Origin of the sequence: Paenibacillus sp. DRB1-1, from assembly GCF_052119485.1 — a bacterium.
Taxonomy (GTDB): domain Bacteria; phylum Bacillota; class Bacilli; order Paenibacillales; family Paenibacillaceae; genus Paenibacillus; species Paenibacillus polymyxa_B.
Map to the genome: position 1 here is coordinate 3,432,843 of NZ_JBODQH010000001.1, position 57,671 is coordinate 3,490,513.

The following is a 57,671-nucleotide window of genomic DNA, read 5'->3' on the forward strand; positions in this document are numbered from 1 at the left end:
ATCGTAAATACATTGCCGCGAATAGTCACCATTCCTTCATGCCACGCCTCGGAAAAGGGAAGGGGTGTCCCTTTTTTGGCATTCATGACTTCTTCTACTTCCACAAAGTTTAACGCGAACTTTTTGTCCGCCAGACTGCACACAATAAATTCAGACATAGCAATTCTCCTTACATATTCAGATAAGCCATCACAGGTTGTGAATGAGCGGTAAAATGGGTTAACTATTGCGTTTTGACAGATGGAACGATAAAGTTGAGGATGCGGTAAAGTAGTTGTAGTTAATCACAGAATATCACAAACGAGCAGTTAAATCTTCCAAATTAACAATCATACGGCCAAGGCGTGGCTTCAAGTTTCCCTTCATATATAATGTTTGGGACTAAATCTGTGTCCGCTGGCACTACATTTTAAGATAAGCGGGTTGAGGTAGAATGGATCATGAAAAGCAGCGATTAAGTATCGAGGCAGCCAGATTATACTATCTAAACGACTACAGTCAACAAGATATCGCGGTCAGACTCGGGGTTTCGCGTCCTACGGTATCACGGTTACTTCAGGCTGCCAAGGAACAGGGATACGTGCGGATCAGTATTGTAGACCCGATGGAGGATATGGACGCGCTCGGAGAGCAGGTGAAGAAGAAGTACGGACTGGATACCGTGTTAGTCTGTTATTCGCCGTTAAATGAATATCAGGAGATCAAGAAGCATATTAGCAAAAAAGCAGCCGATTATTTGCATGAAACGGTACAGGATGCTGATATTATTGGTGTGACATGGGGAACAACAATGCATGCCGTGGCGCTTCATCTCCAACAAAAGCAGGTCAAGGGTGTTGAGGTGGTTCAGCTCAAAGGAGGCGTGAGCCATTCACATGTCAACACATATGCCGTGGAAACCGTGAATTTGTTCGCAGAAGCCTTTCATACTATAGCAAGGTATTTGCCGCTACCTGTGATTTTTGACAGTCACGCCGTTAAGAAAATGGTCGAGGAGGATCGGCATATTCAGCGTATTATTGAACTTGGCAAGCAGGCGAACATCGCGGTGTTTACGGTGGGTACGGTCAAGGAGGATGCGTTGCTGTTCCGATTGGGTTATTTTAACGGGGAAGAGCAGAAGCTACTGCAAAGAATTGGCAAGGGCGATATTTGCTCGCGCTTTTTTGACGCTGAGGGCAACATATGCAGTCAGGAAATCAATAGCCGTACCGTCGGGATTGATTTGCCTGATTTGCGAAAGAAGGAGAAGTCCATTCTCGTCGCTGGAGGCCAGCGTAAAGTGGAGGCCATTCGGGCATCGCTGCGTGGCAAGTATGCGAATATCTTGGTGACGGATCAGTTTACGGCACAAGCACTTTTACAATAGAAAGTCGTTTCAATCCAGCAAAATACACGGTTATGGCGTGTCCCTACAGGGTAATATGAATTGTAGGTGACACCTTGCGCATAAGCCTGAACATAATTTCAAAATGTGTTTTACATATGTTCAAAGGCGTGCTATGATGGTCTCATCACAGAGAAATAAAGGACTTTTGTCTTTACACTATTTATCTAATGAAGGAGCTTTTAGATATGAACATTGCAGCATTAATCGACCATACATTGTTGCGTGCAGATGCGACGAAGGATGAATTTACGAAATTGACTGCCGAGGCAAAAAAATATCAGTTTGCTTCTGTATGTGTGAACCCGGCGTGGGTAGCTTATGCAGCAGAACAGCTCGCAGACACAGGCGTAGCCATCTGTACAGTTATCGGCTTCCCGCTGGGAGCGAGCACGTCCGCAACGAAAGCATTTGAAACGAAAGATGCTATTGCTAACGGAGCGACTGAAATTGATATGGTTATTAACATAGGCGCTTTGAAGGAACGTAATGTACAGCTCGTCGAGCAGGACATCCGTGCGGTCGTGGAGGCAGCTGCCGGTACACTGGTAAAAGTGATTATCGAAACATGCCTGCTAACAGACGAAGAGAAGGTACTGGCATGTGAACTGTCCGTCAAAGCGGGAGCGAATTTTGTGAAAACCTCGACAGGCTTCTCAACAGGTGGAGCTACTGCGGAAGATGTGGCTTTGATGCGCAAAACGGTAGGACCTGAGATTGGTGTCAAGGCTTCAGGCGGTGTACGCAGTCTGGAAGACGTGCAAAAATTAGTAGAAGCTGGCGCAAGTCGGATCGGTGCAAGTTCCGGTGTGAAGATCATCGAGGGCGAGCAGTCAACATCTTCCTACTAAGTTTATTTTAAAGTCATGGAGGGATTCGCGATGAAGGATCAATTGATTCAGAAAGCGCTTGAGGCGCGTAAACAGGCATACGTTCCGTATTCGAATTTTCAGGTGGGTGCTGCGGTTCTCGGAAGCGATGGCACGATTTATCACGGATGTAATGTGGAAAATGCCTCCTACGGCTTATGCAATTGTGCAGAGCGGACAGCGATTTTCAAAATGGTATCCGAAGGCTGCCGTCAAATTGATTCGATTGCGATAGTAGCTGATACGGAAGGACCTGTGTCTCCATGTGGGGCCTGTCGTCAGGTTATTTCCGAATTTGCTCATCAAGATACCAAAATTTATCTGACAAACCTTCATGGCAACACGGAAGAGTGGACGGTGGATCAATTACTGCCGGGTGCTTTTCGACCTGCGGATCTGGGCAAATAAAAAAAAGAATGCCTCTTTGGAGCGCATTCTTTTTACGGGGAATGTAAGCGCTTAATGTAATGAGGGGGAAATTAAATGAAATATGTAATCGCTCTGGTGGGACTGCTCGTTGTATTTGCACTTACTTACGTTGCCAGCAGTGACAAGCGTAAAATCAGGTATCGTCCGCTGATAGTAATGGTTGTTCTGCAAGCAGCGCTTGCTTGTGTGCTATTAAATACACGTATTGGCGAACTTCTGGTCAAAGGCTTTGCAAAAGGTTTTAATAGTCTTTTGGCATATGCAACTGAAGGGATTAACTTTGTTTTTGGCGGAATTGCGAATGAAGGAGCAGCACCGTTCTTTATCGGTGTACTGCTGCCAATCGTGTTCATATCCGCGCTGATTGGTATTTTGCAATATGTAAAAGTGTTACCTTTTATTATTAAATATATCGGGCTTGTCTTGAGCAAAGTAAACGGAATGGGTAAACTGGAATCCTACAACGCTGTAGCTTCGGCTATCTTGGGTCAATCCGAGGTGTTTATTTCCGTTAAGAAGCAAATTGGTCTGCTGCCAAAACATCGGTTGTATACATTGTGTGCGTCTGCGATGTCTACGGTGTCCATGTCGATTGTGGGAGCTTACATGCAAATGTTAAACCCCAAATATGTGGTCACAGCTTTGGTATTGAACCTGTTCGGCGGCTTTATTATCGCTTCCATTATTAATCCGTACAAGATTGAGAAGGAAGACGATTTACTGGAGGTTCAGGAGGAAGAGAAGCAGTCCTTCTTCGAAATGCTCGGGGAATATATTATGGACGGTTTCAAGGTTGCTATTACGGTAGCTGCAATGCTGATCGGTTTTGTGGCGCTGATTGCCATGGTTAACGGGATTTTCTCCTGGTTGTTTGGAATCAGCTTTCAGGCGCTGCTTGGATATGTGTTTGCGCCTTTCGCTTTTGTCATGGGTATTCCGTGGAACGAAGCCGTTCAGGCGGGCAGCATTATGGCTACCAAACTCGTATCCAACGAATTCGTGGCCATGCTTGATCTGACCAAGCAAACAGGCTTGTCGGAGCGCACGGTCGGGATCGTATCGGTATTCCTCGTATCCTTTGCTAACTTCTCATCCATCGGTATCATTTCCGGGGCTGTAAAGGGTTTGCATGAAAAACAGGGGAATGTGGTGGCCCGCTTTGGTCTGAAGCTGTTGTACGGGGCAACGCTGGTTAGCGTGCTGTCGGCAACGATTGCAGGGTTGTTTTTATAAAAAAAAACAGCGAGTCAGGAAAGGATTTTTATAATGTCTAAATTCAAACGAATTCACTTGGTGGTTATGGACTCGGTTGGTATCGGCGAAGCGCCGGATGCTGCCCGGTTCGATGATTACGATGTAGATACACTCGGTCATATTGCCCGCGAACGCGGTGGTCTAAAGATGCCGAATATGGGTAAGCTCGGTCTATCCAATATTCGTTCCATAGAAGGGGTGGCTGCGGCCGACAAGCCGCTAGCGTATTACACTAAGATGCAGGAAGCGTCCAATGGCAAGGATACAATGACAGGTCATTGGGAAATCATGGGCTTGAATATTGCCGTTCCTTTCCGTGTATTTCCTGATGGGTTCCCGGATGAACTGATTCAGCGCATTGAGGAGCACACAGGTCGCAAAGTTATTGGCAATAAGCCTGCCAGCGGAACGGAAATCATGGATGAGCTGGGCGAAGAACACGTGAAAACTGGAGCGCTCATCATCTATACCTCGGCGGACTCTGTGCTGCAAATTGCGGCACATGAGGAAGTTGTACCTTTGAAAGAGCTCTATGAGATTTGCGAGTTCTGCCGTAAAATCACACTGGAAGATCCGTACATGCTAGGTCGCATTATTGCACGTCCATTCGTAGGCGAGGCAGGGAACTTCTCCCGTACCTCCAATCGACATGATTATGCGCTCAAGCCGTTTGGTCGCACCACCATGAACGAGCTGAAGGATGCAGGTCTGGATGTGATCGCCTTGGGTAAAATCTCCGACATTTATGACGGTGAGGGTGTGACGAAGGCGGTGCGTACGGTGTCCAATATGGACGGCATGGATAAGCTGGTGGTTACGCTTGATGAGGATTTCACCGGATTAAGCTTTCTAAATTTAGTGGACTTTGACGCTGTATACGGTCACCGTCGTGATCCGCAGGGATATGGTCAGGCTTTGGACGATTACGATGCGCGTCTGCCAGAGGTTTTTGCCAAAATGACCGATGACGATCTGCTAATCATCACTGCGGACCATGGGAATGACCCGACGTATCGGGGAACGGATCATACCCGCGAATATGTACCTTTGCTGGCATATTCCCCGCGTTTTACAGCTGGGGGCAAGGAGCTTGCGGTTCGTAAAACCTTTGCTGATATTGGAGCGACCGTAGCGGATAACTTTGGTGTGAAACTGCCTGAACACGGAACGAGCTTTTTGGCGGAGCTTCAGTAATCAAGAACCAGCAAGATAACAAGTAAGATTACTAATAACGATATAAATAACGATACAAGCATGGACAAATGGGACGGAGGAATAAAAAAACATGAGTGTACACATTGGAGCCAAACCCGGAGAAATTGCAGAAACGATTTTGCTGCCAGGAGACCCGCTACGGGCAAAATTTATTGCTGAAACGTATCTGGAGGACGTGACCTGCTACAACGAGGTACGCGGAATGCTCGGATTCACGGGTACGTACCAAGGCAAACGCCTGTCTGTACAGGGAACTGGGATGGGGCTGCCTTCTATCAGTATTTATGTCAACGAACTGATTAGCGAATATGGTGTGAAAAACCTGTTCCGCGTGGGTACATGCGGCGGAATGAAGGAGCATGTGCACGTTCGTGACGTCATTTTGGCACAAGCATCCTGTACGGATTCTGGCATGAACCGCCATATCTTTGGCGGCTACGATTACTCGCCGATTGCCAGCTTCGATCTATTGAAGGGCGCTTATGATCGCGGTGTTGCCAAAGGCTTGAACATGCATGTCGGCAATGTATTCAGCTCAGATAGCTTCTACCGTGATGACAAATCAGTGGTACAAAAGCTGATGGAATACGGTGTGCTGGGTGTAGAGATGGAAACTTCGGCTTTATACACGTTGGCAGCCAAGTTTGGCGTAAACGCACTGACGATTCTGACGGTAAGCGATCATTTGCTGACGGGGGAAGAAACGACCGCAGAAGAACGGCAAACAACTTTTAAAGAAATGATGGAAGTTGCACTGGATACAGCAGTATCTCTGTAAACGATCATACGCACAGTGAGGAGAAATGACATATGAGAATGGTAGACTTGATTGAGAAAAAACGTGACGGAAAAGAACTGAGTACAGAGGAAATTAATTTTATTATCCAAGGCTACACTCAGGGTGAAATTCCTGATTATCAAGTCAGTGCATTGGCGATGTCCATTTTCTTCAAAGATATGACTGAACGCGAACGCGCTGATCTGACGATGGCGATGGTTCATTCGGGTGATACCATTGATCTGTCCGCGATTGAAGGTGTAAAGGTCGATAAGCATTCCACTGGCGGTGTGGGTGATACGACAACGCTGGTACTGGCTCCGCTCGTAGCGGCCTTGGACATTCCGGTAGCCAAAATGTCAGGCCGCGGCCTCGGACATACCGGAGGAACGATCGACAAGCTGGAAGCTATTGCAGGCTTCCACGTCGAAATCAGCAAGGATGAATTCGTGGATTTGGTGAATCGCAGCAAAATTGCGGTCATCGGACAAAGCGGCAACCTGACACCTGCGGACAAAAAGCTGTATGCCTTGCGTGACGTTACAGCGACGGTAAACTCGATTCCACTGATTGCCAGCTCGATTATGAGTAAGAAAATCGCTGCCGGCTCCGATGCCATCGTGCTCGATGTAAAAACAGGTGCAGGCGCATTTATGAAAACCGTAGATGATGCCAAAGCACTGGCACATGCCATGGTGAGCATCGGTAACAATGTGGGTCGCAAAACGATGGCAGTCATTTCCGATATGAGTCAACCGCTGGGTCTGGCCATCGGTAACTCGCTGGAAGTGAAAGAAGCGATTGATACGCTGCGTGGCGAAGGACCAAAAGATCTGGAAGAGCTGTGTATGGCTTTGGGCAGTCAGATGGTGTTTTTGGCAGGGAAGGCAGATTCCCTCGAAAACGCCGAAGAGAAGCTCAAAGAAGTCATTCGCAATGGCAAAGCACTTGAGAAATTCAAAGAGTTTATTGCGAATCAGGGCGGAGACGCTTCTGTAGTGGATCATCCTGAACGCTTGCCGCAAGCGCAATATCTTATTGAGGTGCCTGCGAAGCAGGACGGTGTGGTAGCTGAAATCGTGGCTGACGAAATCGGTACCGCAGCGATGTTGCTTGGAGCAGGACGTGCGACCAAAGAATCCGAGATTGATCTGGCTGTCGGCTTGATGCTGAACAAAAAGGTCGGGGATGCTGTTCAAAAAGGCGATTCACTGGTTACTATTCATGCGAACCGTGAAGATGTAGCCCAAGTGCTGGAGAAAATCTACGCGAACATCCGTATTGCGGATCACGCGGAAGCGCCAGTGCTAATCTACGGAACAGTGACAGAGTAAGCGATAAGTCCTATTTATAAAGTCGTATTAGTAGCATGGTTATGAAGCCGGAGCCCTCAGTTTAGGGGGCTTCCGGCTTTTTTGTTGTCCTCGTTCTCAGACAACTGAACGGCAGAATTTAAAAATGTGGTTGTCAATTTCTAGTGAGGGCATTATACTGAGCTCATAAACTGACGACCGTTCGTAAGGTATTGGAGGAAAAACATGACACTACAAAAAATTAAAACAGCTAGCTTGCAGCAATTTGCGAAAAAGGGATACGATGCGGCCTCTCTGCAACTGATTGCTGATGAGGTAGGGATTAAAAAGCAGTCTATTTATGCTCATTTTAAAAGCAAAGATGAATTGTTTTTAGACATATTTGCGGATGCGGTGGATCAGGAGATTTTGGAACTGGATCGTTATTTTCAAGATCAATCCGAACAATCACTTGAAGTTGTTCTGCGCGGACTAATCGTTGAATTTAAGGAACGCTATGAATGTGCAATGAATTTGCGTCTGATTCTATATGTCGGCTTTCTGATTCCATCTGCACTGGAAAGCCAGGTTCAGGCTTTGGTCACACGCTACGTAAAGCATAAAACCAGCTTGGTACACGGGCGACTGGCAACTGAAACATCGGTTAAACTTCGTGTTCCAGCTCAATCTGCCGCGACAGCCTATATGAATTTGATTGAAGGCATGCTGGTAGAACTGGTGTACAACGGCACCGACGGTTTTGATCCGCGTCTGGAAAGCTCTTGGGATATTTACTGGCATGGCTTGATTCAGGCCTGAACAACTGAGCACTTGAAGTAAACATGATCGTATTGGGGGGAAGGGAACTGTGTCTGTGAAAGAAAACTTTTGGTCCAGAAACTTTATTTTTTTGATGATATCCAACGCTTTATTGTTCATGGCATTCGAAATGCTTATGCCTACGCTGCCGCTGTTTGTGGAAAGTCTTGGCGGCAGCCCATCCCAGATTGGATTGGTGACAGGCGTGTTTATGTGTTCTGCTATATTGATTCGTCCATTTTCAGGTACGCTGATCCAGCTCTTGGACAAGAAGTATGTTCTGATTATCGGAGTTGTGATTTGTATGCTGGCAACGGGAAGCTACATGCTTTCCAGTAGTTTGGTACTGCTGTTAGTATTTCGGCTGGTACATGGCTTTGGATTCGGCATTGCGAGCACGTTGTATGCTACCTCAGCCTCAGATGATTTGCCGCCTCATCGTATGGGGGAAGGAATGGGCTACTTTGGCGTAGGTGAAACCGTAGCGATTTCAGTGGGGCCACTGATTGGTATATGGATGCTTCACGCATCAGGTTTTAACGGACTGTTTTCCACGGGAGCTATAATTCTACTGTTGTCGCTCGTGATGAGCGTATTGGTTCGTCGCCGTACTGCGAAACCTATGTCGGCGGATACAGTGCAGGGCGAAAAGAAGGTTCCTTTTAAATTATTTGAAAAAAGAGTGCTGCTGCAATCCTGTCTTGCGCTGTTGGTTGGCGTGGTGGCAGGTGGAGTGATGTCTTTCGTGGCTTTATTTGCTAAGGAGCAGGGCTTTACCAATGCGGCATGGTTCTTCTTTACTGTGGCTATGGCAAGCTTCCTCGTCCGACTGGTGTCAGGTAGAATTTTCGATACCAAAGGCCCAGCTTATATCCTGATTCCTGCAGGGATTGTACTTATCGCCGCCATCGTTATGGTGGCCTCATCGCGGACCGAACTACAATTTTTGATTGCTGCTGTGCTGTATGGTTTGAGCTTTGGAGCTATTTTCCCAGCTTTGCAGGCTTGGGCAATCAGTGTGGTCGGAGAAGATGAGCGAGAGGACGCTGTAGGCTCCTTTTATAATTTCTTCGATTTGGGCATTGGAGGAGGCTCTTTGGTTCTGGGGATGGTTGCTGGATTAACCTCTTATAAAACAATGTATTTGTTCTCGACTTTGCTGATTGCGGCTTATCTAATTATATTTGTGACGTATATTGTATTGGATAAGAAAAAGTCCCATAACACGTTGAACGTATAAGCTATTGTTATGGAATACAAAATGTATGATGGAGCGCTTGCGTTTGGGTGTCTTTGATCAAGTTTGAAAAATATGACATCTGGACTCATAATAGATATGAGTTCGGCTTTTTTATTGTAAGAGCGAAGGGCAGCACAGAGGGGGAGAGACATGTTCAGATTATACAGCGATGTCCGGAGAGCAGCCTATGAAGGACTGATTGAATATGCTATGGAACGGGCAGACACGTTTATGCTAGGCCTACATAAATGGGCGACAGAGGATGAGAATGGAGTGATCGACCAGGATATCCTGTTCAAGGAATTACTACAGCAATTGAAACCTTTTTTACTGTCCACACACTCATATGAGGAAATTAGGGGCATGCATTCCATTGCCTACACACATGAACATTTTGTGCAATCACGGTGACGACTGAAGGATAGATAAGAAGAGGAGGAAATCAAATGGTGGAGAAATGGGTTTGGATGGGGGTTGCAGGGGCAATTGTGGGTTATGTCACTTTTGCTAGTCTTCCGACGAACACGTATACTACATCATCGGCGATTGTAACGCACCAGGCAGCTCCGCTGAGCAAGCAGAATGAGCAAGGAGGCGCAGCGAAGCGTATCGTACATGACCAAAGAATGCAATTTGGAGGACAAGGACAAACGAGCTTTAGATTTGAAGAGGGGCGCAAGTTATACATCAGTATCAAGAATACAGGTAAGCAACCCGTACAATACAAGCTCAATAGTGCGAATGGATTAGACTTGCAAGGTACAACGAGCGGGTTTTCCAGCCGAACGTTGCAGCCGGGAGAACGCCACGATCTGGTGTTTGTAAAGCCAGAGGGACAGATTGAAGCTGCAAATGACTCCTTAAAAGAGATGATTTTGGAAGTAAGTACGGATGACGGATCGCAAGGAAACGTTAAAACTTTTGCATATATTACACTGTAAGCTCCTTCCAGAAAGGGCACGACATGCGGTCATTAGTCTACTTATGTTACAATAGAACGGTTGAAGACTTAATGAACAGAATAGGTCAGAGCAGAAAGCAGAAAGGATGACCCGTTGTGCCCAAAAACCATGAATTCGGTAATCAAAAGATGTCACGGAGGCTGTCACTCACAGCCATTTTACTTACACTTACCTTTGTAGCACTTACTGGCTGTGGTCAGGATAAGAATGCTGAAACCATTGATACTGGAAGCAGTACAAGCGTGATCGAGAACGGAGCCGGTGGTAATCGTAGCAGTTCAGCCCAAAGTGACAAAGCAGCGAAAGAGAGCGAGAGTGCAGAAAACAGCGGTACTGATGCACAAAAATCAACTCCTTCGGCTCCAGCTGCTTCATCGGATACATCTTCTTCTCCGGCAGCCTCCAATCCATCGCAAAATCCATTTGAGGTAGCAGGTATTCAAGATCCTAAAGCGTTTTTGAACACGTTCAAAGCGCTGCAGAAGGCAGTTGCCGACAATGACAAGGAAAAAGTGGCCAATTATATTTTGTACCCTCTGCGTGTTAATGATAGTGAAAAGTCGCTAACGATTCCGAATAAGAAAGATTTTATTGCCAAGTATGATCAGATTTTTACGGACGCAATTCGCGAGGCGCTGGTGAATCAAAAGACAGATGATTTGTTTGTTAATTATCAGGGAGTTATGGTGGGATCGGGTGAACTGTGGTTGAGAAGAGCTACGGACAATCCGAAACTTTTTGGAGTCTTTTCGATTAATCTTGAAACGGTTGCCAACTAAGTCGTACTTCGTGTGTAAATGACCTCTAAACGGTCGGAAACATATATAATGTTTCTGACTGCCCCCCCTTAAAGAAAGAAAAGTCCAGATGATACATACCAAAAAAAGGTTTGACATCACTCCTAAACTCTCGTATTATATCCATATAACTCATTAAACAGGTAGGAATTAAAGAATTAAAGTATGATCTCGCCATTTTGGCGGAGAACCTCTAGGAACAGCAGGCAGACACTGTCCACGTGACAGGTTTGACCTATCAGGGCTGCATCAGGGAATTCTCCGCTCTTTTTTTGATTATGTCTGTCAATAACAGGCGTAAATGAATACAAATTACATAGAATTCGGGGTGTCTTGATGAAGAGGCAATGGAAAAGTGGACTTATTCTCGGACTATCTTTGGTTTTAACGATTATGCTAAGCGCTTGCGGGGCAAGCAAGGGAGGGACGCAGGCGGATGGTAGCTCTGCTGCCAGTTCCAAGGACGTGGAGTTACTCAATGTTTCTTATGATCCGACCCGTGAGCTGTATGAGGCATATAATAAAGCATTTGCCGCCCATTGGGAGAAGGAGAAAGGGCAGAAGGTTACGATCAAGCAATCTCACGGAGGATCTGGCAAGCAAAGTCGTTCTGTGCAGGACGGACTGGATGCGGACGTGGTAACTCTGGCCCTGGGCTATGATATTGATGCGCTACAGGAAAAAGGACTCGTTAAAGAGGGGTGGCAAAGTAAATATGAGCATAACAGCGCCCCGTATACTTCAACCATCGTGTTACTGGTACGCAAAGGGAACCCGAAAGGGATTAAGGACTGGGATGATTTAATCCGTGGCGATGTGCAAGTTATTACACCGAATCCTAAAACTTCGGGTGGAGCACGTTGGAACTATCTTGCAGCCTGGGCCTATGCGCTCAAGAAGAACAATAACGATGAAGCCAAGGCCCAGCAGTTTGTACAGGAGCTGTATAAGCATGTGCCGGTACTGGATAGCGGAGCACGTGGAGCGACAACGACTTTCGTAGAGCGTGGAATTGGCGATGTACTGATTGCATGGGAAAATGAAGCACTGCTCTCTGTAAAGGAGCTGGGTGCGGACAAATTTGATATCGTGTATCCGTCGATCAGTATTTTGGCGGAACCTCCAGTAGCAGTAGTCGATAAGGTGGTAGATAAAAAAGGTACACGCGAGGTGGCGGACGCATACCTGAAATATTTGTACAGTGAAGAAGGGCAGACCATTGCTGCCGAAAATTATTATCGCCCCACACTGGAGAGTGTGACGGCAAAGTTCAAGGATCAATTTCCTAAATTGGAGCTCGTGACCTTGAAGGATGTATTCGGGACATGGAAGGAGACGCAGCAGAAGCATTTCAGCGACAAAGGCATTTTTGACCAGATTTATGTACCCGGCAGTTCATAAAATAGGTGGACTGTGTAGGGATTGGATCGATAGCCGCGAGTGTCATAGTGAATGGATTCAGAGAGGGATGGACAGAACATGAGTCAAGTGCAAGCCACTCGAAAACGTGTACTTCCCGGGTTCGGGTTAACAATGGGTTATAGTGTGCTGTATCTCAGTCTGGTGGTGCTGGTGCCTTTATCGGCACTGCTTCTGAATTCAACTGGACTGACGTGGGAGAAATTTTGGGACGTGGCGACTGATGTCAGGGTGCTGGCTTCCTACAAGGTAAGCTTTTTGTGTGCCGCGGCTGCGGCGCTGATCGACCTGTTTCTCGGTTTATTGATAGCCTGGGTGCTGGTGCGTTATGAGTTTCCGGGGAAACGAATTTTTGATGCGGTGATTGATCTGCCCTTTGCTTTGCCTACTGCGGTAGCAGGGGTTGCTTTGACTGCTCTGTATGCGCAGAATGGCTGGATCGGTTCGTTGTTCGAACCGCTTGGATGGAGGATGGCGTACTCACAGACGGGGATTACGCTAGCATTGATGTTTATTGGCATTCCGTTCGTCGTACGGACAGTGCAGCCGGTGCTGGAGGAGCTAGACAAGGACGAGGAGGAGGTCGCTGCTACGCTGGGAGCTGGCAGATGGCGTATCTTCTGCAGCGTTATTGTGCCGGAGCTGGTGCCACCGCTGCTGACGGGTTTTGCGCTCGCCTTTGCCCGTGGCATTGGCGAGTATGGTTCTGTCGTCTTCATCTCTGGCAATATGCCGATGAAGACGGAAATTGCTCCACTGCTCATAATGTCCAAGCTGGAGCAAAATGACTATGCAGGAGCTACGGCGGTAGCGTTGATGCTGTTGGTGATTTCATTCGTGCTGTTACTCGTGATTAACAGCATTCAGCGCTGGTCACGGCGGCGTACTGCCTAAACTCAACTGTCTAATGTAACTATCTAACATTAACATGCAGGGCTGCGCATGATACCCACGTTCTAAGGAGGGATACACCATGTCACAAGCGATAACTGGGCAGGAGCTTGCTTCTGCACCAGTGCCTTCATCTGCACCGCCCAACAGGGTCACGACCGAGGCCGCTTGGGTGAAGTGGACGCTGATTGGTGCTGCTTTTTTAGCTTTGCTCTGGGTGCTGGTATTGCCGCTAATCGTCGTGCTTACCGAAGCGCTCAAGCAAGGATGGGGCGTATACGTCGAAGCGTTACGGGACCCAGATGCCATGTCTGCATTGCGGTTGACGCTGCTGGTGGCAGCGATAACGGTACCGCTGAATACGGTATTTGGTGTAGCTGCCGCTTGGCTGATCACGAAATTTCAATTTCGCGGCAAAGGCTTGCTAGTCACCTTGATTGATTTACCCTTTGCCATCTCTCCTGTCGTCGGAGGGCTGATGTATGTATTAGTGTTCGGCGCACAGGGCTGGCTTGGACCGTGGTTGGACGAGCATGATATTAAAATTATATTTGCTTTGCCTGGTATTATTTTAGCGACGCTGTTCATCACCTTTCCATTTGTGGCGCGAGAACTCATTCCAATGATGGAAGATCAGGGACAGCAGGAGGAAGAAGCGGCGGTCATGCTGGGCGCGCACGGCTGGCGCATTTTCTGGAAAGTGACGCTGCCGAACATCAAGTGGGGTCTGCTGTATGGCATCATTTTGTGTAATGCGCGAGCCATGGGTGAGTTCGGTGCAGTGTCCGTCGTCTCCGGACATATCCGGGGAGAGACGAATACACTGCCGCTGCATGTAGAAATTTTGTATAACGAATATCAGTTCTCGGCATCTTTTGCGGTGGCCTCGTTGTTATTGTTACTAGCTCTGGCTACTTTGGTGCTTAAAAGCTGGTTTGGACGCAAACGCGTGCATTAATTTATGATTTTGTATATGATCCCTCAGGGCCTCTCTTTGCGTCTATCGTCTGTTAACGGCGAGAAGATGGGAAGAGAGGCCCTTGTTCTAAGGTGGCTTATATGGATAATAAAATGATCATATCAAGGCACGTTGGTGTGCCCAGGAGGAGCGAAGGGAAAAATGAAACATCCGTTTCAGTCCTACCGTCAGCTGTTTCCAGTGCTATCCTCACATATCCATGTAGGGAGCTGTTCCCAGGGGGCCGTATCGAGGCCGGTTTCCGCTGCCATTGAGGAATATCATCGAAGTTTGCTGCAACACGGTCGTAACGGAGATCTGTCTATGGCACGTTTGGAGGAGGCCAGAGGGCATTTTGCCAAGCTCATTGGGGCGGAGCCTGACGAAATTGCGGTCCTGTCCTCAGCCTCTGAGGCGATTGCTGGGGTGGCTACAGCCCTTCCTTATGTACCAGGTAAAGAAGGCATTGTGTATGCGGATACCGACTTTCCGACGGTGGGACACATCTGGCACGCACAGGAGATGTTTCGTGATCACATCTGCTGTATCCCCTCCATCGAGGGAGAAGTGATGATAGAGCAGTATGAGGAGCATGTTACGGAGAAAACTGCGCTCGTTATGGTGTCACAAGTGAACTATACGAACGGATTTCAGCAGGATTTAAAATCCATTGCAGATATAGCTCATCGAAATCAGGCGTTGCTGTTTGTGGATGCTTATCAGTCTGCAGGGATCGTTCCAGTGGATGTTAAGGCAATGGGCGTAGATATTTTGGTCGCGGGAGCACGCAAATATATGCTGGGAATTCCGGGCGTGGCTTTTCTTTATGTAAGCAAGGACCGAATAGACCGCTTCAAGCCCCGTCTTACGGGCTGGCTTGGGCAGGAGCACGCTTCCCGGTTTGATATTGCTCACCCGGTTCCGGCGGCGGGAGCCCGACGCTTTGAGACGGGATTGCCTTCTTTTATTAGCATTTTTGCCGCCAATGCGGCTTTAAAGCTGCTGCTGGAGATTGGAGTCACGAATATTCAGGCCTATATGAGTGAGTTGTTGGATTTTTCCGTTGAATATGGACGGCGCAAAGGGTTACACATACGTGTACCTTACAGGGGAGGCACATTACCAAGCTTGCTCGCTGTTGAAGTAGCCGACGTGTCAGCTGTGGAGAGGAATTTGAGAAGCCAAAATATGATCGTTTCAGCACGAAAGGATGTTATCCGTGTGGCTCCGCATTTTTACAATACGGCTGAGGAAGTCCGACGGGTAATAGATGAATTGGCAGTGAGATGTTGAACGACAAAAGCCTCTTCCGAGTGAATGGGAGCATGACATGTCCCTTTTTACACAGGAGAGGCTTTTTGGTGTTTAGAGTTCTAATTATACGATCCTTTTGCGCAGCCAGCCGGAAATCAGATCCGTCAAAATGATCAGGACCACAATGCCGAGCAAAATAACGCCTACACGGTTCCAGTTGCGCATTTGGAGTGCAAATAGTAGCGGAGTACCGATACCACCTGCACCGACCAGACCGAGCGTGGTAGCGGAACGGATATTAATTTCAAAACGGTAAAGCGAATACGAAAGAAACTGTGGAATCACCTGCGGTAGCACGGCAAAGAAGATCACCTGCCAACGATTGGCGCCGCACGCGATCAAAGCTTCCTGGGGCCCGTGATCGACGCTTTCGATCGTTTCCGAGAAAAGCTTCGCCAGCATGCCGATGGAGTGAATGCCAAGGGCGAGAACACCCGCAAACGAGCCGGGTCCTACGGCTTTGATAAACAAGATGGCGACGATCATTTCGGGAAATACCCGGATGACACTAAGCACAAATTTCCCGCTACCCGATAAGGTACGCAGACGGGTCATATTGCTGGACGCCCAAAAGGCGAACGGAAGGCAGACAAATGCGGATACGAAGGTTCCGAGCACTGAAATGACCAGCGTATCCAGCAACCCGCGCAGCAAATCCTCTCCCTCAGGGATGTAGACGAATGACCAGTCGGGATGAAGGAAGCCGTCCAATATAGCGACAGAGACACTTTTGGCCGTCCCCTGTAATCCTTCAAACTGCATCCCGCGAAAAGCCCAAATATAAATGATGATTAGCAGAATAGCTATCGCCCATATGCGCAGGCGGGAGCCAATAGGTCTGCGAAGCGTAGGATCATTCATAATAATTTCCTCCGTAGCAGGTTACTGCCGTAATCAATCGCAAGGACGATGACGAGGGTCAGTAGAATAATGATGCTTGCCCGATCATATCGGAACAGCCCAAGGGAACGGTCAAGCAACAGACCGATACCGCCAGCGCCGACCAGGCCCAGAACGGAAGCCGCGCGCACATTAACCTCAAAGGTATACAGCAAGTACGACACAAAATAAGGAAGAGCCTGCGGAACCACACCAAAGGCGATGACCTGAATGCGGCTCGCGCCAACAGCGGTCATGGCTTCCAGCGGCCCGGGATCAATGGCTTCAATCGCCTCAAAGGTCAGCTTGGCTATGATGCCAAAGGAGAAGAAGAGCAGGGCGAGCATACCTGCAAACGGCCCGATGCCGAACACCGCCACAAAGATCGAAGCAAACAGCAAATCGGGAATCGTCCGTACTAGATTCAGGATCGTGCGCATCGGCAGCGAAATCAGCTTGCGCGGCATCACATTATAGGCACACAGCAACGCGACAGGGATCGCCAATATGGCTCCCAGTGTCGTGCCGACAATGGCGATCTGGATCGTTTCCAGCATCGGTTTCCAGATGGTAGGCAAGTAGCTCCAGTCGGGTGGAAACATTTCGCCCAACAATTTGCCCATCTCCGGCAAGCCGACGATCAATTGGTAAGGTGTGGCATCCGTATGAATGGAGCAGGCTATCAGCACCACGATAAAAATCATCCAGGTGGCATAACGCTTGTAACGTCCTGGCAAAGGTGGCCCTGCGGGCGGCTTACTTGGCTGCGGCGGTCCAGCATGCGGTGACGGTTGCGTCGAAGAGAGCGGCTGGGCAGTAGAGTCGGGCTTCATGATCCCACTCCCAGCAGCTCATCATGCTTGATGGCCCGGCCGTAGATCTCCGCAAAGGCCTCATCCGTAGCCTCCTCCGGTGTGCCGTCAAAGACCACTTCTCCGGCGCGCAATCCGATGATCCGCGTTGCATATTCGCGCGCGAGATCAATGAAATGCAGATTGACGATGGTCGTAATCTGCATTTCACGGTTGATGCGCTGGAGGTCATCCATTACCTGGCGGGTGGTCAGCGGATCCAGCGATGCGACAGGTTCGTCCGCCAGAATGATTTTAGCCTCCTGCGCCAGAGCACGGGCGATGGATACGCGCTGCTGTTGGCCACCGGACAGCTCATCTGCCCGGCTGTAGGCTTTTTCGCGGATGTTCACGCGCTCCAGCGCCGTTAGTGCCAGTTCGATATCTTCCTTCGGAAAGAGGCCGAGAATGGTTCGTAGCGTTGAATGATAGCCGACGCGGCCGGAAAGTACATTGCGGAGCACCGTCGAACGCTTAACCAGATTGAAGCTTTGAAAGATCATGCCGATATCACGGCGAATACGCCGTAGCTCGCTGCTTCCAGCAGACGTGACAGACCTGCCACCCACGACAATGTCGCCGGACGTAATGTCATGCAGTCGGTTAATGGAACGCAGCAGGGTAGACTTACCTGCGCCGGATAAGCCGACAATGACGACCATTTCTCCCTCCTGAATCGTCAAATTAATATTGTTCAACCCTTTGGTGCCATTCGGGTATGTTTTCGATACGTTACGGAATTCGATCATATGCTCCCAACTTTCTCCCCCGATGGGGTGGAATGAAAACAACACCGCCATGAATACATGGACGGTGCTGCCCTGTCATTCGTAAAGCCTGTTTCGTAGCTGTTACTTCATTAAAGTACCTTGTTTGTTCCGATTACTTAACCGCTTGACCAACGGCTTCGGCGTATTCACGCACGGAGTCGAAGTTTTTATCGTCGCCCTTTTCATAACCTACATGGGTGTAAATCTCTTTAATGATTTCGCCGCCTGCAGGATCTTTGGCGATGTCAATAAAGGCTTGGCTGATCTTGTCTCTCCACGCTTGATCCATATCAGAACGTACGCTGACGGTATCATTTGGAATTTTAGCTGTGTAATGAATGACGCGAGTTTTTTCAAATACATCCGGGATTTCCTTCTTCACCGTGTTACGTGCATCCTGGAAAACAGCTACCGCATCAACTTGACCGTTCAGCAATGCCAGAATAGCAGCATCGTGGCCTTTGATTGTCACACCCTGCACGTCCGTGTCCGGGTCCACGCCAGCTTTTTTTAGCTCTGCTGCAGGGTACACGTAGCCTGCGGAGGAGGTTACATTTTGCCAGCCAACCTTCTTGCCTTTCAGATCAGCTAGACTTTGAATCGTAGAATCCTTTCTCACCACGATCATTGATCTATAAAAGTTTACTTTTTCAGTCGTATCCTTGCCTGTGGCATCTTCGATGCCGTAGCGTTGAGCTTGCAGCAGCAAATCGGCTGCTTTACGATTATCGTGAGCCAATACATAAGCATTTGGCGGAAGGAAACCTACATCTACTTGCTTGGAAGACATGGCTTCTACAATTGTATTGTAGTCAGGAGATACCGTTACTTTCACCGGGATTCCAAGCTTGTCACCCAGCAGCTTTTCGAGCGGTTTGGCTTTGGCTTCGAGCGTATCTGCATTTTGAGAAGGGACGAACTGTACCTTTAACTCCTTAGGAACATAGGCTGTGCTTTCGCTTTTTGTACCATCTGTACCTGGAGTGGACGCGCTGTTGTTATTGCTTGCATTGGAGCCACAAGCGGCTAGACCCGCTGCCAGTGTGAAGGTCATGCACAAGGTCAGTGCTTTTTTGAACAAAATAATTTCCCCCTAAACATAGTGATAACGATAATAAAAAACCTGTAAATGCTGTGACAAACCAAATCTTAACAGCTAGTCCCGCAGCTAGGGTAAAAATTACTCCTGACTTTGGTAAAAATGATGTAAAATTTATCGTATGCTAGAAACTGCATTCTAGATTTATACAAATTGCTTTTTTTAACATTCTCTTAACAGTGCTCTGTTAGACTTGTTCAAGCTCTATGACCGAAGCTGAGGGAGAGAACAAGATTGGATATTTTGGATATTAACGAAAAGGCAGGCCAGGAAAATGTAGGTCCTGTGAGGGTGAAGTTCCGCATTATGGTTACAACCGATTTGCATGTCAGCTTGTGGAATTACGATTATTATACGGATCAGGAGACGCTGCATTATGGTCTGGCGCAAACAGCCAGCTTGATTCAAATAGCCCGGGCGGAGGTACCCAATCATCTGCTGCTGGATAACGGAGATGTCATTCAGGGGAATCCAATGGGAGATTATGCTGTACAGCGAATCCAACAGGACCCAAGCGCGGTGCATCCCGCCTATAAAGCCATGAATCTGCTTGGGTATGAGGCAGGCAATATCGGGAATCATGAATTTAACTACGGACTGGAATACTTGCAGACTTGCCTTCGAGGAGCGCAATTTCCTTATGTGAATGCCAACATTTATATAGCGGGAGAACAAGAACGAAATTACTTTAAACCTTATCTATTGCTGGATAAGACGGTAGAGGATGAAGCAGGTGGTAAGCATCTGTTGAAGGTGGGGGTCATCGGCTTTGTCCCTCCGCAAATTATGCAATGGGACAAGGCGTGGCTGGAGGGGAAAATCATTGTCAAAGATATACTGGAAACGGCAAGACGTTTTATTCCAGAAATGAAGGCGGCGGGAGCCGATCTCATCATTGCTATGCCCCATGCAGGCTTTGAGGATATTCCCGAAACGCTTGATATGGAAAATGCAGTGTTGCATCTGAGCAGGGTGGAAGGGATCGATGCCATTGTGTTTGGTCATGCACATAAAGTATTTCCCGGACCTTCGTTTATGGGGAAAACAGGTGTTGATGTTGAGCGAGGTACCATCTACGATATCCCAGCAGTGGAGCCGGGCTTTTGGGGGGATCATCTGGGTATCATTGATCTGGAGATGACCTTTAGTGGAGGGAAGTGGCAAGTGGCTGCATCTGCTGCCGAGGTACGCCCGGTGTATGATCCGATACACAAGGAGGCGCTGGTACAACCGGATACTGCCATTCAGCTGGCGGTAGCAGAAGAGCACGCCGGAACACTGGAGTATATTCGTGCACCTGTAGGCCAGACGACGGTGGCGGTGAACAGCTTTTTTGCTCAGGTGATGGATGATGCTTCGGTTCAGCTCGTGAATGATGCGCAAATGTGGTATGTGAAGCAGCAGATGCAAGGGAGCGAGTACGAAGGATTGCCCGTTCTGTCGGCAGCAGCTCCTTTTAAAACAGGCGGCAGATATGGCCCATCGTACTATACCCATATTCCGGCGGGGACGTTGGCGATCAAGCATATCGCCGATCTGTACAATTTTCCGAATACGCTGCATGTCGTTCGACTGACCGGAACGGAAATTCGGGAATGGCTGGAGTGGTCTGCTGGACAATTCCAGCAAATCGATCCTTCAGCAGAACAAGAGCAAGAGCTGATTAATTCTGATTTTCCAAGCTTTAATTTCGATATCATCGACGGCATCAGGTATCAGATTGATGTAACACAGCCAGCCAGATATGATGCTGACGGGGGCCTAAAGGACCCAGATGCACACAGAATCATTCAGATGGCTTTTGATGGCGAACCGATGGATATGCAGCGAAATTATCTGGTTGTTACGAATAACTATCGCGCGTTTTCCTCTACGCTAGTCAATCCGGGTGGAGAGCGAATTATACTTGCTTCACCGGATGAGAACCGTCATGTGCTGACTGAATACGTGCGGCATATGAAGACGTTGACGCCAAAAGCTGATGGCCATTGGTCCCTCGCCCCATGGTCAGGGTGTCCGCATGTGACCTTCCTGACCTCACCGCAAGCAACGGATGCCGCTAATGCCTATTCAGAGTTGATTTATGAAGGGTTAACGGTAGAGGGATACGCTAAGTTTGCCATCGATTTCGGACGTTCACGGTAGAACTGCTAACTTGTTTTTGTCCTATAAGTCCACAGCATCAAAATAATAGAAAAAGACTGTCCCACAGAGGACGGTCTTTTTTCATAAAACAGTTTTAAAATCGTACAAAATTCGTGATTTTATATGTCCTGAGTCGTGTTTAAAGTTATTGACCTCTCGTATAAATAGACATATACTTTGATTAAACAAATTTTGGTTTAAAAGGTAATGAAAAAGTCACCATCATTCGTTTGAGGGGGTGTCCCTTTGGAAAAAAACACCACGATCCGCGCAAAAATAGAAAAGTATATTCAAAGTGAAGGCATTTCAATGCAATGTTTCGCAGATGCTTCCAAGGTAAATCCGGGTACACTTAGCGGTATACTTAATCGAAATCCACCACGGCCTATCTCAGTCAATCAGCTTGATCTGATTACCGAGGCCATGGGATTGAAAGAAGGATCTTTGTTCGAGATGTATGTGGATGAATGTTTTATTCATTCCTTACCACACTGGAGGAGGTTGCGTCCTTTTCTCCTACGGTGCTCAGAGTTGAACAAGCTGGAGTGTATACGCAGTGTACTTGGCTATTTGATGGACGATTTATCGAACGTTCCTGCTATTTTTGAGACCGCAGAAGCGATGTTTGAGGATGGCAGACATGAAGCTTCCATGCTTCTGTATGATTGTGTCATCGAGAGTGAGAAGTATACCCACTCTGAACGATTGGCGATCAGCTATTTCCGTATATTCCAGATCCAGATTAAGGATAACACACGGAACTTGAAAGCTGCTGTACAATTCCATTTGTATCGTAGTCGTCTACCGGAAATTTACGCACTGGAAGGCTTACATATGCTATCTCAAGTGTTTGCTTTAAAAATGCAATGGTCCGAGATGGAAATGTATGCGGACGAGCTAAGAGAGCTGGCGCAGGCATTGTATCGCAATCGGAACCGTTTTGGAGATGAGCACCTGGAGCTGCTTAAGCCGCTCGTTTATTACTATGCTCAGGGGCATCTGCTCAAGGCCAGCTGCTATGAGTTTCAGGGCAGATATGAGGAATCCAAGCAATGGATTGAGGGTTATGCAGATTTGAGCTGGTTTGAGGGTTTAGACGAAGAAGGCTGGAAAGTGGTCAACCTACATCGTGTATATGCACGGGGTAACCGACTTTGTATTGAAATTAAAATGGGCAACACTTCTGCAATCTATGAATACATTACTTACCTGCGTGAGCATCCGGATGAGACACTGGAAGGCTTAAACACCTTGCTCGAATCGGCGAACCGGTTCGGTTATTTCGTGGATGCCGAACTGGGATTGTTTGGTCAGCAACTCAAGAGCTTCTGGGAGCTTGCACCGGAACGATGGGACACTCATTATCGTAAGCACTTTAATGCATTTCGCTTTGCATCCTTTTGTAAGGTGTTTGCAGAATATTATTTCCGAAAAGGCGATTACCCCGAGGGAGTGGGACAAACACTGCATTGCTTGCAACTGTCTGTCGATAATAGCTATACCGAACATATCATTGGTTGTATGGCTTTATTTGAGCAGCACCGGAATTTTGCTACACCGGAACAGCAGCAGTTGTATCAGAGTCTGTGCTTGGGCGTACGTGCAAATGAAAAGAATCATGCCTATGATCACAGTACTGGTGGGTATTTATAATTCTAAATTCCATTCGAATTCTTCATATAACACGTTATTGCGAGGATGTTCCCGTTTCAAAAGGGGATGTTCTCGTTTTTAAGCTGCTGCTGTCGCTTGTGACTTTTAGCATAGAGAGTACCGTTTTGCGCGTTGACAAGTTTCGCAAGCGGGATTAGGATAAATGCAGCACAGAAAGTGAAGGAGAGCATGAACAAATGACGATTCCCAAAACATTAACGATAGCCGGCTCCGACACAAGCGGTGGAGCGGGTATTCAGGCAGACCTGAAAACCTTTCAGGAGCTTGGTGTATATGGTATGACCGTATTGACAACCGTAGTAGCGATGGGTCCTAAAACCTGGGACCATCTTGTATATCCTGTTGCGTTGGATGTGGTAGAAGCGCAGCTGCGTACTGTATTGGAAGGTATCGGTTTTGATGCGATGAAAACCGGTATGCTTGGTTCCGTTGAAATTATCGAGCTGGTAGCCAGCCATTTGAAAAAGCATGATCTGAAGCGGATCGTAATTGACCCGGTCATGGTCTGCAAAGGCACGGATGAAGTGCTCCAGCCAGAAAATACAGAGGCGATGCTGGACTTATTGATTCCTGGCGCTGACCTGGTAACACCGAACTTGTTCGAGGCTTCGCAACTGGCGAAGAATGGACCGATCACGACACTGGAGCAGATGCAGGAAGCAGCTGCGATTATTCATGAGCGTGGGGCTAAGCATGTACTGATCAAGGACCGTGGCAAAATTCGCGCAGGTAAAGCGATGGATCTGCTATATGACGGAATCACTTTTGACTGGTTTGAAGCCGATGTTGTAAAAACAAACTTTACCCACGGTGCAGGCTGCACCACTTCGGCAGCGGTAACGGCTGGTTTGGCTCAAGGGCTGACTGTACGTGAAGCAGTGGATCAGGCCAAGAGATTCATTACACAGGCCATTGAAGGTAGCTTCAAGCTGAATGAATTCGTCGGTCCGACTTTGCATGCGGCACATCGTTTGCAAAATCAATAAAGCATAAAGGTCTGCGATCTTAGAAAGACTTATAAATCTCCATCAGGCTGAATATATATTAGATTGTTTTAGACCATGACTTTTTTGATATATAGAGTTAGATGAGGCTCAAGAGCCGTAATACATGGTATTGCGGCTCTTGAGGTTGTATTTTTTTGGAATTATAGCTTCCAGTTTGGTCTAATCGTACTGTATAATAGGCATCAGATTTATTACATTTAAGGAGGAACCGAAGCAATGACCTTATTCAGCCAAATGGCTTACAGCCGACCAGAGCAACCTGTAATTGAACAGCGGTTTAAAACGCTGTTGCAGCAGTTTCGTGAAGCGGACAGCGTAGAACGTCAAAATGAAGTGATTCATGCAATTAACAAGCTGCGCAGTAACGTGGAAACGCAATTGCAATTGGTGGAAGTTCGGCACTCCATTAATACGGAGGACGCCTTTTACAAAGCGGAGCAAGAGTACGCTGATGATTTCATGCCGGTTATTCAGGAGTATGTAACCGATTACTACCGGGCATTGGTGGATTCTCCATTCCGAACCGAGTTGGAGAGTCAATGGGGCAGCCAGCTTTTCAGTATTGCCGAGGTAGCACTCAAGTCGTTCCATCCGGATATTATTGAGGATTTGCAGCAGGAAAATAAGCTGACCTCGGAATATGCTCAATTGATTGCTTCAGCGAAGATCCCGTTCGAGGGAGAAGAACGCACATTGTCGCAGCTCCTGCCTTTTGAAATGGCTACCAACCGGGAGACGCGCAAACAGGCCTCCGAGGCTAAATATCAATTTATGAGTGAGCATGAGGACGAGCTGGACCGGATCTATGATGAACTGGTGAAGGTACGCACGCGCATGGCACACAAGCTGGGCTATGACAACTTCGTAGAATTGGGCTATGCTCGCTTGGGACGTACAGATTACAATGCCAAAATGGTAGCTAATTTCCGCGAGCAGGTGCTAAAGCACATCGTTCCTCTGGCAACCAAGCTGAAGGAACGCCAGCGCGAACGGATCGGAGTAGATCAGCTTCGCTATTATGACGAGGGCTTCAACTTCCTGTCAGGCAATCCTACGCCTAAAGGTGACCCGGAGTGGATCATTCGCAATGGAGCACGTATGTATGAGGAACTTTCAGCGGAAACACATGAATTTTTCAGCTTTATGATTGAACGTGGATTGATGGATTTGATCAGCAAAAAGGGAAAACAAAGTGGAGGCTATTGTACATTTTTGAGCGAATATGGCACGCCGTTTATTTTCTCCAATTTCAATGGTACATCCGGTGATATCGACGTTTTGACGCATGAAGCAGGTCATGCCTTCCAGGTCTATGAAAGCCGACATTTTGAAATTCCCGAGTACCATTGGCCAACGATGGAGGCGGCTGAGATCCACTCTATGAGCATGGAGTTTTTCGCATGGCCTTGGATGAATCTGTTCTTCGAGGAAGATACGGACAAATATAACTTTGAACATCTATCCTCATCGTTGCTGTTCGTGCCTTACGGCGTAGCCGTGGACGAATTCCAGCATGCCGTATATGAACATCCAGACTGGACCCCCGCCGAACGTAAAAGCGCATGGCGCTCCATTGAACGTAAGTATAAACCGCATCTGGATTATGAAGGCAACGAGTATCTGGAGCAGGGCGGGTTTTGGCACAAACAGGGTCATATTTTTCAATCCCCGTTCTACTATATTGACTATACACTCGCGCAACTGTGCGCGTTCCAATTTTGGAAACGCATGAGTATCGACCGGACAGCTGCGTGGGAAGATTATTTGAAGCTATGCCGTGCCGGGGGAAGTCGATCTTTTACCGGATTGGTTGAGTTGGCTGGACTAATCTCGCCGTTCCAAGATGGCTGTATCGCCTCTGTAATCGGAGAAATCGAAGCATGGCTGAACAGTGTGGATGATAAAAAGCTGTAAGCATAATTAAAAAGGGCATTTCGCTTACCTGTCAAAGCTAAAAGCTTGCAGATCGCGGAATGCCCTTTTGTGTAAAGGAAACTTCAATTAATGTTTGGTATTAAGCGGTTTGAGATTGGCTTCAATAGATGCGCGGCGCGATTCCAAAAATGGCGGTAACGCCAGCGATTCACCCAGAAACTCTAGTTCTTCATCCGTATCAAAGCCGGGCCCATCGGTTGCCAATTCAAACAGAATGCCGTTCGGCTCACGGAAATACAATGAACGGAAGTAAAAGCGATCTACAAAGCCGGAATTGGAAATTTGCAGCTGCCCAATACGGTCTACCCACTGTTTGAGCTCCTCCTCAGTTTCAACACGGAAGGCTACGTGATGCACACTGCCGCGTCCTGGTCGTTCTTGTGGCAGATCGTTGCGCTCTTCCAGATGCACTTCAGTTCCTGTACCGCCTTCACCCGTTTCATAGATGACCACATCCGGTTGTCCGGTAACTGGGGAAGGGTAAGAGCCTTTTTTGCGGAAGCCCATAACCTGTTCAAGAATGAGAATGGTATTCTCCGCTTTAGGAATGGTCAGATGAACCGGCCCAAGTCCTACAATGCCGTACTCGGCAGGGACAGGGCTTTTCTCCCAAGGCGTGCCGCCGCGCACTCCGTTTTCATGCTCATCTGAAACGAGGAAGAAGCGTTGTCCTTCAAAATCCTCAAACGAAAGTGCCAGGCGTCCTGCTTGATCCGTAATTTCGCCATGTTTTACATCCAGCTGCTCGAAGCGGTTTTTCCAGTAATCCAGTGCCTTGTCGTTCGGTACCCGTAGGGAGAGTGCTGAAATGCTGTTATTTCCTGTACGAGTTTGTCCCGCATGTGGAATTTCAAAGAAAGTGACTTCCGTACCCGCAGTTCCACGCTCATCTCCGTAAAAAAGGTGATACACACTAACATCATCTTGGTTCACCGTTTTCTTGATCAGCCGAAGTCCCATTACCTGAGTATAAAAATCAACATTTTTAGCCGCTGCCGCTGTAATCGCCGAAACGTGATGCAATCCTAATAGTTTCATGTCATTATCCTCCTTGGTTTTTATATGATTAGGTTTTTCTAAACAAAATAAACAGTCGAAAAACTTTTCTTTATATTTATTATCTTGATATTAAGATATATTATTTTTGATTGTTTGTCAACTTAAATTACGGTCTTGCTTCAAAGACGGACAAAACTAGAAATTCGAATTAGTGCAAAAGCAGATACAATAAAGCTCAATATAGCCCAAAGTAGATAGAATGAATTTTATTATAAAAGGAGTGTACTCGATGTATACGGATAAGGATTTAACGATTAGGCCTGTTACAGAAGAAGATCTGCCGGCTCTTTGGACGTTAACTTTTAAGGAAGAAGCACCGGAATGGAAGCAGTGGGATGCACCCTACTATGAACATAAGCCACTTTCTTTTGATGATTATTTAAAAGAGAAGGAAAAGCGAATCGGACAAGATAACTTTTGGATCATTGAAGTGGAAGGCAAGGTCATTGGATCAGTGAGCTATTATTGGGAGCATCAGCCTTCACAATGGCTTGAAATGGGGATAGGTATTTATGATTCGCAGTATTGGAGTGGCGGGTATGGTACGAGGGCACTTCGACTGTGGATCACGCATTTGTTTAATACATTACCTCTAGTAAGAGTAGGTTTTACAACCTGGTCAGGAAACCACCGGATGATGAAGGTTGGGGAGAAGCTGGGCATGACCCTAGAAGCCAGGCTTCGAAAGTGCAGATATTATAATGGAGAGTATTATGATTCGATCCGAATGGGGCTTTTACGGGAAGAGTGGGAAATGTAGTTGTTCATACAAAGATACCTTTCTAAGCATAAAAAGATGACCTCTGAATTGATCAGGAGTCATCTTTTTATTATTCCTACTGGCATTTTGGACTCTCTCGGTAAATCTACTCTGATTCTCGAAGTCGTTCCACAATACTTTGTTTGTCGTTCATAGAATAGACTGCTACTGGAATAAGTATCCCCAGCAATAACAGTAAAGGCAATGAGGCTAGAAGTGGCCAGATTATAAAGTGATAGCTCAAAAACCACATCATACTGCTTAGGGGTTTCACAATTGAAATAGAGAATATGATCCCTAATAAAATGGAGAATAGGGCGGTGCCGAGAACATAATATAGCCCTTCATAGATCAGCATACCCCGCAATTGCTTTTTGGTCATGCCGATACTTTGCAGCATGGCAAACTCCTGACGCCGTGTCAATATACTCGTCAGAATTGCGTTTACAAAGTTGAGGATACCAATTAAGCCGATAATCAGACTGAGCGTGCCACCGATCATCATGATGGTGTTTTGCATACCGGAAAACTCATTCATTGAAGTGAATTTGGATGTGTAATTCATTACCGGCTCTGTAGTTTCGGTGTAACTTTTTAAAAAGCTCTCCATGGCCTCTTCCTGATCAGGGGATACATTAAAGGCGTAGCTCATCACAGCAGGCTGCTCCGCAAGCGGCTTGTAAATATTCGCCGGAAGATAGAAGTTATACTTACTTGAACGGCGATCAGAATTGGTACTATATTTAATTGCAACATGACCAAGCACTGTGAATGCATGCGTAGTATACTCTCTATCCAGCGGAGCTTCTGCTGCTCCCATATAACTGTGAAGCGTGACCTTTTCACCCACCTTATATAGAGCTTCTTCCATATAGGGGATGTCATGGTCATCTAAATCTACCCCTTCCAATATATACTTACCGGAAGCCAGCTTTTCAAAATCAAGCTCACCGTCTAGTAATCGCAACCGGTGCAGTGGTAAATCTTCCAGCCCATATACTGCCGCAATGAAGTTGCCGCGAGAATCAGTCTCATCGTCCTCATTGGTGTATTTTCCATTCTCGACAGTAAGCACTAATCTGCCGCCGTACAAGCGACCGCCCTCTTCAAAGCCGGGCTGTGTCTGTACAGCCTGAATAAAACTCTCGGAGGTCTCATTTTTAGGGCCGCTAAAATAGGGACGATGAAAATATTCAGCATGAGCAATGAGAAAGTCAGTGTCATTGGATTTGGATACAAACTTATCCATATCAATGCTCTGAGACAGGGTGAACGCCGTGTTAAGAAGTACAAGGCTTAACGAAAGACTGATGACTACCAACACGGTACGCTTTGTATTGCGCCCCAAGTTGGAGCGAGCCATGTGGATCATTTTAGCGCCTTTAGTGGATTTTTTCAGCTTACGGCCACCCTTGGTATTTCCGTCTGTGTATCTTACTGCCTCAACTGGCGAAACAGCTGCCGCAATTCTGCCTGGCTTGAAAGTGCTGATTATTACGGTAATGAGCGCGAACAAAGCCGATCCTATAAAAATCCATGGGTTGGGAGATACCGATACCTCGGTACCAGCAAAAACAGTGTGGTTTATAAGAAGTGGTATAAGTGCTTTACCGACAAAAAAACCTGCTATTAACCCAAACGGGATTCCTATCCCTGAAAGAACTAACGCCTGTCTGCGAATGATCCGGCGGATCTGCTTGCCGCTTGTGCCGATCGTCTTTAAAAGACCATAAAAACGAATATCTCGCATCACCGATATTTGAAAAATGTTATAGATGATCAAATAGCCGGTAAATACGATCAGTATCAGGGCGGAAGTAAGTGCCATGATTGTTCCCGCATCCATACTAAAATTGGTCGAGATGTATGACCAATTTACATTATTCGCGATATAGTTCGGTGCATCTTCGTCAAGCGAATACCCGCTTTCGGTAATCACTTTACTGAGCTTTCCCCGCAAATCAAGGCTATTGTCGAACATCATATATGCACTAATGGTTCCTGTATAGAAATGATCTTTTTTATAGGTGCTTTGTAATTCCTTGGCATGAGCATCGACATAGGATCTGGAGGCCAATATTTGTCCTGCGTTAAACACAGGATCGCTTTTCCACCAGCCGGAGAGGATAAAATCACGCTCTACTTCTTTACCTCGTATGTCAAGCTTTAGCCTCAAAGGTGCTCCAACCTCCAGTGGAACACCCAATAGCTGCAACGTCTTGGAGTCTGCGATCACTTCATTTTCCGCCGCAGGCTTGTGCCCCTCTTTAAGCTCAATAAAACCAAGCTTCATCCCTACATCATCGTAATACCAGAACTCTGTGTGGCGTTTTAGAAATTTATCGTTCATAACTCCGTCGCTTAATATACGGTTATAAGCTATTTCCTTGATCAACGGATGATCCTTGACATGACTAAATTCGTCATCCGTTATATATTTAAGTACGGCATGTCCATCTCCACCGACCTGTCGCATGGTCGCCCGTTGTAAGTTTTCCCCAGCGCCAATCCCCATAGTGAACAGTGTTGTAAATAGCAATGAGGTTAGTGCTATGGCAACAATAGCAAAGAGGTTACGGGCTTTGTTTACTTTGAAGCTCTTATCTGCCAGCTTGCGGATTACTTTTTTGTTCTTTACCTTGATCATTTACCTTCACCGCCAACTATTTTACCGTCTTCAATTCGGATGATCCGGTCTGCCATTTGCGCAATTTCCTCGTTGTGGGTGATCATCACTATCGTTTGGCGGAACTGCTGGCTGGATACTTTGATCAATCCCATCACATCCAGACTGGTTTTACTGTCCAGATTTCCGGTGGGTTCATCTGCCAAGATAATGGCGGGCTTGGCTGCCAGTGCTCTGGCGATAGCTACACGTTGCTGTTGTCCACCGGAAAGATTGTTTGGCAGGTTATTCAACTTTTGGTCAAGACCCAAGGTATGTACAATTTTATCTATGTGGGTTTTGTCTGGCTCTTTACCATCCAGTTCAATAGGGAGTACAATATTCTCATAGACATTTAAAACGGGCACCAGGTTGTAATTTTGAAAAACAAAGCCAATCTTTCGTCTGCGAAAAATAGTCAATTCTTCGTCCTTCAGTGTAAAAATATCCTTGCCGTCAATCGTAACGTTTCCACTGGTTGGACGATCAAGTCCACCCAGCATATGCAGAAGGGTAGATTTGCCGCTCCCGGACGTACCGACAATGGCCACAAACTCTCCGCTTTCCACCTCCAGGTTCACACCGTCTAAAGCATGAACAGTATGATCCCCGTTACCATAATACTTTTTCAACTCCTGTGTTTTTAATAGAGCCATATACGTTCTCCTTCACAAAAAAATGTCTGGATCGTAGTCATCTACAGTACAGACACTAACACACTAATCTTTCTACAATCTTTCTGGAATCTAACGGTATTGAAAGAATTAAGTATCCATAGAAAGGAAAATAGAAAAGGTGGAGCCACTGCCGTAGCGTGACCGTACCTTGATGTAACCACCCTCCGCAGCGATGATTTCTCTAGCTAAAAACAGGCCAATACCTACACCCTCCTGCGTGTTTACAGTAGGGGAGCGATAGAAGCGGGTAAAGATCTTCTCTTGTTCATCTTCTGCAATCCCTATGCCGTTGTCGGTAATATCAATTCGGCAAAACAAATCGTATGCCATTACTTTTATATTCATGCTTCCGCCTGTCTCTGTATATTTTATGGCGTTATCCATAATGTTATAGACAGCTTCACTCGTCCACTTTAGGTCAAAATAAGCATGGATAACTGTGTCCTCCATAACAACTGTTATCCCTTTGGCATCTGCTTTTGGCATCATTTGCTCCAGTGCAGCACCAAGGAGCTTTTGAACAGATTCCCGCCTTGGCGATACCGTGATAATCCCCGTTTCAAGTTGTGATGTTTTCAACAATGACTGGATCAGGAAGTTAAGCTTTTCAGCCTGTGCAGATAGAGCTTTCACACAAGTGGAGGTATCCTGTGATAGTTCGTATTCGCTAAGTAGTTGGGAATAAAGCAGGATGTTGGCCAATGGTGTTTTCGTTTGGTGTGAAATGTCGGAAATCAGCTCATTTATTTTATTCTTTTCGGCAAGCAGATTTTTGGAGGACACGGAACAAATGGAAAGAAATCGCGCAAATTTAGCTTCTATTGCAGAGAGAACGGATTCATCAAAGACATCCTCCGAGAAGCTGCCATTTATCGCGGCATCCAGCATGTTCTCAATAGTTTTCATTGTTTTATGGATACTCCTGCGATAAAGCATAATAGCACATACAGCGGTGCATACAGCAACAACGGCAATTCCAATACATATATAGAGGAGTGTTGTCATTTCAACGCCCATGTGTAGCCCAGCCCATAAACCGTCTTAATGTATCGAGGAGAAGAGGGGGAATCCTCTAATTTATCCCGCAGCCTTTTTACTGTAACAGACAATGCGTTTTCACCTACATACTCAGCTCCATCAGTCCAGATGCTATCTATCAAATGATCGCGTGAAACGGTGTTGCCTCGATTATCGACTAGGATACGCAACAATTTTTGCTCCGTTTTACTTAGTTCAATGGGCGTACCCTTCTTAAGAAATTCCATCCTCTCGAATGAAAAGGAAAAATTGTCTAGCTGAATGGAGTCTGCAAGCGAGTATCTGGATTTCTTTAGCTGAACGCCAACTCTTGCTCTCAGTACCATAAGACTGAAAGGTTTGGTGATATAATCGTCAGCACCCAGCTCAAAACCAGTGACGACATCTGTTTCCATATCATTCGCAGTCAGAACGATGACGGGTATAGTTGTTTTTTTTCGTATATGGGTTAACAGGTCGAGTCCACTTCCATCCGGCAAATTTACATCAAGAATCACTAGGCCAAAGGCAGTAACGTTCAAATGTTCTTTTGCAGTAGCTATGTCATACGTTTGCGTAAATACGTTGTTAGGTTCTTTAAGGGCAAGAACAATACCGTTACTCAAGGCGATATCGTCCTCGATGATTAATATGTGATTCATCATTCTCCTCCTATTTTTTACTAACCAAAGTCAATGAACTCGGTTTCCAGAACTGCTCACCATAAACATAAAAAAGGGCTCCCCAAACTCTCTATTTCCAGTTTACCGGATTTTACTCTTATTTGCTCCCAGGGTTGTCCAGGTGGGATGTTGAGAAAATTCTCAGCAGCTTTTTTGTCCTGAATTTAAAACCTCATCACATTGACAGATACAATATCACTGATATAATTTATCCTAGTTGTTTTGATAATGATTATCATTATTGGAGGGGAGGACAGGGCCGAAGCTTGGTACAGGTTATTGGACAGGCTCCCTTAGTTAGAAATGAAATTGCGCTATTTAATATTGGCTTTTCTCGTACTGGCCTTCGCCTCGGTGTTTATCGGTGTTCATGATGTAACTCCACTTGATTTGTTCCACTTAACCAACGATCAGGCGCAGGTACTCCTGATTAGCAGATTCCCACGTTTGATCAGCATCATTATCGCAGGGGCGAGTATGAGTATCTGCGGGCTGATCATGCAGCAGCTTACCCGGAACCGGTTTGTATCTCCCACCACTGCGGGGACGATGGATGCGGCACGATTAGGTGTGCTGATGGCTATTATGGTGTTTGGAGCGGCAGGATTTTGGACGAAGATGCTGACGGCTTTTGGATTTGCTCTAGGGGGAACACTGATTTTTATGAAAATACTGGATAAAATCCGTTTCAAGGACCCGGTATTTATCCCGCTGGTCGGTTTGATGTTTGGAGGCATCTTAAATTCGGTAACAACCTTTTTTGCTTACAAATACAATCTGATCCAGGACATTTCTTCGTGGATGCAGGGGGATTTTTCTCTAATCATGAGTGGCCGCTATGAGATGCTGTATCTTAGTGTTCCTTTGGTCGCGTTGGCGTACATATATGCGAATCGTTTTACAATTGCAGGCATGGGTGAGGATTTTGCAGCCAATTTGGGAGTTAATTACAAGCGCACCGTCAATGTCGGGTTAGTGATCGTGGCTTTGGTTTCCTCTGTTGTCATCTTAACGGTGGGGACAATTCCCTTTTTGGGGCTGGTTGTACCTAATCTCGTCAGTATGTATATGGGGGATAATCTGAAAAAAAGCCTGGCCCATACAGCGATCTTGGGTGCCGTTTTTGTGCTGTTTTGCGATATTTTGGGACGGGTGATCATTTATCCGTATGAAATTTCTGTAGGGCTTACGGTGGGTGTGATCGGGAGCGCGTTGTTCTTGTATTTGCTGCTGAGGAGAAGGGCTTATGAATCCTAAATTAAAAATCGGCATATTAGCCGCTGCCGCGCTTGTGTTGATTGCTGCTTTCGTGTTTATAGATCTTCCGCATACCTGGCATTACGCGCTGCCACGACGATTGAAAAAGATCGCAGCTTTCATTCTGACAGGTGGCTCCATTGCTTTTGCAACCGTTATTTTCCAGACGGTTACGAATAATAAGATTTTGACTCCGGGTATTATCGGCCTGGATTCGCTGTATATGCTGATTCAGACGACGATTATTTTTGCATTTGGTTCCGTACCCTTCATTTCGACCAGCAAAGAATTGAACTTTTTGCTGTCAGTGGGGCTGATGGTGCTGTTCGCAGGACTGCTATACAAATTAATTTTCCGCAAAGATGGACGCGGGATTTATGTACTTTTGCTGATTGGTCTGGTGTTCGGCACGCTGTTTAACAGTTTATCTACCTTTATGGAGGTACTGATTGATCCGAACGAATTTGCGAAAATCCAGGACAAGAGCTTTGCTAGCTTCAGTAATGTAAATACCGAGCTATTGTGGCTTTCTGTATTCATTCTTGTTCTCGTATTCGCTTATGCGTGGAGATTCATCAAGTATCTGGACGTGCTGTCGCTCGGACGGGAGCATGCGATTAACCTGGGTCTTCCTTATGGTTTTATCATTAAAAGGCTGCTGGTAATCGTAGCGATTCTCATTTCCATTTCTACAGCGCTTGTCGGGCCGATTACGTTTCTCGGATTAATTGTGGCCAATGTGGCTTATCAGGTGATGAAAACCTATCAGCATCGTTATATTATTCCGGCCTCTATCTGTGTCAGCGTCATTGCGTTGGCAGGATGCCAACTGCTGGCAGAAAGAGTATTTGACTTATCGACAACGGTCAGCGTCATTATTAACTTTATCGGGGGGGTGTACTTCCTGTACCTTTTGCTGCGGGAGAATAAATCATGGTAGAAGTCAAAAACGTATCCAAACGCTACGGGAATAAAAATGTGGTGGATCAGGTATCCGTCACTGTACCTAAAGGTACGATTACCTCCTTTATTGGACCTAATGGCGCTGGAAAAAGCACCTTGTTGTCGATGATCAGTCGCCTGACTGACAGTGATGAGGGAGAAATCCTCATTGACGGGCAGGCCGTGAGTCTGACGAAAAGTGAGGAGCTAGCCCGGAAGATATCTATTTTAAAACAGACGAACGATGTCAATATCCGCTTAACCGTGAAGGAGCTGGTTAGCTTCGGCCGTTTTCCGTATTCCAAGGGCAGATTGAACAGCGAGGATCGCAAAATGGTGGAGCAGTCTATGGCTTACATGGGACTGGAGGATATGAAAGACAAGCATATTGATTTGCTCAGTGGGGGACAGCGACAGCGGGCTTTTATTGCCATGATTTTGGCTCAGGACACAGAATACATCCTGCTGGATGAGCCGCTGAACAATCTGGATATGAAGCATTCGGTTCAGATTATGAAGACGTTGCGCGGTTTGGTGGATGATCTGGGCAAAACGATTCTGGTTGTGCTCCACGATATTAATTTTGCATCCTGCTATTCAGACTATATTGTAGGGATGAAGGATGGAAGGTTGCTAAAACAAGGAACGGCTGACGAGATGATTGATAGTCAGGTATTAAAGGATTTGTACGATATGGATATTCCGATTCAACAGATCGGTGATCAAAAAATTTGCGTTTATTTCACTTAGGGGGAATGTTAAATGAAGAAAAATATGATGTTTTTAACGCTGATGCTTGCATTGGTACTGATTGTGTCGGCCTGTGGCAAAGCAGCTCCGGCAACACCGGAAGCGACTGGAAACGGCTCCTCTGCTGCAACAACGGAATCCAAAACCATCTCGGTCAAACACGCACTGGATGAAAACCCGGTCCAAGTCAAAGTTAATCCAAAAAATGTCGTTGTCTTTGATTTTGGTTCATTGGATACGCTGGATAAGCTGGGTGTTGACGTTGCGGCAGTAGCGCAGCAGGATCTTCCTACGTATTTGAGCAAATATAAAGATTCCAAATATGCAAGCGCGGGCACGCTGTTTGAACCGGATTACGAGAAAATCAGTGATCTGTCTCCTGAACTGATCATCATCGGCGGCAGACAAGCTGATGCATATAAAGAGTTGAGTAAAATTGCACCGACCATTTCGATGGCTGTAGACACCAAGGATTATATCCATTCCTTTAAGAAAAACGTTGAAACATTGGGTCAAATCTTCGATAAAGAGGATGCTGCCAAGCAGGAGCTGGCTGCGATTGATAGCTCCATCAAGGCCGTACATGACAAGGCTGTAGCGAGCAAAGCTAAAGGACTGATTGTGCTGACGAATGAAGGAAGCCTGAGCGCATATGGCTCACAGTCCCGCTTCGGTATCATTCATGATGCTTTTGGCGTAACCCCTGTAGATCCTGACATTAAAGTATCCACGCATGGGCAAAAGGTTTCTTTTGAATATGTACAGCAAAAAAATCCGGATTATATTTTTGTCGTTGACCGTGGAGCTGTGGTGGTCGAAGAAGGCAAGGAACAGGTTACAGGCAAACAAACCATTGAGAATGAACTGGTGAAAAAAACCAATGCATTTAAAAACGGTCATATTGTATACCTTGATCCTAACTACTGGTATCTGTCAGGTAATGGTCTGGAATCCGTATCTGAAATGATTAAGGAAATGGATGCTGCACTGTAATGAATACATTCACATCATGGAGGACTGTGTAGGATGAAAGGTCATGTAGATGAAATTTCATTAGATGGGTATCTTGTGCACGTCTATACACCTCCCGTCTCCGTGAGTCATAATGAGCTGTATCCTGTGCTGTATGTGCAGGATGGCAGCTCTTTATTTCTAAGCGGGTTGGATGAGCTGGAAAGAGGTTTTTCTACGGGAGAGTTGCCCCGTGTCGTGCTGGTAGGTGTACAGCCCGTAAATCGGCTGGATGATTATACGCCTTGGAAGGCAGCTGCTTTAGTAGAAGGAAGACCTGCTTTTGGTGGTGAGGGAGATGCCTATCTGGCGTTTGTGGTTACAAAAGTAATGCCGTACGTCGAGGGGAGATATCCGGTAAAAACCGGACCGGAGCATACGGGAATCATCGGCGCCTCATTGGGCGGATTAATTTCCATGTATGCCGTCTTCAAGTATAAGGACGTATTCGGTCGCATCGGTTCCATCTCAGGCTCGTATTGGTATCCGGGTATGATTGATTATATGCAATCTGCATCTTGTGCAACTGTGAGGGATGGGACACATCGCTTTTATATATCTGTTGGGGCCCGTGAAGGTGAAGGGAAGACGAATGTACAAAAAGATATGGTTCCGCTGACTCTTCAGGCCCACGAGGTGCTGCGGACACAGGGACTGGATGCAAAAGATGTGCTTCTTGAGCTGGATCAGGATGCGGTGCATCGTGTGGATTGTTTTCAACGTCAATTTCCTAAGGCTGTCCAATGGCTGTTCGGATAGCATGAATGGAATACGAATCTCATACAACAACCTCAAAGGATTGGAGAGCGTGGAGTCTCTATGTCTTTGGGGTTGTTTTTTTTGTATATTTTTTTCGTATAATAGAATCAATTTCATAATACCTTCAGTAGCTTTAATAAAGAGTACATATAGATCAAAATGGTTTAATTTGTCTATATGTAGTATACACTTCGTTGGTTTAATCATTTATGAAATTGATTCAATAGAGGAATATTAAAAATTTAAAGTTATACGTTGTTGGAAGTGAGGGGAACATAAATGAAAAAAAACCGCCTGGGATCATCAGATTTGCTGGTAGGTGAGATTGGTTTGGGATGTATGTCGGTCGGTACGGATGAGCAGCAAGGTGTTTACTTGATTCATGAAGCGCTAGACAGGGGCGTAAACCTGTTGGATACGGCAGATTTGTACCAGCACGGGCGCAATGAAGAAATTGTGGGTGCAGCGATCCGTGGACGGCGACAGGAGGTCATCCTGGCGACCAAGGTTGGCAATCGGCGTCTACCGGGGCAGGAGGGCTGGGGATGGGACCCATCCAAGAAATATATTCTGTCTGCTGTTAAAGAGAGCCTGCGCCGCCTTGGAACGGACTACATCGACCTGTATCAGTTGCACGGAGGGACGATTGACGATCCGATGGACGAAACTATAGAGGCTTTTGAGCAGCTACAGCGGGAGGGCGCCATCCGTTATTATGGTATTTCCTCGATTCGCCCTCATGTCATCCGTGAATATGTGGAACGATCGAATATCGTTAGTGTTATGAATCAGTATAGTTTACTGGATCGGCGTGCAGAGGAAGAGGTACTGCCTTTGCTTCAGGAGCGGGGAATTAGCGTGATTGCACGTGGGCCTGTGGCTAGCGGCGTATTGGCTGACAAAGGAGAAGGAAAGGTAGCCAAGGGGTATCTGGACTACGAAGAAGCAGAGCTGCTGGACGTACGTAAGCAATTAAAGGCTTTTGCAGGATCAGAGCGTAGTATGGGGCAGACAGCTATTCGTTATAGCTTGTCACATCCGACTGTTGCTACTGTGATCCCGGGTGCAAGCTCTTTGGGACAATTGGAGCATAATATTTCTGCGGCGGATATTGCACCGCTAACTCAACAAGAGCGGCAGACACTACAGCAAATCAGCCGAGCCAATCGTTATGATGCGCAATACCGCTAATCCGAGCAACAATAATAGGACAAGTGCTCAAACATGTACCTATCCCAGTTGCAATTTATAAAAGAATCATTACAATATAGGAATAAGCCTCGGTTTATAATTCATATGTGAATATGGAGACGTTATAAATACACTCTAGGAGGGACCAACGAATGGAACGCATCGAATCTCAGCAGCAATATCAGGATTTAATTAACGGTGACGGTCTGACTGTCGTGAAATTTGATACAACCTGGTGTCCGGATTGCAAGACACTGGATAAATTTATGGACGGCATTATTGAGGAAAACGCGGATAAGCGCTTCTTTGCCCTTGATGCGGAGAAATTCCAGCCGATTGCAGAAGAAAATCAAGTGCGCGGCATTCCGAGTCTGCTCGTGTTCCGTAATGGCGAAAAAATTGCTCATTTGCACAGCAAATACGCTAAAACGCCAGCTCAAATCTCGGAATATTTGACTACGCTGGAATCCAAACAATAATCAGAACGCATGATAGGGATAGTTCAGTACGATCTATCCTTTCTGCAAAATAAAAAAAGGGATATCCAAGGCTGATCATTCAGACCCTATGGATATCCCTTTTTTTATTTATTGGTACCAAACGATGGCTTATAAAATAATGAAAAAGAACACAGCCGCCAGCACAAAGCGGTAAATGGCGAATGTAGTCAGGCTCAAGCGTTTGAGCAGACCGAGGAATGTTTTGATCGCCAGCATCCCGACGATAAAGGCAGTAATAAAGCCGGCCGCGAACACTGGGAAATCACTCATAGACAGATGATCCATACTTTTGATCATATCAATACCCGATGCACCCAGCATGACCGGAACAGATACGAGGAATGTAAATTCCGCGGCTGCGGTATGGCTTACACGTGCGAATAGGCCCCCAGACATGGTTGAGCCTGAACGGGAGAAACCTGGCCATAGGGCTAGGACTTGGAACAACCCGATCGTAAAAGCCTGTTTGTACGTGATCTCATCCAACGTATGTGATCTAATGGGCGGATGGAATTTCTCAGCCGCAATCATCAACAGGCCTCCGATGACCAAACTGTAGAGAACCGTTTCAGGACCAAACAGGTATTGCTTGATTACATCACGGAACAGTACGCCAATCAAGCCTGCAGGGATCATGGCTAAAATAATATGTAACAGGTTTAGACGTGGCTGGCTCGAGATTTTGCGTCTAAAATCAAATAGGCTCAGAAATCTGCGCCAGTATAATACGACGACCGCCAGCACAGCACCTAATTGCACGATAACCTCAAACGTTTTGACCGTATCATTCTCTGTGTTTAATCCTAGAAGATCAGCCGTGAGGATCATGTGACCCGTCGAAGAGACCGGCAAAAACTCTGTCAGTCCTTCAATAATTCCCATAATAATAGAAGATAAAATATCCACTTTACTAGCTCCTCCTTACACGCGTGCAGGGCAAACGACCTAAGCCGTTTGCCCTGGGAATATGTCATTTCAGTAGGAGTGAACACAAGTGTCAAGTGCAAAGATACACGCTCAGGTCACACGGTTCACTCCCGGGAAGAAGTGTCCGATTCTGCTTCCCATTCAGATGCGGGGGATGTGTGGTGTAAAATAATCTCCACCCGACGAATACGATTTTTACCCATTTCACGAATGATAAATTTCACATTCTCTTCTATGAATTCCTTGCCCTGTCTAGGTTCCGGAACCCGGCTATACACCCACCCTCCGACAGTATCCACGTCTTCATCGTCCAATGTCAAGCCCGTCAGATCACTCAGATCGGAAAGCATCACTTTACCATCCATCAAATAACTGTTCTCCGTCAGTTTCTCGATTTCCTTCCGTTCATCCTTATCAAATTCGTCCCGAATTTCGCCAACAATCTCCTCCAAAATATCCTCAATGGTAATGAGGCCGGAGGTTCCACCGTATTCATCGACCAGGAGAGCGATATGAACCTGCTCCTTCTGCATACGTTTCAGCAGTGTGTTGACGGGGATAACTTCCGGAACGGTCAAGATCGGTTGAATCAGGCTGTCGAAAACAAGCTCGGGATTGCGATCATACTCAAGGAATAGCTGTTTGGTATTAATCATACCAATGATCTGATCCTTGCTGTCTGTCGCCACCGGAAAACGGGTATACTGCTCTTCGTGAATAGTCAGCATGTTTTCTTTTAGCGAGCGATTCGTAAACAAGCATACCATATCTGTACGTGGCACCATAATTTCTTTGGCAACGGTCTCGTCAAATGCAAAGATACGATTTACGTAGCCATATTCGGTGTTATTGATCTTACCACTTTCCACGCTTTCGGACAAAATGATCTGAATTTCTTCCTGAGAGTGCGCTTCTTCATGCTCACTAGCCGGTTGAAGACCAAACAGACGAACCAGACGATTGGCCGAGCCGTTAAGGAGCCAAATAAACGGATACATAATCCGGTTAAACCACACGATGACTGGGGAGGTTAACAGACTGACAGCTTCCGCTTTGCGGATCGCCAATGTTTTGGGAGCCAGTTCGCCGATCACCACGTGCAGGTAAGTTACAATGACGAATGAAATAATAAAGGCCAGGATATGTGAAAATTCCCCATTGATGTTGAGCTGTTGAAAGAGAGGCTCCAGCAATTTGACTACGGTCGGTTCACCGAGCCAGCCGAGTCCCAACGCTGTAATCGTAATACCAAGCTGACAGGCGGACAGGTAGCCGTCCAGATTATTGACGACTTTTTGTAGCGCCAGTGCGTTTTTACGGTTCTCCACGACCAGCTGATCGACCCGGCTGGAACGGATTTTAATAATCGCAAACTCGGTAGCCACGAAGAAAGCACTAAATAAAATCAACACCGCAAACAAAAATAGACTGACACCTATACCCATATAATTTTCACTCATCCCTTTTTCGTTCAATTTTTTAAGGAACTCCATTTTAAGTTCACTTGAACTTATTTTAAGAACTTAAAAGAAAATATACAAGGTTCATATGGAATCGTAGCAGGTCACCTACCTCCAATTTACACGGAAAATAAGGCATAATAGAACCCGGACGTCTCATTGCTTCACTTTACAAGCCTAGTTTGAGGGCGTATGATGAGTTCAAATGAACTTGAAATGTAATAAAGGGAGGAAAGCAGATGGAGTCTTTTACCCTTACTCGTCGTGATATGGCCCATTTGCTGCTGGCCATGGAAGGGCGCCGCGAATTGCAGCCTTTGGCCGTTCTGCAGGACGCCTGGAGGCGCACTCATAGCCATCTCGCCCGTTCCGGGAGCACGATGCCGACATTTTTATACACCGACGTGACACCTGTGCTAGATAAAATCATCAAGGGTAAGCACAGCGCAGCCTTTTCGCTGCAGGAGATCGTTTCCCTGGGTCAACTGGTCGAATACAGCCATGTCTCACTGGCATCCATGCAAAATTGGGTCAAACGCGACTTCAAGGAATTTCTCGGCGCTCCGAAGATCGGCAAAAAATACTCGGTCAACCAGGCAGCTATATTGCTCATTGTGGAAGATTTAAAATCATGTCTTGATTTTGAATCCATTCGTCAGCTATTTCATATCCTGTTCCAACAACCCGAAGATGATACGGACGATCTGATTCAGCCGGTCGATTTGTACGCCGCCTATTCAACTTTGTTTGAGGAGCTGGATGCGAACGGAGACCAACTGCTCGATGTTGCTGGAGCAGGCTATGCAAAGGACAACGGAAATTCCGTTACAGGACAGCAGCGTCAGGAAGGTGCGACAGAGGAGCTGCTGGTTCAGGCGGCTGATCAATACACCAGCCGTTTACAGCATTTGACCCCTAACCAGTGTGAAGCGGTGCGTAATACTTTGCTGGTGGCAGCAGTAGCGGTGCAAAATAGTTATTTTTTGTCCATGGCACGTCGGTATGTGAATGCGACGTTGTTTCTGGACTTCCAGGGGTAAATCAGGATTGGCACTAGAAGCCAATCCTTTTTTTTTGCTCTTTTTAGAGGATTGTCTACCCTTTTGGAGACTGAAAAAGTATACAAAAGAGGTATATACACTAAAACGCTGTCAAAGATACAATAAACATATATAATCCAGCAATTGGAAAAACTTTGAATATCTCTTCCAAAGCATCTGGATACACACACAGGAGGTAATGGCATGTCCGATGTCTCCATCATCATTTGTACCCGCAACCGGATCGAAGACCTGACACGCTGTATACAATCTATTGCAGTACAGCAGCAATTGGAGCATACGGCTGTAGAACTGCTGATTGTTGATGACGGCGATATTTCCGACCAACAGATCGAGCAGTACCGTCACATGGTATCCGGATTGCCTCAAAGTGTTTTGAAATATTATAAAAAAAGTCGTCCCGGTGTTTGGTTATCCCGCTATGAGGCCTTGTCCCTTGTGCGGTATGATATTGTGCTGTATTTTGACGATGATGCAGAACTGGACGATAAACTCTATATCCGGCGCTTGCTCGATACCTATGATCAGGAAGAAACGATTGTGGGTGTTGGAGGGATTGCAAAGGGATTACATTCGAGCCGGGCAGGAAAGCTGCTGGGCGTTTTGACATTTCAGATGTCTTCATCCCTCGGCAAGCTCTCGCCTAGTAGTCTGGCAGGTTCTTTGCTGCGTTGGGGCGAAGCGACTGAGGTTTTCGATACAGAATTTTTCCATGGCTGCAATATGTCATTTCGGAGGGATGCGCTTCGGGACATGAAGCCGTATCCGTGGATGACCAGTTATGCCGTGGCTGACGATTTGTACATGTGCCAGTTGGCGAGCCGTTACGGCAAATTGGTTATCAATCCTGACTTAACCATCATTCATCATGAATCTCCAAGCTCGCGCGATAAGGCGGGCAAAGTAGCCAAGGCTACAGCGATTAACCACTATTATTTTCTTGCCTTGAAAAAGGCTGGAGTGATTCAGTATGGAGCCCTTTTATGGACCTTATCCTACTTGATGCTCAAAGAAATGCTGCGCCGCAATTTTAATGCCGCAGATGGATACAAGCAGGGGGTGTTGTTCATTCTGAATCCGCGCAAGCAAAAATATAACGAATATTTAGGCCCGGCGGTTCAGTAAACTGTTTTCTTTACACACTGACAGGATAAAGGGGGAGTATGATGTTAAGCTTGTCCATTGCTCTGTGCACCCGAAATCGGGTTGATGATCTGACCCGATGCATTAATTCAATTGCCATTGGGGGAGCACCGGAGGCATGTGAAACCGAGCTATGGATTATTGACGACGGAGAACTGCCGAAACATGTGCTGGAACGTTATGAGCGTCAGTTGGGCAGAGCGGGAATTACCTACCGATATCATCGCAAGGAGCAGCCGGGATTATGGTTATCTCGTGTAAAGACAGCTGAACTTGCGCAGGGTGACATCATTTTGTTCCTTGACGATGACGTTGAGCTGCCGAGCAACTATTTGAATGAGTTGATGCGTACCTATGAGGCTTACCCGCAGGCCGCTGGTGTCGGCGGTATTGCACAGGGAATGACTAACAGCTTCATGGGAACGATTCGATGCTTGCTGTCATTCCAGCAGTCTTTGTCCAAAGGGAGGTTGTCCCTCAGCGGTCAGTCCGGCTCGATGTATAACTGGCATAAGGCCAAGAAGACGTTTAGAACCCAGTTTTTTCATGGCTGCAATATGTCATTTCGCCGTGAGGCGATTCGCAGTCTGGAGCCGGTACCTTGGTTGCAAAGCTATAGCGTAGGCGAGGATTTATTGCTTTCACGCATCGCAATGAAAAGCGGTCCGTTATACATTAACCCGGCGCTTACGCTGCTTCATCACGAATCGCCGTCCTCGCGCGACAATATGGAGCAGGTTACTTATATGCGGGTGATGAATCATATTCATTTGCTGCGTGACGAGGGATCTGGGCCGATTGGTTATGCAGCACTATACTGGACGACGTTGTATCAGATTTTGAGAGAAAAGCCCAAAAAAAATCATACTGCCATTCAAGGCTATAGAAGAGCGTTGAAAGCGATCTTTTCAATTCCAAAGGAGCCTGTTGGCGGGCAGTTGCCTGAGCGCAATTCCAAAAAAACGGTAGGCTGATGGAGGTGCGTCAAAAGACGCAATGTGAGCATAGAGACGAGAGGCTTAATAAGGAACAGGAGTTGGACGTAACATGAGCACATGGACAGCAGCAAGGAAAGTATTCACGGGTGACAGTCTCGCCAAAACGATCATGCGCACGAGCTTTAACAATTTTTTTGTGCTAATCGTCACGACCCTGACTTCCATCCTGACCGCACGTATGCTCGGAGTAGAGGGGAAAGGAGAACTGGCGGCAGTTCTGTTCTGGCCTACGCTGATCGGCAGTGTGTTGAGCTTCGGATTACCAACGTCGTTAATTTATAACCTCAAGAAGAAAACAGGCACGACGGAAGAACTGCTGGCGTTGTCGCTCTGGATTCAGTTGCCTGCCAGCTTGTTGGCGGGAGCGGTGGCCTGGATATGCATGCCGCTGTGGCTGAATGGTTATGGTGCGGACATCATCCAGCTGTCCCAGCTTTATTGTGCGGCAGCCATACCGCTGGCAGTGCTTACAGCGCTGACGACAGCATTGTCGCAAGGGCTGGATCGATTTAGCGTATATAACGGCCTGCTGTTTTACTACCCGTTACTGAATTTCATCGGTCTGGTGACACTGTGGCTGATGGACCTGCTCAATGTGCAGCTGGCAGGAGCAGTGAATTTTGCCGCGAGTTTCCTTGCGCTAGTATGGGCGTTCCTCCGTTTGCGCAAGTATATGAATTTGCGAGCTTTCCGCCCATTTACCAGCCGTCAAGTGCTTCGTCCTTATTATAGCTATGGAGCGAGGGTTTACGGGATGGAGCTGATGGGGACGCTGTCCACACAAACGGACAAAATCGTTATTGTGGCGCTGCTATCACCCAAAGCGTTCGGTCTGTATTCTGTCGTCTACGCCTTGTCTCGTGTGTTCAATGTGGTGCAAAATGCCGTCACTAACGTTACCTTTCCAAAGGTGACGGGGATGGAGCACAGCAAGATTGTCGAAACAGTAGGCCGTGCTTTTCGCATCTCTATGGCTGCGATGCTAATCGTCATTGTGCCTGCTCTCTTCATTGGACGATACATGCTGGGTTTGCTGTACGGCCCCGCTTTCCTGGAAGCATCGCTAACGTTCTACCTGCTGTCACTGGAATGTATCATTGGTGGTGGCTCATGGATTCTGGCTTCGGCCTTTAACGCTCTGGGACGTCCGGGACTGGTATTGTTCCGGCAAATTGTAGCCTATGCGATCACCGTCGGTCTATTTTTTATTTGTACACCGATCTTTGGTCTGGACGGCATTGCGATTGCTTTGCTTGTAGGCGCTTGTGTACGGTTGGCATTCTCACTGTTCTCGTTCCCCATGTTTTTCAATGTTCCGCTATCACGGATCATTTTTGATAAAAGTGATATTACATTTGTCATTCAGACTATACAAAAGAAGCGCAGGAAGGGAGAACTGAAAGATGCCGAATTTGCATCCCATGGCTAAACTGAAAAATAAGCTGAGCGTCATTCTCGACGTAGTCCCCCAAGGTTCGAATATCATTTATGTAGACTATCCCGTCTATAATAACGGTGGGGATGTACTCATCATGAAAGGCACCGAGGCGTTCTTCAAGGATAATGGCATCCGTGTCCGTGCCCGTTATAGCGCCATGGATATTCCCGATCAGCTTCAAATTCCAGGTGACTGGATTATCGTGTGCCACGGCGGCGGCAACTTCGGCGATCTCTATTCAAATCACCAAAATTTGCGGGAACGCATCGTTCGCGATTTCCCTAACCACCGAATTGTGATTATGCCGCAAACGATCCACTTTCAATCTGAACAGAAGGCTAATGAGGTCGCTGCCCTGTTTAATGCTCACCCAGATCTACATATGTTTGTGCGGGATACTCGCTCTTATCAGTGGGCTAAGGACAAGCTGAACCAGTGCAGTATCACACTATGTCCCGATATGGCGCACCAGCTCTGGCCATTGAAGCCGACTACGGAAACAGTGAAGGATGTATTGTATTTCCTGCGGACTGATATTGAAACGGTGGGTGGACAAAAGAAGTTCGATGACGAGGCAGATGCCGCTCACCGGCTGGACTGGGATACTTTGTTCACTCCGCTGGAAGTGAAGGGAATTGTTTATTTCCAGAAGTTTTATCGACTGGATAAGAAAATTGGCGGCCCGTTGCCTACGCGTACGTTCTGGTACAAGTACACAGACCATCTCATGAACAAGGCGGTTACGCTGTTCAGCTCTTACCGCGAGGTTCGTACTTCACGACTGCACGGTCACATTCTGGCCTGTCTGCTTGATATGCCGCACGTTGTCATTGACAATTCCTACGGCAAGAACTCGCAATATTATAATACCTGGACACAGCCGAACCCAAAAGCGCAGCTGTTTAGTGAAGCTCCAAGTGCGTTGGAGCAGCCATCTTAATAGTAAGAAAAGATACGTATGATTGATTTCAAAGGTATGATAACGGCAAAAAATCTCCTGACCATTTCATTGGTTAAGGAGGTTTTTCGTTTTGTGCTATATAGAGCATAAGTATAATTGTTAATTAGATAAACCATTAAGGCAATGAATATTTAATGACTTAAATACCGCTTCATTTTGACAATTCATTTCATGAATAGATATAATTTATGGGATAAAACTTGTAGGAATATTGGGAACTCACTCCCCTAACTTTTGCAGAATAACATGAAAGTATATTTATTTTAATGAATCGAGGCTGACGAATGAGTAATCAATCAATGGACATGCTTCTCACGAAGGATATCGTGCGTGAAGGGGAGTCTATTTTGCGTACGAAGGTTGAGCCGGTATGCTTGCCACTGTCTGAAGAGGATCTTCAACAGATGCAATGGATGCTGGATTATCTGAAAAATAGCCAAAATGAAGAGCTGGCTACCCGCTATGAACTGCGCCCGGGTGTGGGATTATCTGCGAATCAGGTAGGTTTGAACAAAAGAATGTGCGCTATTTATTATGAAGATGGGGACAAAACGGTAGAGTATGCGTTGTTTAATCCGAAGCTGGTCAGCCACTCCACGTCTATGATTTATTTGGAACAAGGTGAGGGGTGCTTGTCTGTAGATCGGTACGTAGCCGGATATGTACCTCGTTATGAAAAAATTCGTATTAAGGCCAATTTGCCAGACGGAACACAGGAGCTATTGACTTTCAAAGGTTATGCAGCGATTGTAGTACAGCATGAAATGGACCATTTAGACGGTATTATGTTCTATGACCGTATCAATCCGGAAGATCCGCACAAGCTGCCGCAGGGAGTGCATATCGAACCTTTTGTACGTAAATAGCTCATGATCCGTAAAGTGTGGTGACTCCGTTCGCCACATTTTTTTAATTTTGCAAAAAAATATGGATATAGAGGTTACGAAGCTTTAAACTGGAAACATGTAGCTCGTGATAGAGGATGTGAAAATACACAAAAATGTAAGCGCTTATCTTATGGGAGGGATGACATGAATCGTGGAGTACGGCTTCTGATGAATAATATGCGTATGCGGAATAAGCTGCTGTTCTCCTATGTACTGATTGTCATGATCCCGGTGCTGGTGGTAGGCGGTTGCGTTACTTTTTATTTGCGAGAGCAGGCATTGAATAGTGCAATTGCCCAGACGGTAAACAATGTGGAAAAGATCAAGAGCCAGACGGCAAATTTACTGCGTGTGCCAACGGATATTTCAAATGGGCTCATGTTCGATAAGAGGCTGAGGGAGATGGCGAACCGACGGTATCCGGGTATGGTAGAGCTAATGAATGCGTATCATCAATACAAGGATTTTAATGAGTATACTCAGCAATATAGAGAGGTTGCTACCATCCGGTTCTATTCGTACAATCCGACGCTTGTCAATAACCTGGAGTTTATTCCAGTGGACTCTAACATTGAGCGGCAGCAGTGGTTCCAAACGGCTTTGAAGGGGACGGCGATTAACTGGTTTTACATTCAGGATAAGGAAGATAACCCGGTTAATCGCCTGAGCCTGGTACGGCAAATTCCATTTCCCGAATACAATACCAAGGGAGTTCTGATGATATCGCTGAGTCAGACCGAGTTGAATCATATGCTGAGCAAGGAGCCTTTTGAAACATTGATTACGGATCGTAACGGGATTGTGGTCGCAGCTACTCGTCCGTTGTCGGTGGGCCAGACGTTGAGCGATTTACATTTGGGCTTTGATGTCCAGCGTGCGGGTAAGGGAATATATGAAGCGAAAATCAACGGAATACCCTCCAACATCATCGTGGATGAATTGCTGCCCGCCTCCAGTGTGAGCGGATTTACGATTATTTCAGTGTTTTCGACAGAGCATATTGTACAGGGAGCCAACCGAATCAGCCTAATCGGTGCTTTATGTGTTCTTGCAGTGCTGGTTATGGCACTGATTCTGATCACCATCATTTCCTGGCTGATTACCAAACGCCTACAGCGGTTGAGCTATGAGCTGGATAAGGTAGCTGCGGGCGATTTTCATGTGGTATCGAGTGTGGAAGGAAGGGACGAGATCGGGGACTTATCCCGCCGTTTCAACTATATGGTAAGTAGTATTCGCCAACTCATGGCGCAGGTCTATGAGACGAGTGAGCACAATAACAGGCTGGAATTGGCACAAAAGGATATCAAGCTAAAAATGATGGCCAGCCAAATTAATCCGCACTTTCTGTTTAATGCGTTAGAATCCATTCGAATGAAAGCGCATTTGAATGGGGAAGCGGAAATTGCAACGACGGTGCGTTTACTTGGCAGGTTGATGCGCCGGAATCTGGAGATTGGCAGTGGTAAAACGACGGTACTACAGGAGCTGGATATGGTGCGATCCTATTTGCAAATTCAGCAGTTCAGATTTGGAAATCGTTTGATCTATGAAGTGAATTTGGAAGAAGGCGCAACGGACATATCCATTCCACCCTTAATCATACAACCACTGGTGGAAAATGCAGTCATTCATGGCCTGGAAAATAAGGAAGAGCCAGTTACCGTGAAGGTAGATATTACAATAGAACAAAGAGAATTGAACATTAAAGTAGAAGATGACGGGATCGGCATGGAAGCTGGGCAACTGACCCATCTGCTAGCTCGGATCAGGGGAACGGATGAGCCGGAAGGCAGCAGTATTGGTCTGCGTAATGTACATCAACGTCTAACATTGATGTATGGTGAACGTCATGGACTGCATATTGAAAGCGCATTACAAGTAGGAACAACCGTATACTTTTCCATACCAAGGGAGGAAGAGTCGAATGTATAAAGCAATGATTGTTGATGATGAGCCTGCGATTCGTGAAGGATTGTCCTCCATTATCGACTGGGGGAATTGTGGCTTCCATGTTGTCGATACGGCAGGGAACGGACGCGAGGCTTTGGATAAGTTCGGAGAGCATCGGCCAGAGCTGGTTATTGTAGATATTCGTATGCCCGGGATGAGTGGACTGGAGGTTATACGAAGCATACGTGAAAAGAACGGAGAGCCATTTCACTTTCTCATATTAAGTGGATATGCAGACTTTGATTATGCACGGCAAGCCATGGGCTTCGGGGTCGATGGCTATCTACTGAAGCCAGTTGATGAGGAAGAAATGACGACAGAGTTGAAACGGGTACGGCAAAACATTGAGGACGAGAAAGAAGACGGCAAATGGGGAAGTCCACCTTCCCATGAGCGTAATTGGATCGAAGCACTATTGTTTCCTGTTCATCAAGAGCATGCTCGTAATGCTATGGAAAGCATTGATTTTCTGCACAGAGCATCCAAGCAAGCTGAACATCAAAGCGGTAACGGAAAACATGGACAACAGCCAGCGTTACCAGCATTGGACTGGAGTAGCTATCAGGTTATTCTGCTGGATTTACGTATACCTGACTGGGATCGGCAAGCCCGGCAGTCGGCAGCAAAGCAGCGGCTAACAGAATTGTGCCATGAGCAGGGCAGAGGTATCGTGTTTGAGGCGGGAATATATATGGGTCTCTTGCTTCCCGCCACGTTAAAAACGGAGAAAGATGCTGTTCAGTTGCTGGCTGCTTGGCGACAGGAGCTAAAGCCGTGGGCTACGGAAATTTATGTGGCTGCCGGTGATCCTGTAGCCATTCTTAGCGACATTCCCAGATCCTTTGAGCAGGCACTACGATTGTTAGAGCGTACGTTTTTGTTCCGGGCAGAAAGAGTCATGCTTTCAGGAGACCTACACGAATTGGAGATCATCGAGACTGAAATAAGTGGAGCGCCTGATAGTGCCACAGATGATCCCATACGTTATGCAGAAAAGCTTTACTATGCGCTAGATATGGCTAATAGTGAAGCTGCAACCCGTGTCATTAAGGAAATGGAAGGCCAATTTCCACGAATTTATCGCACAGAATCTGCAATCAAGGCGGCGTTCGCCCAAACATTCACACTGGCGTTGAACAAGTATGCAGCCGGACAGGATCACAGCCGAACCGTGCTGGAGGAGCACTCCAGCTTTATAACCGATGTATATGCTTATTCCACATTAGGCGAGCTGGTGGATCACTCGCTGGAGCATGTGTTGCAATGGATTGGCCAGACTGATCCCGGTGGCAAAAACATCATCATGAAACAAATGATTGGTTTTATACATAGTCATTATGATGAAAATTTGCGATTGGAGTTACTGGCAGATATGTTCAATTACAATAGTGGCTATTTGGGCAAATTGTTCAAAAGTCATACTGGCGAGGCCTTTAATGCCTACCTGGATAAGGTGAGGATTGAGCGAGCAAGGGAATTGCTTGCACAAGGAATTAAGGTGCACCAGGTAGCGGAACGCGTGGGATATGCGAATGCAGATTATTTTCATAGTAAATTTAAAAAGTATGCTGGAATGTCACCTTCCTCCTACCGTAATCGGGTTCAAAAGAATGGAGGAACAGATGGCTGTTGATAGAATCACAAATTTTTCACGCTATGAAGTCTCTCTTGCAGATGTCGGAGGTACGATCTCCGAACGAAGAGAGGCTCTTTTTTATGATGGAAAAATGGATAGTTCAATCGAAAATGTCACATTTATTATGGAGTTTAGGCCGTTTTCATCAAATCGCCATCATTATGACACAGCTTTGACACGATGTTCACATTTTCGATTCTATTTCATTTAAATTTATTCTATATAATGGGGATAATCTGAAGCCGGATCATGACAACCATGGTTAAGGTAGTTGAGTGAGTCATTATCTAAAAAGTGGTCGCTGCATATGTAAGAGTGTGAATACTATCACAAAGGTAGAGAACTTCAGATTACAGACACTATAAAACAATGTTAAGAGAAGTGTAGGGGGAGGAGCAACATCATGGACGTATTGGATTTGGCACGGTTGCAGTTTGCAACCACAACGATTCTTCACTTTGTTTATGTGCCGATCTCCATTGGATTGTCGTTATTGGTGGCAATTATGGAGACTATGTATGTGATCAAGAAAAATGACTTGTACAAAAAAATGGCTCAATTCTGGGGAACGTTTCTGCTGATTAACTTTGCATTGGGCGTAGTCACCGGGATTTTGCAAGAATTCCAGTTCGGGATGAACTGGTCGGACTTTTCCCGTTTTGTGGGTGATGTATTCGGTACGCCGCTGGCGATTGAAGCGCTACTTGCATTTTTCCTGGAATCGACCTTTATCGGATTATGGGTATTCGGTTGGGAAAGATTGTCCAAAACGGTCCATTTAATCTGTATGTGGTTGGTATCTATCGGTACGATGTTATCGGCATTGTGGATTCTAGCTGCTAATTCATTCATGCAGCGTCCAGTAGGATATGAGATTCAAAATGGACGTGCAGAAATGAAAGATTTTGCTGCTCTGTTAACGAACGAACAACTGTTATGGGAATTCCCACATACATTGTTTGCTGCTTTTGCAACGGGGGCATTTCTGATCGCGGGTATCAGTGCATGGAAGCTGATGCACAAAAAGAATATGGACTTTTTTAAACCTTCTTTCAAATTGAGCATTATTGTTGCTTTAATCAGTGCCATTGCTATTCCTTTGTTTGGTCATGGTCAGGCTCAATATTTAGTGAAAACACAGCCGATGAAGATGGCTGCCAGTGAGGGCTTATGGGAGAACAGTGGTGACCCCGCTCCTTGGACAGTTATCGCATGGATTGATCCTGGAAAAAAGGAAAATACCTTTGAGATTAAAGTTCCTTTTGCTTTGAGTTTTCTATCCTATAGTAAATTTACCGGCTCTGTGCCTGGTATGAATGAGCTTCAGGCTGAATATGAGAAAACCTATGGTCCGGGAGATTATATCCCGCCAGTACGTACCACGTTCTGGAGCTTCCGCATTATGATTGCGGCGGGATGTGGCATGATTGCACTCGCTTTATATGGAGCTTATCTGACGTTCCGTAGAAAGTTGGAAGGTTCACATCGCTGGTTCTTCCGTCTTATGATATGGGGGATATCCCTTCCATTCATTGGGAATACTTCAGGTTGGATCATGACTGAAATAGGTCGCCAACCGTGGACGGTATTTGGTTTACTTCAAACAAAAGATTCTGTTTCGCCTACTGTTGTGGCTGGAGAAGTGCTGTTCTCGTTCATCTCATTTACCACATTGTATTTAATTTTAACAGGTGTGCTGGCGTTCCTGTTTTACCGTACGGCTCGCAAAGGTCCAGATATTGAGCCGCATCAGCAAACGGTAATTCATGATCCTTTTGCTCAAGGGGGTGACACCATTGTCGCTAAATGATTTATGGTTCTTATTGATTGCTGTGCTGTTTACTGGCTTCTTTTTTCTGGAAGGCTTTGATTTTGGCGTAGGAATGGCCACAGGATTGGTGCCGCGTAATGACCAGCAAAAACGTTTGATGATCAATACGATTGGTCCGTTCTGGGATGCTAACGAAGTGTGGCTGATTACAGCAGCAGGGGCGATGTTTGCCGCTTTCCCGCATTTTTATGCAACCATGTTCAGCGGATATTATCTGGTATTTGTCTTTATTTTGCTAGGTTTGATCTTGCGTGGAGTTTCTTTTGAGTTCCGAGGCAAGGCTGAAGGGAAATGGTGGACAGGAACGTGGGATGCCTGCATTCTGATTGGTAGCTTTCTACCGCCGATGCTGTTCGGTATGGCTTTTGCGGCTTTGGTGAAAGGTGTACCTATTCAGCAAAACATGGATTTGAAAGCTGGATTTTCCGATGTATTCAATGGATACACCGTATGGATTGGACTGACAGTGGTCGGAATGTGCCTAATGCACGGGCTGACGTTTATTTCCCTGCGGACGATTGGAGAAGTACGGGATCGTGCTCGCGTGATTGCGTCCAAATTTCTCCCGGTATTGGGCATTTTACTCGCTGGCATGGTGGTATGGACTTATTTTGTAACGGATTTATTTGCACGTCGCGGTCCCTTTATGTATGCTGCGGTAGCAGTGGGAATTGTCGCCTATATGCTGACGTGGTACTTCCTGAAGCAGCGCCGCGAAGGATGGGCCTTCGGGATGACAGGGGCATTGATTTTGCTGACTTTCGTTTCGTTATTCGTTGGTTTGTTCCCAAGATTTATGGTGAGCTCAATTAACAGTGCTTTTGATTTGACGATTTATAATGCAAGCTCCAGTCATTACACACTGAAAGCCATGACGATTGTTGCAGCAACGCTTTTACCCTTTGTGCTGGCTTATCAGGCGTGGAGCTATTTTGTTTTCCATAAGCGCCTCAGTGAGAAGGATCATTTGGAATACTAATGGATAAGGCATGGTTTGAACTAAAGGGCATTCGGCCAGTAATGCTGCTACTGGCTGCCCTTTCCCTGCTCCAGGGGGCTGCTGTGATTGCACAAGCAGTCTTCTTGGCAAAGGCTGTTACGATTTTGTTTGATAAAAATCCGCTGGTGATGGCTTGGCCGTCGCTGGCGTTGTTTTTCGCAGCTTTTGCAATGAGGCATACGATGATCTGGCTGCAACGCCGGACAGCCGGCCGTTTTGCCGAAGCTTCAGGCGCTTCCTTACGGGAGCGTCTGCTTGCACGTTTGTTCGAACGGGGGCCGGGTTTTGCAGCGCAGGAAGGCAGCGGCAAGTTGGTGACGCTAGCGCTGGACGGCATGGATCGTTTTCGCACGTATTTGGAACTGTCCATTCCTCGAATGATTGACATGATGGCTGTAACTATACTTGTGCTTGTGTATGTTTTCACATTGGATGTCATTTCAGGTGTGATTTTGACGACTACGATGCCGATTCTGGTGGGCTTCTTTATTTTGCTCGGTTTGGCGGCGCGGAAGCAGGCAGACAAGCAGTGGCGTTCCTATCGTTTGTTATCTCACCATTTCACGGATTCGCTGCGTGGACTTCAGACACTAAGGTTTTTGGGTCGTAGCCAAGAGCATGGGGAAACGGTTGGGAAGGTCAGCGACCAATACCGCACAGCAACAATGCGCACGCTGCGGGTAGCGTTTCTTTCCTCATTTGCCCTCGATTTTTTTAGTATGCTATCGGTCGCTTTTGTCGCGGTAGGCTTGGGGCTGCGCCTGATTAGTGGCTCGGTGGGTCTGGAGGCAGCGCTTGCGGTGCTTATTCTGGCACCAGAATATTTTATGCCCATACGCCAGTTGGGATCAGACTATCATGCTTCACTGGATGGTAAGGAGGCTTGGGGAGCAATACGCTCCATTCTTAGTACAGAAGATGATGCGAACGAGCCGAATAAACAGGCAGCTAACGATAAAGGATTGGACATCACGGGACAGGATATTTTCGAGCTATCTGATGTGTGCCTCCTTAATGAAGACGGTTCGGCTCGGCTTGAACATGTGTCTGCAAATGTTGAACCGCACATGAACATGATTGGCATCGTTGGCGCTAGCGGTGCAGGTAAAACGACGCTGCTTAGTCTGCTTGGCGGCTTTGCTGATCCGACTTCAGGCGAGCTGCTACTGAATGGATGCGGATTGGCTGGGGATGCCAAAGCTGAATGGCAACGGCATATTGCCTATATTCCACAGCATCCATACCTGTTTAGCGCTTCTCTGGCAGATAATATCCGCTTTTATGAACCCGAGGCATCCAACCAGCAGGTAGAGTGGGCGATTGACGCGGTTGGACTGCGTGAACTGGTAGACGGTCTTCCGGGTGGATTGAATGAGCCCATTGGTGAAGCAGGTCGGACACTGAGCGGAGGGCAGGCACAGCGGATTGCGTTGGCGCGGGCATTGCTCAGTAATCGTCCGGTCGTTTTATTGGATGAGCCTACGGCCCATCTGGATATTGAGACGGAATGGGAGCTAAAACAGACGATTTTATCGGTTTTGAAACATAAAAGAATGTTTCTTGCCACCCATCGGCTTCATTGGATGTCAGATATGGACTGTGTCTGGATGATGGATCAAGGTCGTCTGGAAGAAGTAGGCTCCCATCAGCAATTGATTGCCCGTAAGGGGGCATATTACCGATTGCTGACGGGGATGTCGGAAGGAGGGAACGGACGATATGAGAGTAACGGACAATAGAAGTCAAGGCTGGTTTGTGACGTATCTGAGACAATATTTTTGGGCCTTTCTGATAGCTGCTCTTTTGGGCGCGCTGGCCATTGGATGTGCGGGCGCGTTGCTCTTTACGTCCGGCCATCTGATTACCCGTTCGGCCTTAAAACCGGAAAATATATTAATGGTGTACGTTCCAATTGTGCTTGTGCGAACATTTGGCTTTAGTAAAGCGGTTATTCAGTACCTGGAGCGCTTGGTAGGACATGATGCCGCACTGCGTCTGGTGTCCCGTATGCGGGTACGCTTATATCGGGCAGTAGAACCGCAGGCGCTGATGATTCGCAGCAAATTCCGTACAGGGGATCTATTAGGATTGCTGGCAGAGGATATTGAGCAGCTTCAAAACATCTATCTGAAGCTAGTTCTGCCTGCGCTATCGGCTTTGCTGATTTATGCAGCAGGCATCTTGGCGCTCGGACGGATGGACGGAACCTTTGCCCTGCTCATGGCGCTATATGGCGGGTTTTTGCTTTTTATTGCCCCAGCTATCTCACTATGGACCTCACTCGCCAAACGGCGAATGTTCAAGCAGGAACGGAGTAAAGCCTATCAGGAGCTGACGGATGCTCTGTTCGGCATGAGTGATCTGGTGCTGAGCGGACGGACTGGGCATTTCCTGAGTACCTTTACACAACGGCACAATAGGGCTGCCGTGATGGAAAATTCACTTCGCCGGAGTGAGTGGCGTTCTCATTGGATCGCACAATGCGTTGTAGGCGGCGGGATTGTGATTATGACTGTGTGGGCCGGGGGACTGGTAGCACAGAATCGTATAGAAGCCACATGGCTGGCATCCTTTGCCCTTGTGGCTTTTCCATTGCTGGATGCCTTCGTTCGCGCGGGAGAAGCGGTGGTTCATGCGCCGGAGTATCAGGATTCACTTCGACGGTTAAAGGATTCGGAGAAAGACACACCTACACCTGGAGCAGGCGGAACAGCAGACATTCTAGAGGAACAGGCTACCGCTATGCGATTGGGCCACGGAGGAGACCTGCTGCTGAACAACGTAAGCTACCGCTATGCGGCAACGCAGGAATGGAGCGTGCGTAATATCTCCTTGCACGTTCCGCAGGGGGGCAAGGTTGCATTGCTTGGCCGCAGTGGTGCGGGCAAGTCAACGCTGCTGAACCTGATTCAGGGTGCATTGCAGCCTGATGAAGGGAGCGTCACTGTCGCAGGGATTCCCGTATATACAGGTGGAGCATACTCCAGTCTGTTTGCGGTGCTAAACCAGCAGCCGTATTTATTCGATACAACGGTAGCGAACAATATTCGGCTGGGACGACCCGATGCTACGCTGGATGAGGTTCGTGCAGTAACAGAGCAGGTAGGGCTTGGAACTCTAA

General features: G+C 46.7%; 52 protein-coding genes (2 of these 52 cut by a window edge). 40 read left to right on the top strand and 12 right to left on the bottom strand.

Annotated elements, in window-relative coordinates; all coding sequences use genetic code 11:
* On the bottom strand, positions 1–158 hold the 5' portion of the coding sequence (locus ACQW03_RS15115; protein WP_029519325.1) for a chemotaxis protein CheW. Its footprint begins 256 nt before the window's first position; only the first 158 of its 414 coding nucleotides appear in the window; it begins with the start codon at positions 156–158; its stop codon lies beyond the left edge, outside the window.
* A 275-nt stretch (positions 159–433) separates the two neighbouring features.
* On the opposite strand from ACQW03_RS15115, the gene ACQW03_RS15120 reads away from it, so the two are divergent.
* The 16 genes from ACQW03_RS15120 (at position 434) to ACQW03_RS15195 (ending at position 15,603) form a co-directional block, all read left to right on the top strand.
* Entirely contained in the window at positions 434–1,369 is a 936-nt protein-coding gene (locus ACQW03_RS15120) for a sugar-binding transcriptional regulator (RefSeq protein WP_023990386.1), read from the top strand.
* Positions 1,370–1,575: 206 nt separating this feature from the next.
* Positions 1,576–2,238: a deoxyribose-phosphate aldolase gene (deoC, locus tag ACQW03_RS15125; RefSeq protein ID WP_441950397.1), complete on the top strand. Its 663-nt coding sequence runs from the start codon at positions 1,576–1,578 to the stop codon at positions 2,236–2,238.
* 30 nt (positions 2,239–2,268) lie between these two features.
* On the top strand, positions 2,269–2,664 hold the full coding sequence (locus ACQW03_RS15130) for a cytidine deaminase (protein ID WP_023990384.1): 396 nt from the start codon (positions 2,269–2,271) through the stop codon (positions 2,662–2,664).
* Positions 2,665–2,739: 75 nt separating this feature from the next.
* On the top strand, positions 2,740–3,918 hold the full coding sequence (locus ACQW03_RS15135) for a NupC/NupG family nucleoside CNT transporter (protein WP_071643087.1): 1,179 nt from the start codon (positions 2,740–2,742) through the stop codon (positions 3,916–3,918).
* A 33-nt stretch (positions 3,919–3,951) separates the two neighbouring features.
* Positions 3,952–5,133: a phosphopentomutase gene (gene deoB, locus ACQW03_RS15140; RefSeq protein ID WP_441950400.1), complete on the top strand. Its 1,182-nt coding sequence runs from the start codon at positions 3,952–3,954 to the stop codon at positions 5,131–5,133.
* A 91-nt stretch (positions 5,134–5,224) separates the two neighbouring features.
* Positions 5,225–5,932: a purine-nucleoside phosphorylase gene (gene deoD / locus ACQW03_RS15145; protein ID WP_013312036.1), complete on the top strand. Its 708-nt coding sequence runs from the start codon at positions 5,225–5,227 to the stop codon at positions 5,930–5,932.
* 32 nt (positions 5,933–5,964) lie between these two features.
* A complete protein-coding gene (locus ACQW03_RS15150; RefSeq protein WP_076294327.1) occupies positions 5,965–7,266 on the top strand; it encodes a pyrimidine-nucleoside phosphorylase in 1,302 nt (433 codons plus the stop codon).
* Positions 7,267–7,470: 204 nt separating this feature from the next.
* Positions 7,471–8,043, top strand: coding sequence for a TetR/AcrR family transcriptional regulator (locus tag ACQW03_RS15155; RefSeq protein WP_441950403.1), 573 nt, complete (start codon positions 7,471–7,473; stop codon positions 8,041–8,043).
* Between the two features lie 49 nt (positions 8,044–8,092).
* Positions 8,093–9,283, top strand: a complete 1,191-nt coding sequence (locus ACQW03_RS15160) for an MFS transporter (RefSeq protein ID WP_071643081.1) — start codon at positions 8,093–8,095, stop codon at positions 9,281–9,283.
* Positions 9,284–9,433: 150 nt separating this feature from the next.
* Complete coding sequence (locus tag ACQW03_RS15165) at positions 9,434–9,694, top strand: hypothetical protein (protein ID WP_076294324.1); 261 nt, start codon at positions 9,434–9,436, stop codon at positions 9,692–9,694.
* Between the two features lie 35 nt (positions 9,695–9,729).
* Positions 9,730–10,224: a hypothetical protein gene (locus tag ACQW03_RS15170; protein WP_441950406.1), complete on the top strand. Its 495-nt coding sequence runs from the start codon at positions 9,730–9,732 to the stop codon at positions 10,222–10,224.
* A gap of 116 nt (positions 10,225–10,340) precedes the next feature.
* Positions 10,341–11,024, top strand: coding sequence for a hypothetical protein (locus ACQW03_RS15175; RefSeq protein WP_076294322.1), 684 nt, complete (start codon positions 10,341–10,343; stop codon positions 11,022–11,024).
* 354 nt (positions 11,025–11,378) lie between these two features.
* The gene (locus tag ACQW03_RS15180; RefSeq protein WP_441950408.1) at positions 11,379–12,443 is read left to right on the top strand and encodes a sulfate ABC transporter substrate-binding protein; all 1,065 of its coding nucleotides are present in this window, start codon (positions 11,379–11,381) and stop codon (positions 12,441–12,443) included.
* A 78-nt stretch (positions 12,444–12,521) separates the two neighbouring features.
* Entirely contained in the window at positions 12,522–13,355 is an 834-nt protein-coding gene (cysT, locus tag ACQW03_RS15185) for a sulfate ABC transporter permease subunit CysT (RefSeq protein WP_071643075.1), read from the top strand.
* A gap of 79 nt (positions 13,356–13,434) precedes the next feature.
* Complete coding sequence (gene cysW / locus ACQW03_RS15190; RefSeq protein ID WP_071643073.1) at positions 13,435–14,310, top strand: sulfate ABC transporter permease subunit CysW; 876 nt, start codon at positions 13,435–13,437, stop codon at positions 14,308–14,310.
* Between the two features lie 162 nt (positions 14,311–14,472).
* A complete protein-coding gene (locus ACQW03_RS15195; RefSeq protein WP_441950411.1) occupies positions 14,473–15,603 on the top strand; it encodes an aminotransferase class V-fold PLP-dependent enzyme in 1,131 nt (376 codons plus the stop codon).
* An 84-nt stretch (positions 15,604–15,687) separates the two neighbouring features.
* On the opposite strand, the gene phnE (ACQW03_RS15200) is transcribed toward ACQW03_RS15195, so the two are convergent.
* From phnE (ACQW03_RS15200) to ACQW03_RS15215, 4 genes are all read right to left on the bottom strand, one after another.
* Positions 15,688–16,485, bottom strand: coding sequence for a phosphonate ABC transporter, permease protein PhnE (gene phnE / locus ACQW03_RS15200; RefSeq protein ID WP_441950413.1), 798 nt, complete (start codon positions 16,483–16,485; stop codon positions 15,688–15,690).
* Positions 16,482–17,336 (bottom strand): phosphonate ABC transporter, permease protein PhnE, encoded by an 855-nt coding sequence (gene phnE / locus ACQW03_RS15205; protein ID WP_441950415.1) that lies wholly within the window; start codon positions 17,334–17,336, stop codon positions 16,482–16,484. The genes phnE (ACQW03_RS15200) and phnE (ACQW03_RS15205) overlap by 4 nt, the downstream gene beginning before the upstream one ends.
* Entirely contained in the window at positions 17,333–18,103 is a 771-nt protein-coding gene (phnC, locus tag ACQW03_RS15210) for a phosphonate ABC transporter ATP-binding protein (protein ID WP_023990372.1), read from the bottom strand. Before phnC ends, phnE (ACQW03_RS15205) begins: the two co-directional genes overlap by 4 nt.
* 133 nt (positions 18,104–18,236) lie before the next feature.
* Positions 18,237–19,205, bottom strand: a complete 969-nt coding sequence (locus ACQW03_RS15215; RefSeq protein WP_104495605.1) for a phosphate/phosphite/phosphonate ABC transporter substrate-binding protein — start codon at positions 19,203–19,205, stop codon at positions 18,237–18,239.
* A 252-nt stretch (positions 19,206–19,457) separates the two neighbouring features.
* Between ACQW03_RS15215 and ACQW03_RS15220 the strand changes: the two genes are divergently transcribed.
* The 4 genes from ACQW03_RS15220 to ACQW03_RS15235 all read left to right on the top strand — a co-directional run bounded on the left by ACQW03_RS15220 (position 19,458) and on the right by ACQW03_RS15235 (position 25,963).
* Complete coding sequence (locus tag ACQW03_RS15220) at positions 19,458–21,368, top strand: bifunctional 2',3'-cyclic-nucleotide 2'-phosphodiesterase/3'-nucleotidase (protein WP_441950417.1); 1,911 nt, start codon at positions 19,458–19,460, stop codon at positions 21,366–21,368.
* Positions 21,369–21,614: 246 nt separating this feature from the next.
* Positions 21,615–23,021 (top strand): DNA-binding protein, encoded by a 1,407-nt coding sequence (locus ACQW03_RS15225; protein ID WP_441950419.1) that lies wholly within the window; start codon positions 21,615–21,617, stop codon positions 23,019–23,021.
* Between the two features lie 197 nt (positions 23,022–23,218).
* On the top strand, positions 23,219–24,028 hold the full coding sequence (gene thiD, locus ACQW03_RS15230; protein ID WP_071643059.1) for a bifunctional hydroxymethylpyrimidine kinase/phosphomethylpyrimidine kinase: 810 nt from the start codon (positions 23,219–23,221) through the stop codon (positions 24,026–24,028).
* A 237-nt stretch (positions 24,029–24,265) separates the two neighbouring features.
* Entirely contained in the window at positions 24,266–25,963 is a 1,698-nt protein-coding gene (locus ACQW03_RS15235) for a M3 family oligoendopeptidase (protein WP_441950422.1), read from the top strand.
* A gap of 87 nt (positions 25,964–26,050) precedes the next feature.
* On the opposite strand, the gene ACQW03_RS15240 is transcribed toward ACQW03_RS15235, so the two are convergent.
* Positions 26,051–27,022 carry a ring-cleaving dioxygenase gene (locus ACQW03_RS15240; protein ID WP_441950424.1) on the bottom strand — a complete coding sequence of 324 codons (972 nt, stop codon included), beginning with the start codon at positions 27,020–27,022 and terminating at the stop codon, positions 26,051–26,053.
* Positions 27,023–27,272: 250 nt separating this feature from the next.
* Here ACQW03_RS15240 and ACQW03_RS15245 point away from each other — a divergent pair, with 250 nt between their 5' ends.
* Positions 27,273–27,803: a GNAT family N-acetyltransferase gene (locus ACQW03_RS15245; protein WP_441950426.1), complete on the top strand. Its 531-nt coding sequence runs from the start codon at positions 27,273–27,275 to the stop codon at positions 27,801–27,803.
* A 106-nt stretch (positions 27,804–27,909) separates the two neighbouring features.
* Here the strand turns inward: ACQW03_RS15245 and ACQW03_RS15250 are convergent, their stop codons facing one another.
* From ACQW03_RS15250 to ACQW03_RS15265, 4 genes are all read right to left on the bottom strand, one after another.
* Positions 27,910–30,450 carry an ABC transporter permease gene (locus tag ACQW03_RS15250; RefSeq protein ID WP_441950428.1) on the bottom strand — a complete coding sequence of 847 codons (2,541 nt, stop codon included), beginning with the start codon at positions 30,448–30,450 and terminating at the stop codon, positions 27,910–27,912.
* The gene (locus ACQW03_RS15255; protein ID WP_076294313.1) at positions 30,447–31,124 is read right to left on the bottom strand and encodes an ABC transporter ATP-binding protein; all 678 of its coding nucleotides are present in this window, start codon (positions 31,122–31,124) and stop codon (positions 30,447–30,449) included. The genes ACQW03_RS15250 and ACQW03_RS15255 overlap by 4 nt, the downstream gene beginning before the upstream one ends.
* A gap of 108 nt (positions 31,125–31,232) precedes the next feature.
* A complete protein-coding gene (locus ACQW03_RS15260; RefSeq protein WP_076294341.1) occupies positions 31,233–32,150 on the bottom strand; it encodes a sensor histidine kinase in 918 nt (305 codons plus the stop codon).
* Complete coding sequence (locus ACQW03_RS15265; protein WP_071643048.1) at positions 32,147–32,824, bottom strand: response regulator transcription factor; 678 nt, start codon at positions 32,822–32,824, stop codon at positions 32,147–32,149. Before ACQW03_RS15265 ends, ACQW03_RS15260 begins: the two co-directional genes overlap by 4 nt.
* 324 nt (positions 32,825–33,148) lie before the next feature.
* Here ACQW03_RS15265 and ACQW03_RS15270 point away from each other — a divergent pair, with 324 nt between their 5' ends.
* The 7 genes from ACQW03_RS15270 (at position 33,149) to ACQW03_RS15300 (ending at position 39,234) form a co-directional block, all read left to right on the top strand.
* Positions 33,149–34,102: an ABC transporter permease gene (locus tag ACQW03_RS15270; RefSeq protein ID WP_441950431.1), complete on the top strand. Its 954-nt coding sequence runs from the start codon at positions 33,149–33,151 to the stop codon at positions 34,100–34,102.
* On the top strand, positions 34,092–35,042 hold the full coding sequence (locus ACQW03_RS15275) for an iron chelate uptake ABC transporter family permease subunit (RefSeq protein WP_013312013.1): 951 nt from the start codon (positions 34,092–34,094) through the stop codon (positions 35,040–35,042). The genes ACQW03_RS15270 and ACQW03_RS15275 overlap by 11 nt, the downstream gene beginning before the upstream one ends.
* Positions 35,036–35,794, top strand: coding sequence for an iron ABC transporter ATP-binding protein (locus ACQW03_RS15280; RefSeq protein WP_441950434.1), 759 nt, complete (start codon positions 35,036–35,038; stop codon positions 35,792–35,794). Before ACQW03_RS15275 ends, ACQW03_RS15280 begins: the two co-directional genes overlap by 7 nt.
* 12 nt (positions 35,795–35,806) lie before the next feature.
* Positions 35,807–36,787, top strand: a complete 981-nt coding sequence (locus ACQW03_RS15285) for a siderophore ABC transporter substrate-binding protein (RefSeq protein WP_441950436.1) — start codon at positions 35,807–35,809, stop codon at positions 36,785–36,787.
* A 33-nt stretch (positions 36,788–36,820) separates the two neighbouring features.
* Positions 36,821–37,564 carry an alpha/beta hydrolase gene (locus tag ACQW03_RS15290; protein WP_441950438.1) on the top strand — a complete coding sequence of 248 codons (744 nt, stop codon included), beginning with the start codon at positions 36,821–36,823 and terminating at the stop codon, positions 37,562–37,564.
* A gap of 279 nt (positions 37,565–37,843) precedes the next feature.
* Complete coding sequence (locus tag ACQW03_RS15295) at positions 37,844–38,755, top strand: aldo/keto reductase (RefSeq protein ID WP_441950440.1); 912 nt, start codon at positions 37,844–37,846, stop codon at positions 38,753–38,755.
* Between the two features lie 152 nt (positions 38,756–38,907).
* The gene (locus tag ACQW03_RS15300; protein WP_013312008.1) at positions 38,908–39,234 is read left to right on the top strand and encodes a thioredoxin family protein; all 327 of its coding nucleotides are present in this window, start codon (positions 38,908–38,910) and stop codon (positions 39,232–39,234) included.
* Positions 39,235–39,363: 129 nt separating this feature from the next.
* On the opposite strand, the gene bacA is transcribed toward ACQW03_RS15300, so the two are convergent.
* Both bacA and ACQW03_RS15310 read right to left on the bottom strand, forming a co-directional pair.
* Positions 39,364–40,161, bottom strand: a complete 798-nt coding sequence (bacA, locus tag ACQW03_RS15305; protein ID WP_013312007.1) for an undecaprenyl-diphosphate phosphatase — start codon at positions 40,159–40,161, stop codon at positions 39,364–39,366.
* Between the two features lie 125 nt (positions 40,162–40,286).
* A complete protein-coding gene (locus ACQW03_RS15310) occupies positions 40,287–41,657 on the bottom strand; it encodes a hemolysin family protein (RefSeq protein ID WP_104495620.1) in 1,371 nt (456 codons plus the stop codon).
* 224 nt (positions 41,658–41,881) lie between these two features.
* Between ACQW03_RS15310 and ACQW03_RS15315 the strand changes: the two genes are divergently transcribed.
* The 12 genes from ACQW03_RS15315 to cydC all read left to right on the top strand — a co-directional run.
* Positions 41,882–42,682 carry a DUF1836 domain-containing protein gene (locus ACQW03_RS15315; protein WP_025721933.1) on the top strand — a complete coding sequence of 267 codons (801 nt, stop codon included), beginning with the start codon at positions 41,882–41,884 and terminating at the stop codon, positions 42,680–42,682.
* Positions 42,683–42,886: 204 nt separating this feature from the next.
* Positions 42,887–43,828, top strand: coding sequence for a glycosyltransferase family 2 protein (locus ACQW03_RS15320; protein WP_441950444.1), 942 nt, complete (start codon positions 42,887–42,889; stop codon positions 43,826–43,828).
* A 41-nt stretch (positions 43,829–43,869) separates the two neighbouring features.
* On the top strand, positions 43,870–44,820 hold the full coding sequence (locus ACQW03_RS15325) for a glycosyltransferase family 2 protein (protein WP_076294307.1): 951 nt from the start codon (positions 43,870–43,872) through the stop codon (positions 44,818–44,820).
* A 73-nt stretch (positions 44,821–44,893) separates the two neighbouring features.
* The gene (locus tag ACQW03_RS15330; protein ID WP_441950446.1) at positions 44,894–46,273 is read left to right on the top strand and encodes a lipopolysaccharide biosynthesis protein; all 1,380 of its coding nucleotides are present in this window, start codon (positions 44,894–44,896) and stop codon (positions 46,271–46,273) included.
* Positions 46,248–47,222, top strand: coding sequence for a polysaccharide pyruvyl transferase family protein (locus ACQW03_RS15335; RefSeq protein ID WP_013312001.1), 975 nt, complete (start codon positions 46,248–46,250; stop codon positions 47,220–47,222). Before ACQW03_RS15330 ends, ACQW03_RS15335 begins: the two co-directional genes overlap by 26 nt.
* Positions 47,223–47,527: 305 nt before the next feature.
* A complete protein-coding gene (gene def / locus ACQW03_RS15340; protein WP_441950449.1) occupies positions 47,528–48,109 on the top strand; it encodes a peptide deformylase in 582 nt (193 codons plus the stop codon).
* Between the two features lie 165 nt (positions 48,110–48,274).
* Positions 48,275–50,065: a cache domain-containing sensor histidine kinase gene (locus tag ACQW03_RS15345; RefSeq protein ID WP_441950451.1), complete on the top strand. Its 1,791-nt coding sequence runs from the start codon at positions 48,275–48,277 to the stop codon at positions 50,063–50,065.
* Complete coding sequence (locus tag ACQW03_RS15350) at positions 50,058–51,716, top strand: response regulator (RefSeq protein WP_441950453.1); 1,659 nt, start codon at positions 50,058–50,060, stop codon at positions 51,714–51,716. Before ACQW03_RS15345 ends, ACQW03_RS15350 begins: the two co-directional genes overlap by 8 nt.
* 406 nt (positions 51,717–52,122) lie before the next feature.
* Positions 52,123–53,529, top strand: a complete 1,407-nt coding sequence (locus tag ACQW03_RS15355; RefSeq protein ID WP_441950455.1) for a cytochrome ubiquinol oxidase subunit I — start codon at positions 52,123–52,125, stop codon at positions 53,527–53,529.
* Positions 53,516–54,529, top strand: a complete 1,014-nt coding sequence (gene cydB, locus ACQW03_RS15360) for a cytochrome d ubiquinol oxidase subunit II (RefSeq protein ID WP_081366864.1) — start codon at positions 53,516–53,518, stop codon at positions 54,527–54,529. The genes ACQW03_RS15355 and cydB overlap by 14 nt, the downstream gene beginning before the upstream one ends.
* Positions 54,529–56,289, top strand: a complete 1,761-nt coding sequence (gene cydD / locus ACQW03_RS15365) for a thiol reductant ABC exporter subunit CydD (RefSeq protein WP_441950458.1) — start codon at positions 54,529–54,531, stop codon at positions 56,287–56,289. The genes cydB and cydD overlap by 1 nt, the downstream gene beginning before the upstream one ends.
* Positions 56,270–57,671, top strand: the 5' portion of a protein-coding gene (cydC, locus tag ACQW03_RS15370) for a thiol reductant ABC exporter subunit CydC (protein WP_076294301.1). Its footprint extends 365 nt past the window's final position; only the first 1,402 of its 1,767 coding nucleotides appear in the window; it begins with the start codon at positions 56,270–56,272; the stop codon falls past the right edge of the window. Before cydD ends, cydC begins: the two co-directional genes overlap by 20 nt.

Bases quoted from the DNA above. Each gene is read 5' to 3' on its own strand.
- ACQW03_RS15120 (WP_023990386.1), top strand. From the start codon at position 434: ATGGATCATGAAAAGCAGCGATTAAGTATCGAGGCAGCCAGATTATAC.
- deoC (WP_441950397.1), top strand. From the start codon at position 1,576: ATGAACATTGCAGCATTAATCGACCATACATTGTTGCGTGCAGATGCG.
- ACQW03_RS15130 (WP_023990384.1), top strand. From the start codon at position 2,269: ATGAAGGATCAATTGATTCAGAAAGCGCTTGAGGCGCGTAAACAGGCA.
- ACQW03_RS15135 (WP_071643087.1), top strand. From the start codon at position 2,740: ATGAAATATGTAATCGCTCTGGTGGGACTGCTCGTTGTATTTGCACTT.
- deoB (WP_441950400.1), top strand. From the start codon at position 3,952: ATGTCTAAATTCAAACGAATTCACTTGGTGGTTATGGACTCGGTTGGT.
- deoD (WP_013312036.1), top strand. From the start codon at position 5,225: ATGAGTGTACACATTGGAGCCAAACCCGGAGAAATTGCAGAAACGATT.
- ACQW03_RS15150 (WP_076294327.1), top strand. From the start codon at position 5,965: ATGAGAATGGTAGACTTGATTGAGAAAAAACGTGACGGAAAAGAACTG.
- ACQW03_RS15155 (WP_441950403.1), top strand. From the start codon at position 7,471: ATGACACTACAAAAAATTAAAACAGCTAGCTTGCAGCAATTTGCGAAA.
- ACQW03_RS15165 (WP_076294324.1), top strand. From the start codon at position 9,434: ATGTTCAGATTATACAGCGATGTCCGGAGAGCAGCCTATGAAGGACTG.
- ACQW03_RS15170 (WP_441950406.1), top strand. From the start codon at position 9,730: ATGGTGGAGAAATGGGTTTGGATGGGGGTTGCAGGGGCAATTGTGGGT.
- ACQW03_RS15180 (WP_441950408.1), top strand. From the start codon at position 11,379: ATGAAGAGGCAATGGAAAAGTGGACTTATTCTCGGACTATCTTTGGTT.
- cysT (WP_071643075.1), top strand. From the start codon at position 12,522: ATGAGTCAAGTGCAAGCCACTCGAAAACGTGTACTTCCCGGGTTCGGG.
- cysW (WP_071643073.1), top strand. From the start codon at position 13,435: ATGTCACAAGCGATAACTGGGCAGGAGCTTGCTTCTGCACCAGTGCCT.
- ACQW03_RS15195 (WP_441950411.1), top strand. From the start codon at position 14,473: ATGAAACATCCGTTTCAGTCCTACCGTCAGCTGTTTCCAGTGCTATCC.
- phnE (WP_441950413.1), bottom strand. From the start codon at position 16,485: ATGAATGATCCTACGCTTCGCAGACCTATTGGCTCCCGCCTGCGCATA.
- phnE (WP_441950415.1), bottom strand. From the start codon at position 17,336: ATGAAGCCCGACTCTACTGCCCAGCCGCTCTCTTCGACGCAACCGTCA.
- phnC (WP_023990372.1), bottom strand. From the start codon at position 18,103: ATGATCGAATTCCGTAACGTATCGAAAACATACCCGAATGGCACCAAA.
- thiD (WP_071643059.1), top strand. From the start codon at position 23,219: ATGACGATTCCCAAAACATTAACGATAGCCGGCTCCGACACAAGCGGT.
- ACQW03_RS15235 (WP_441950422.1), top strand. From the start codon at position 24,266: ATGACCTTATTCAGCCAAATGGCTTACAGCCGACCAGAGCAACCTGTA.
- ACQW03_RS15240 (WP_441950424.1), bottom strand. From the start codon at position 27,022: ATGAAACTATTAGGATTGCATCACGTTTCGGCGATTACAGCGGCAGCG.
- ACQW03_RS15245 (WP_441950426.1), top strand. From the start codon at position 27,273: ATGTATACGGATAAGGATTTAACGATTAGGCCTGTTACAGAAGAAGAT.
- ACQW03_RS15250 (WP_441950428.1), bottom strand. From the start codon at position 30,450: ATGATCAAGGTAAAGAACAAAAAAGTAATCCGCAAGCTGGCAGATAAG.
- ACQW03_RS15255 (WP_076294313.1), bottom strand. From the start codon at position 31,124: ATGGCTCTATTAAAAACACAGGAGTTGAAAAAGTATTATGGTAACGGG.
- ACQW03_RS15260 (WP_076294341.1), bottom strand. From the start codon at position 32,150: ATGACAACACTCCTCTATATATGTATTGGAATTGCCGTTGTTGCTGTA.
- ACQW03_RS15265 (WP_071643048.1), bottom strand. From the start codon at position 32,824: ATGAATCACATATTAATCATCGAGGACGATATCGCCTTGAGTAACGGT.
- ACQW03_RS15270 (WP_441950431.1), top strand. From the start codon at position 33,149: ATGAAATTGCGCTATTTAATATTGGCTTTTCTCGTACTGGCCTTCGCC.
- ACQW03_RS15275 (WP_013312013.1), top strand. From the start codon at position 34,092: ATGAATCCTAAATTAAAAATCGGCATATTAGCCGCTGCCGCGCTTGTG.
- ACQW03_RS15280 (WP_441950434.1), top strand. From the start codon at position 35,036: ATGGTAGAAGTCAAAAACGTATCCAAACGCTACGGGAATAAAAATGTG.
- ACQW03_RS15285 (WP_441950436.1), top strand. From the start codon at position 35,807: ATGAAGAAAAATATGATGTTTTTAACGCTGATGCTTGCATTGGTACTG.
- ACQW03_RS15290 (WP_441950438.1), top strand. From the start codon at position 36,821: ATGAAAGGTCATGTAGATGAAATTTCATTAGATGGGTATCTTGTGCAC.
- ACQW03_RS15295 (WP_441950440.1), top strand. From the start codon at position 37,844: ATGAAAAAAAACCGCCTGGGATCATCAGATTTGCTGGTAGGTGAGATT.
- ACQW03_RS15300 (WP_013312008.1), top strand. From the start codon at position 38,908: ATGGAACGCATCGAATCTCAGCAGCAATATCAGGATTTAATTAACGGT.
- ACQW03_RS15315 (WP_025721933.1), top strand. From the start codon at position 41,882: ATGGAGTCTTTTACCCTTACTCGTCGTGATATGGCCCATTTGCTGCTG.
- ACQW03_RS15320 (WP_441950444.1), top strand. From the start codon at position 42,887: ATGTCCGATGTCTCCATCATCATTTGTACCCGCAACCGGATCGAAGAC.
- ACQW03_RS15325 (WP_076294307.1), top strand. From the start codon at position 43,870: ATGTTAAGCTTGTCCATTGCTCTGTGCACCCGAAATCGGGTTGATGAT.
- ACQW03_RS15330 (WP_441950446.1), top strand. From the start codon at position 44,894: ATGAGCACATGGACAGCAGCAAGGAAAGTATTCACGGGTGACAGTCTC.
- ACQW03_RS15335 (WP_013312001.1), top strand. From the start codon at position 46,248: ATGCCGAATTTGCATCCCATGGCTAAACTGAAAAATAAGCTGAGCGTC.
- def (WP_441950449.1), top strand. From the start codon at position 47,528: ATGAGTAATCAATCAATGGACATGCTTCTCACGAAGGATATCGTGCGT.
- ACQW03_RS15345 (WP_441950451.1), top strand. From the start codon at position 48,275: ATGAATCGTGGAGTACGGCTTCTGATGAATAATATGCGTATGCGGAAT.
- ACQW03_RS15350 (WP_441950453.1), top strand. From the start codon at position 50,058: ATGTATAAAGCAATGATTGTTGATGATGAGCCTGCGATTCGTGAAGGA.
- ACQW03_RS15355 (WP_441950455.1), top strand. From the start codon at position 52,123: ATGGACGTATTGGATTTGGCACGGTTGCAGTTTGCAACCACAACGATT.
- cydD (WP_441950458.1), top strand. From the start codon at position 54,529: ATGGATAAGGCATGGTTTGAACTAAAGGGCATTCGGCCAGTAATGCTG.